The organism is Citrobacter sp. CK195, assembly GCF_030333365.1.
Taxonomy (GTDB): domain Bacteria; phylum Pseudomonadota; class Gammaproteobacteria; order Enterobacterales; family Enterobacteriaceae; genus Citrobacter_B; species Citrobacter_B koseri.
Window position 1 is genome coordinate 1 of sequence record NZ_JAOWGB010000020.1, and the last position, 57,011, is coordinate 57,011.

Annotated in this window: 53 protein-coding genes and 6 tRNA genes (1 of these 59 running past the window's edge); 46 read left to right on the top strand and 13 right to left on the bottom strand. The window is 54.7% G+C overall.

Annotation, left to right across the window (positions count from 1 at the left end):
- Positions 1 to 2: 2 nt before the first annotated feature.
- A tRNA-Asp gene (locus OGX93_RS02810) sits at positions 3 to 79 on the top strand.
- A gap of 8 nt (positions 80 to 87) precedes the next feature.
- A tRNA-Trp gene (locus OGX93_RS02815) sits at positions 88 to 163 on the top strand.
- Positions 164 to 266: 103 nt separating this feature from the next.
- Here the strand turns inward: OGX93_RS02815 and hdfR are convergent.
- The gene (gene hdfR / locus OGX93_RS02820; protein WP_012131114.1) at positions 267 to 1,112 is read right to left on the bottom strand and encodes an HTH-type transcriptional regulator HdfR; all 846 of its coding nucleotides are present in this window, start codon (positions 1,110 to 1,112) and stop codon (positions 267 to 269) included.
- A gap of 106 nt (positions 1,113 to 1,218) precedes the next feature.
- Between hdfR and maoP the strand changes: the two genes are divergently transcribed.
- Complete coding sequence (gene maoP / locus OGX93_RS02825; protein WP_012131115.1) at positions 1,219 to 1,557, top strand: macrodomain Ori organization protein MaoP; 339 nt, start codon at positions 1,219 to 1,221, stop codon at positions 1,555 to 1,557.
- 26 nt (positions 1,558 to 1,583) lie between these two features.
- Here the strand turns inward: maoP and OGX93_RS02830 are convergent, their stop codons facing one another.
- Positions 1,584 to 3,104, bottom strand: coding sequence for a YifB family Mg chelatase-like AAA ATPase (locus OGX93_RS02830; RefSeq protein WP_286487768.1), 1,521 nt, complete (start codon positions 3,102 to 3,104; stop codon positions 1,584 to 1,586).
- Positions 3,105 to 3,454: 350 nt separating this feature from the next.
- Between OGX93_RS02830 and ilvL the strand changes: the two genes are divergently transcribed.
- The 7 genes from ilvL (at position 3,455) to ilvA (ending at position 10,010) form a co-directional block, all read left to right on the top strand.
- The gene (ilvL, locus tag OGX93_RS02835; RefSeq protein ID WP_001311244.1) at positions 3,455 to 3,553 is read left to right on the top strand and encodes an ilv operon leader peptide; all 99 of its coding nucleotides are present in this window, start codon (positions 3,455 to 3,457) and stop codon (positions 3,551 to 3,553) included.
- 86 nt (positions 3,554 to 3,639) lie between these two features.
- On the top strand, positions 3,640 to 3,690 hold the full coding sequence (gene ilvX / locus OGX93_RS22285; protein ID WP_202401504.1) for a peptide IlvX: 51 nt from the start codon (positions 3,640 to 3,642) through the stop codon (positions 3,688 to 3,690).
- A 2-nt stretch (positions 3,691 to 3,692) separates the two neighbouring features.
- Positions 3,693 to 5,339 carry an acetolactate synthase 2 catalytic subunit gene (gene ilvG / locus OGX93_RS02840; protein WP_286449437.1) on the top strand — a complete coding sequence of 549 codons (1,647 nt, stop codon included), beginning with the start codon at positions 3,693 to 3,695 and terminating at the stop codon, positions 5,337 to 5,339.
- Positions 5,336 to 5,599 carry an acetolactate synthase 2 small subunit gene (ilvM, locus tag OGX93_RS02845; protein WP_012131119.1) on the top strand — a complete coding sequence of 88 codons (264 nt, stop codon included), beginning with the start codon at positions 5,336 to 5,338 and terminating at the stop codon, positions 5,597 to 5,599. The genes ilvG and ilvM overlap by 4 nt, the downstream gene beginning before the upstream one ends.
- Positions 5,600 to 5,616: 17 nt before the next feature.
- A complete protein-coding gene (gene ilvE / locus OGX93_RS02850) occupies positions 5,617 to 6,546 on the top strand; it encodes a branched-chain-amino-acid transaminase (RefSeq protein WP_012131120.1) in 930 nt (309 codons plus the stop codon).
- A 66-nt stretch (positions 6,547 to 6,612) separates the two neighbouring features.
- A complete protein-coding gene (ilvD, locus tag OGX93_RS02855; RefSeq protein ID WP_024130091.1) occupies positions 6,613 to 8,463 on the top strand; it encodes a dihydroxy-acid dehydratase in 1,851 nt (616 codons plus the stop codon).
- Between the two features lie 2 nt (positions 8,464 to 8,465).
- Positions 8,466 to 10,010, top strand: a complete 1,545-nt coding sequence (ilvA, locus tag OGX93_RS02860; RefSeq protein WP_024130092.1) for a threonine ammonia-lyase, biosynthetic — start codon at positions 8,466 to 8,468, stop codon at positions 10,008 to 10,010.
- Between the two features lie 94 nt (positions 10,011 to 10,104).
- Here the strand turns inward: ilvA and ilvY are convergent, their stop codons facing one another.
- Positions 10,105 to 10,995: an HTH-type transcriptional activator IlvY gene (gene ilvY, locus OGX93_RS02865; RefSeq protein ID WP_049009056.1), complete on the bottom strand. Its 891-nt coding sequence runs from the start codon at positions 10,993 to 10,995 to the stop codon at positions 10,105 to 10,107.
- A gap of 165 nt (positions 10,996 to 11,160) precedes the next feature.
- Between ilvY and ilvC the strand changes: the two genes are divergently transcribed.
- Positions 11,161 to 12,636: a ketol-acid reductoisomerase gene (ilvC, locus tag OGX93_RS02870; protein WP_012131124.1), complete on the top strand. Its 1,476-nt coding sequence runs from the start codon at positions 11,161 to 11,163 to the stop codon at positions 12,634 to 12,636.
- Positions 12,637 to 12,757: 121 nt separating this feature from the next.
- Here ilvC and ppiC read toward each other — a convergent pair whose 3' ends face one another.
- A complete protein-coding gene (gene ppiC / locus OGX93_RS02875; protein ID WP_001140251.1) occupies positions 12,758 to 13,039 on the bottom strand; it encodes a peptidylprolyl isomerase PpiC in 282 nt (93 codons plus the stop codon).
- A 194-nt stretch (positions 13,040 to 13,233) separates the two neighbouring features.
- Between ppiC and OGX93_RS02880 the strand changes: the two genes are divergently transcribed.
- The 4 genes from OGX93_RS02880 to rep all read left to right on the top strand — a co-directional run bounded on the left by OGX93_RS02880 (position 13,234) and on the right by rep (position 17,556).
- Entirely contained in the window at positions 13,234 to 13,935 is a 702-nt protein-coding gene (locus tag OGX93_RS02880; RefSeq protein WP_286449439.1) for a Crp/Fnr family transcriptional regulator, read from the top strand.
- 28 nt (positions 13,936 to 13,963) lie between these two features.
- The gene (locus OGX93_RS02885) at positions 13,964 to 14,707 is read left to right on the top strand and encodes a nucleoside phosphorylase (protein ID WP_134769931.1); all 744 of its coding nucleotides are present in this window, start codon (positions 13,964 to 13,966) and stop codon (positions 14,705 to 14,707) included.
- Complete coding sequence (pnuC, locus tag OGX93_RS02890) at positions 14,707 to 15,435, top strand: nicotinamide riboside transporter PnuC (protein WP_275376329.1); 729 nt, start codon at positions 14,707 to 14,709, stop codon at positions 15,433 to 15,435. Before OGX93_RS02885 ends, pnuC begins: the two co-directional genes overlap by 1 nt.
- A gap of 99 nt (positions 15,436 to 15,534) precedes the next feature.
- Complete coding sequence (gene rep / locus OGX93_RS02895) at positions 15,535 to 17,556, top strand: DNA helicase Rep (protein WP_047460028.1); 2,022 nt, start codon at positions 15,535 to 15,537, stop codon at positions 17,554 to 17,556.
- A 47-nt stretch (positions 17,557 to 17,603) separates the two neighbouring features.
- Here rep and gppA read toward each other — a convergent pair whose 3' ends face one another.
- Both gppA and rhlB read right to left on the bottom strand, forming a co-directional pair.
- Positions 17,604 to 19,088, bottom strand: coding sequence for a guanosine-5'-triphosphate,3'-diphosphate diphosphatase (gene gppA / locus OGX93_RS02900; protein WP_012131131.1), 1,485 nt, complete (start codon positions 19,086 to 19,088; stop codon positions 17,604 to 17,606).
- 8 nt (positions 19,089 to 19,096) lie between these two features.
- Positions 19,097 to 20,362, bottom strand: a complete 1,266-nt coding sequence (rhlB, locus tag OGX93_RS02905) for an ATP-dependent RNA helicase RhlB (RefSeq protein WP_012131132.1) — start codon at positions 20,360 to 20,362, stop codon at positions 19,097 to 19,099.
- Positions 20,363 to 20,505: 143 nt separating this feature from the next.
- On the opposite strand from rhlB, the gene trxA reads away from it, so the two are divergent.
- The 20 genes from trxA (at position 20,506) to OGX93_RS03005 (ending at position 37,575) form a co-directional block, all read left to right on the top strand.
- Positions 20,506 to 20,835: a thioredoxin TrxA gene (gene trxA / locus OGX93_RS02910; protein ID WP_001280776.1), complete on the top strand. Its 330-nt coding sequence runs from the start codon at positions 20,506 to 20,508 to the stop codon at positions 20,833 to 20,835.
- Positions 20,836 to 21,004: 169 nt separating this feature from the next.
- Complete coding sequence (locus OGX93_RS02915) at positions 21,005 to 21,097, top strand: rho operon leader peptide (protein WP_223849128.1); 93 nt, start codon at positions 21,005 to 21,007, stop codon at positions 21,095 to 21,097.
- Between the two features lie 78 nt (positions 21,098 to 21,175).
- Positions 21,176 to 22,435, top strand: coding sequence for a transcription termination factor Rho (rho, locus tag OGX93_RS02920; RefSeq protein WP_002437993.1), 1,260 nt, complete (start codon positions 21,176 to 21,178; stop codon positions 22,433 to 22,435).
- Positions 22,436 to 22,637: 202 nt separating this feature from the next.
- On the top strand, positions 22,638 to 23,768 hold the full coding sequence (wecA, locus tag OGX93_RS02925; protein ID WP_233594071.1) for a UDP-N-acetylglucosamine--undecaprenyl-phosphate N-acetylglucosaminephosphotransferase: 1,131 nt from the start codon (positions 22,638 to 22,640) through the stop codon (positions 23,766 to 23,768).
- 12 nt (positions 23,769 to 23,780) lie between these two features.
- Complete coding sequence (gene wzzE / locus OGX93_RS02930; RefSeq protein WP_049009048.1) at positions 23,781 to 24,827, top strand: ECA polysaccharide chain length modulation protein; 1,047 nt, start codon at positions 23,781 to 23,783, stop codon at positions 24,825 to 24,827.
- A 55-nt stretch (positions 24,828 to 24,882) separates the two neighbouring features.
- Positions 24,883 to 26,013 carry a non-hydrolyzing UDP-N-acetylglucosamine 2-epimerase gene (wecB, locus tag OGX93_RS02935; protein ID WP_012131136.1) on the top strand — a complete coding sequence of 377 codons (1,131 nt, stop codon included), beginning with the start codon at positions 24,883 to 24,885 and terminating at the stop codon, positions 26,011 to 26,013.
- Positions 26,010 to 27,272: a UDP-N-acetyl-D-mannosamine dehydrogenase gene (gene wecC / locus OGX93_RS02940; protein WP_012131137.1), complete on the top strand. Its 1,263-nt coding sequence runs from the start codon at positions 26,010 to 26,012 to the stop codon at positions 27,270 to 27,272. The genes wecB and wecC overlap by 4 nt, the downstream gene beginning before the upstream one ends.
- On the top strand, positions 27,272 to 28,339 hold the full coding sequence (gene rffG / locus OGX93_RS02945) for a dTDP-glucose 4,6-dehydratase (RefSeq protein WP_047460017.1): 1,068 nt from the start codon (positions 27,272 to 27,274) through the stop codon (positions 28,337 to 28,339). The genes wecC and rffG overlap by 1 nt, the downstream gene beginning before the upstream one ends.
- 17 nt (positions 28,340 to 28,356) lie before the next feature.
- The gene (gene rfbA, locus OGX93_RS02950) at positions 28,357 to 29,238 is read left to right on the top strand and encodes a glucose-1-phosphate thymidylyltransferase RfbA (RefSeq protein ID WP_012131139.1); all 882 of its coding nucleotides are present in this window, start codon (positions 28,357 to 28,359) and stop codon (positions 29,236 to 29,238) included.
- Entirely contained in the window at positions 29,216 to 29,893 is a 678-nt protein-coding gene (rffC, locus tag OGX93_RS02955; RefSeq protein WP_012131140.1) for a dTDP-4-amino-4,6-dideoxy-D-galactose acyltransferase, read from the top strand. Before rfbA ends, rffC begins: the two co-directional genes overlap by 23 nt.
- Before the next feature lie 4 nt (positions 29,894 to 29,897).
- Positions 29,898 to 31,028 carry a dTDP-4-amino-4,6-dideoxygalactose transaminase gene (rffA, locus tag OGX93_RS02960; protein WP_049009039.1) on the top strand — a complete coding sequence of 377 codons (1,131 nt, stop codon included), beginning with the start codon at positions 29,898 to 29,900 and terminating at the stop codon, positions 31,026 to 31,028.
- Between the two features lies 1 nt (position 31,029).
- The gene (gene wzxE / locus OGX93_RS02965) at positions 31,030 to 32,280 is read left to right on the top strand and encodes a lipid III flippase WzxE (protein ID WP_049009038.1); all 1,251 of its coding nucleotides are present in this window, start codon (positions 31,030 to 31,032) and stop codon (positions 32,278 to 32,280) included.
- Positions 32,277 to 33,356, top strand: a complete 1,080-nt coding sequence (locus OGX93_RS02970) for a TDP-N-acetylfucosamine:lipid II N-acetylfucosaminyltransferase (RefSeq protein ID WP_275155937.1) — start codon at positions 32,277 to 32,279, stop codon at positions 33,354 to 33,356. The genes wzxE and OGX93_RS02970 overlap by 4 nt, the downstream gene beginning before the upstream one ends.
- Positions 33,353 to 34,705: an ECA oligosaccharide polymerase gene (gene wzyE / locus OGX93_RS02975; protein ID WP_012131144.1), complete on the top strand. Its 1,353-nt coding sequence runs from the start codon at positions 33,353 to 33,355 to the stop codon at positions 34,703 to 34,705. Before OGX93_RS02970 ends, wzyE begins: the two co-directional genes overlap by 4 nt.
- 2 nt (positions 34,706 to 34,707) lie before the next feature.
- Positions 34,708 to 35,448 (top strand): lipopolysaccharide N-acetylmannosaminouronosyltransferase, encoded by a 741-nt coding sequence (wecG, locus tag OGX93_RS02980; protein ID WP_286449440.1) that lies wholly within the window; start codon positions 34,708 to 34,710, stop codon positions 35,446 to 35,448.
- Positions 35,449 to 35,654: 206 nt separating this feature from the next.
- Complete coding sequence (gene thrP / locus OGX93_RS02985; protein ID WP_199972392.1) at positions 35,655 to 37,040, top strand: bifunctional threonine/serine APC transporter ThrP; 1,386 nt, start codon at positions 35,655 to 35,657, stop codon at positions 37,038 to 37,040.
- Positions 37,041 to 37,142: 102 nt separating this feature from the next.
- Positions 37,143 to 37,219, top strand: a tRNA-Arg gene (locus tag OGX93_RS02990).
- 54 nt (positions 37,220 to 37,273) lie between these two features.
- A tRNA-His gene (locus OGX93_RS02995) sits at positions 37,274 to 37,349 on the top strand.
- A gap of 19 nt (positions 37,350 to 37,368) precedes the next feature.
- Positions 37,369 to 37,455, top strand: a tRNA-Leu gene (locus OGX93_RS03000).
- A gap of 43 nt (positions 37,456 to 37,498) precedes the next feature.
- A tRNA-Pro gene (locus tag OGX93_RS03005) sits at positions 37,499 to 37,575 on the top strand.
- A 627-nt stretch (positions 37,576 to 38,202) separates the two neighbouring features.
- Here OGX93_RS03005 and hemY read toward each other — a convergent pair.
- The 4 genes from hemY to hemC are packed head-to-tail and all read right to left on the bottom strand — an operon-like array spanning position 38,203 to position 42,283.
- Positions 38,203 to 39,399: a protoheme IX biogenesis protein HemY gene (gene hemY / locus OGX93_RS03010; RefSeq protein WP_047460000.1), complete on the bottom strand. Its 1,197-nt coding sequence runs from the start codon at positions 39,397 to 39,399 to the stop codon at positions 38,203 to 38,205.
- A 2-nt stretch (positions 39,400 to 39,401) separates the two neighbouring features.
- On the bottom strand, positions 39,402 to 40,583 hold the full coding sequence (gene hemX, locus OGX93_RS03015) for a uroporphyrinogen-III C-methyltransferase (RefSeq protein ID WP_286449441.1): 1,182 nt from the start codon (positions 40,581 to 40,583) through the stop codon (positions 39,402 to 39,404).
- Between the two features lie 21 nt (positions 40,584 to 40,604).
- Entirely contained in the window at positions 40,605 to 41,345 is a 741-nt protein-coding gene (gene hemD, locus OGX93_RS03020) for a uroporphyrinogen-III synthase (protein WP_012131149.1), read from the bottom strand.
- On the bottom strand, positions 41,342 to 42,283 hold the full coding sequence (hemC, locus tag OGX93_RS03025) for a hydroxymethylbilane synthase (protein ID WP_024130099.1): 942 nt from the start codon (positions 42,281 to 42,283) through the stop codon (positions 41,342 to 41,344). Before hemC ends, hemD begins: the two co-directional genes overlap by 4 nt.
- A gap of 387 nt (positions 42,284 to 42,670) precedes the next feature.
- On the opposite strand from hemC, the gene cyaA reads away from it, so the two are divergent.
- Positions 42,671 to 45,217 (top strand): class I adenylate cyclase, encoded by a 2,547-nt coding sequence (gene cyaA / locus OGX93_RS03030; protein WP_012131151.1) that lies wholly within the window; start codon positions 42,671 to 42,673, stop codon positions 45,215 to 45,217.
- Positions 45,218 to 45,296: 79 nt separating this feature from the next.
- Here the strand turns inward: cyaA and cyaY are convergent, their stop codons facing one another.
- Positions 45,297 to 45,617, bottom strand: coding sequence for an iron donor protein CyaY (gene cyaY, locus OGX93_RS03035; RefSeq protein ID WP_047459992.1), 321 nt, complete (start codon positions 45,615 to 45,617; stop codon positions 45,297 to 45,299).
- A gap of 138 nt (positions 45,618 to 45,755) precedes the next feature.
- Here cyaY and lptM point away from each other — a divergent pair, with 138 nt between their 5' ends.
- The 8 genes from lptM to corA all read left to right on the top strand — a co-directional run bounded on the left by lptM (position 45,756) and on the right by corA (position 52,816).
- Positions 45,756 to 45,959: an LPS translocon maturation chaperone LptM gene (lptM, locus tag OGX93_RS03040; RefSeq protein WP_012131153.1), complete on the top strand. Its 204-nt coding sequence runs from the start codon at positions 45,756 to 45,758 to the stop codon at positions 45,957 to 45,959.
- A 36-nt stretch (positions 45,960 to 45,995) separates the two neighbouring features.
- Positions 45,996 to 46,820, top strand: coding sequence for a diaminopimelate epimerase (gene dapF / locus OGX93_RS03045; RefSeq protein ID WP_024130100.1), 825 nt, complete (start codon positions 45,996 to 45,998; stop codon positions 46,818 to 46,820).
- Entirely contained in the window at positions 46,817 to 47,524 is a 708-nt protein-coding gene (locus OGX93_RS03050) for a DUF484 domain-containing protein (RefSeq protein ID WP_012131155.1), read from the top strand. Before dapF ends, OGX93_RS03050 begins: the two co-directional genes overlap by 4 nt.
- Positions 47,521 to 48,423: a tyrosine recombinase XerC gene (xerC, locus tag OGX93_RS03055; RefSeq protein WP_012131156.1), complete on the top strand. Its 903-nt coding sequence runs from the start codon at positions 47,521 to 47,523 to the stop codon at positions 48,421 to 48,423. The genes OGX93_RS03050 and xerC overlap by 4 nt, the downstream gene beginning before the upstream one ends.
- Complete coding sequence (gene yigB, locus OGX93_RS03060) at positions 48,423 to 49,139, top strand: 5-amino-6-(5-phospho-D-ribitylamino)uracil phosphatase YigB (RefSeq protein ID WP_012131157.1); 717 nt, start codon at positions 48,423 to 48,425, stop codon at positions 49,137 to 49,139. Before xerC ends, yigB begins: the two co-directional genes overlap by 1 nt.
- 86 nt (positions 49,140 to 49,225) lie before the next feature.
- A complete protein-coding gene (gene uvrD / locus OGX93_RS03065) occupies positions 49,226 to 51,388 on the top strand; it encodes a DNA helicase II (protein ID WP_110494856.1) in 2,163 nt (720 codons plus the stop codon).
- Between the two features lie 266 nt (positions 51,389 to 51,654).
- The gene (gene ysgD, locus OGX93_RS03070) at positions 51,655 to 51,711 is read left to right on the top strand and encodes a YsgD/CorL family protein (protein ID WP_213164972.1); all 57 of its coding nucleotides are present in this window, start codon (positions 51,655 to 51,657) and stop codon (positions 51,709 to 51,711) included.
- Positions 51,712 to 51,865: 154 nt separating this feature from the next.
- Positions 51,866 to 52,816 (top strand): magnesium/cobalt transporter CorA, encoded by a 951-nt coding sequence (gene corA / locus OGX93_RS03075; RefSeq protein WP_012131160.1) that lies wholly within the window; start codon positions 51,866 to 51,868, stop codon positions 52,814 to 52,816.
- Positions 52,817 to 52,895: 79 nt separating this feature from the next.
- On the opposite strand, the gene rarD is transcribed toward corA, so the two are convergent.
- Both rarD and yigI read right to left on the bottom strand, forming a co-directional pair.
- On the bottom strand, positions 52,896 to 53,789 hold the full coding sequence (gene rarD / locus OGX93_RS03080) for an EamA family transporter RarD (RefSeq protein WP_047459986.1): 894 nt from the start codon (positions 53,787 to 53,789) through the stop codon (positions 52,896 to 52,898).
- Between the two features lie 43 nt (positions 53,790 to 53,832).
- On the bottom strand, positions 53,833 to 54,300 hold the full coding sequence (yigI, locus tag OGX93_RS03085; protein ID WP_024130101.1) for an acyl-CoA thioesterase YigI: 468 nt from the start codon (positions 54,298 to 54,300) through the stop codon (positions 53,833 to 53,835).
- Positions 54,301 to 54,465: 165 nt separating this feature from the next.
- On the opposite strand from yigI, the gene pldA reads away from it, so the two are divergent.
- Positions 54,466 to 55,335 carry a phospholipase A gene (gene pldA / locus OGX93_RS03090; protein ID WP_047459983.1) on the top strand — a complete coding sequence of 290 codons (870 nt, stop codon included), beginning with the start codon at positions 54,466 to 54,468 and terminating at the stop codon, positions 55,333 to 55,335.
- 90 nt (positions 55,336 to 55,425) lie between these two features.
- Positions 55,426 to 57,011: the 5' portion of an ATP-dependent DNA helicase RecQ gene (recQ, locus tag OGX93_RS03095; RefSeq protein WP_012131164.1), read on the top strand. Its footprint extends 244 nt past the window's final position; the window shows 1,586 of its 1,830 coding nt (coding positions 1-1,586); the start codon lies at positions 55,426 to 55,428; its stop codon lies off the right edge, out of view.

Genomic DNA, 57,011 nt, shown 5'->3' on the forward strand with positions numbered 1-57,011 from the left:
GTGGAGCGGTAGTTCAGTTGGTTAGAATACCTGCCTGTCACGCAGGGGGTCGCGGGTTCGAGTCCCGTCCGTTCCGCCACCCTAATTAGGGGCGTAGTTCAATTGGTAGAGCACCGGTCTCCAAAACCGGGTGTTGGGAGTTCGAGTCTCTCCGCCCCTGCCAGAAAATTATCCTTAGCATTTGCTAAGGATTTTTTTTGCCTGAAAAACGGCCCCCGGCATATCCATTCAACTCCTTTCCCGGCATCCTTGCCATTGCTGTCCCTTTAATCTTCCAGGACGTTTGTTTTTAACAGATCGCGGATCAACGTATGTTTATCGCTATTTTGTAGCCATATTGCATATAACGGGCGTGAAAGCGTAGCGCTGTCGGCAACGGTATGAAGCCCGCCTTTTTCTTTGGCCCAGCCAACAGGAAGCCAGCTGCATCCATTAAGAGCAGACAGTTGCTGTCTCGCCAGTTCAGCTGAACTGGTGGTAAGAACGGGAACCTCATCGCTCGCAATCAAACCCACTTCATGCTGTTGAAAATCAGGCCCCCACTCAAGACGCAGATAATTTAATTCATCTTTCATCTGTGATGGGCTGCTGCAATACAATGCGAGTGTGAAATGTCCCAGCAATTGGCTGCTAAACTCATCCATTTTTGGTGCTTCGGTGGTAATGAGCAGATCAAGCTGACGTTCATGGAGTTGCTTTACTAACGACTGGCGTTGAGCGATCCTGGCTTCAAATTGCAGACTGGCTTGCGGCTCCAGAGACTGATATAAGCGTGCCAGCCAGCCATTGAGCATGCACTCCCACAGAGAAGCGCTGGCACCGATAGAAAACTCATTATGCCGCGACGTATGCGCCACTTCCTTACGTGCCGCCTGCCACGTATTCATCAGCGTTTCTGCATAGGGTAGTAGCTTTTCACCTGCTGCGGTTAAGCGGATATTGTTTCTGTGCCGGGTGAACAGGTTCACACCAAGCTGATTTTCCAGTTGTCTTATCCGAAAACTGACCGCCGATTGGGTCAGGTAGAGCGCTTCTGCCGCTCGTCCAAAGTGGCGTGTCCGGCTAACTTCCAGGAAAGTTTTTAACAATTCCGTATCCACAACGCTCTCCACAAAATTATTTGTCGTAATGATTTAAATCTTTTGTTTTACACTCTGTCAAGCGTAACTAATACTCCGCGCCATAAATAGCTCGGCCAAAGAATTAGGAGCGTGCAGGATGGCGGAAAGCTTTACGACGACTAATCGATATTTCGACAACAAATATTATCCACGCGGATTCTCTCGTCATGGTGATTTCACCATCAAAGAGGCACAACTGCTTGAACGTCATGGTTATGCCTTCAATGAGTTGGATCTGGGGAAACGTGAGCCAGTAACCGAAGAAGAGAGACTGTTTGTCGCGGTATGCCGTGGCGAACGTGAGCCGGTGACAGAAGCAGAACGCGTCTGGTCTAAATATATGACGCGTATTAAGCGTCCAAAACGTTTCCACACTCTGTCTGGCGGTAAACCGCAGATGGAAGGTGCGGAAGACTACACCGAATCTGACGATTAATAAAAAAAGGGCGAAATGCCCTTTTTTTACGTCAGTAGTTTTTGTAAATGAATCAGTAGCCTGTCTATTGCCCGATAGCCCACAGCCTCCTGCAAATGCAGGCGTGTAATATTCTCCGTTTGTTCCAGATCGGCAATGGTACGGGCAACCTTCAGTAAGCGCTGCCAGGCTCGTATAGACAATCCCAGATGTATCAGCGTCTCCTCCAGCCAGTGCGCATCATCACTGTGTAGAGAGCAGTACTTTCGTATACCCTGGCTGTCCAGATGGGCGTTTAGCTTCCCCTGTCGTTCGTACTGGCGTTTCCGTGCGGATATCACCCGTACTTTCACTGTAGCGCTGTCCTCGCCTTTAACCGCTGCCTGACTGAGTATACCGGGCGGTGGCAGGGGAATTTCGAGCGAGAGATCGAATCGATCGAGAAAGGGGCCGGATAAACGGCTGAGGTAGCGCAACGTCTGTTCCGGGCTACAGCGATTATGGTTCCCCTGATAGTGACCGGTCGGGCTGGGATTCATCGCTGCAACCAGTTGGAAGCGCGCAGGATAGGTGATCTTTGCCCGGGTGCGCGAAAGGTGTATCTGACCAGACTCAATAGGTTCACGCAGCGCATCCAGCGTGCGTCGCTCAAACTCAGGCAGTTCATCCAGAAATAAAATACCGTTGTGCGCCAGCGATATTTCTCCTGGCGCGGGTATTGAACCTCCCCCTACCATTGCCGTTAATGACGCGCTGTGATGAGGCGAGCGGAAAGGACGTCGTTTCCACTGCCTTTGTACCGTATCGGCGTTCACCAGGCTGAGAATCGCCGCGCTTTCCAGCGCTTCTTTGTCGCTTAATGATGGCAGTAGCCCATTAATGCGGCTGGCCAGCATGGTTTTTCCCGTACCTGGCGGGCCTATCAGCAGCAGGTTGTGCCCTCCTGCGGCCGTGATTTCCAGGCCTCGTTTCCCCTGTTCCTGACCGATAACATCACTGAGATCGTCATGCAGTAAACAGGTGTCAGAATCGGTAGAGACTGGTTTCTCAAGATCCTGCTTCCCTTCCAGAAATGCGCATACCGTTTGCAGATGATCTGCAATCAGGCATCCCTCCCCGCTGATTAGCCCAACTTCCGCCGTATTCTCTTTTGCAACAATGATATGTCTGCCTGCCCGAATTGCCTCGGTTGCACTGGATATCGCGCCTGGAACGCCACGTAACGCACCTGTAAGGGCCAGTTCGCCCACCAGTTCATATTCATTAAGCTTATTTGTTGTAAGTTGCTCTGACGCCGCCAGAAGCGCAATTGCGATAGGTAAATCATATCTTCCGCCCTCTTTGGGTAAATCTGCCGGGGCCAGATTAATGGTGATTTTCTTCGCCGGAAATTCATACCCGCTATTGATGATTGCGCTGCGAACCCGATCCCGGGCCTCCTTTACCGTCGTTTCAGGTAGCCCAACCATTGTTAAACCCGGCAGGCCATTACTGATATGCACCTCGATGGTTATTGGCGGCGCATTAACGCCAAGTGCGGCGCGTGTGTGAACAATCGACAGTGACATAACTCCTCCCGTTGAGAGAATTATGCTGCATTAAAAACCAGAAATATCCTGCACGATTGTTAATTTTCGGCGCATATTCCGGTAATTTTATCGCGTTTTCAAAATATGCTTTGCTGTTCGGAAGCGTGCTCGCAAAAAATCACAGATGCGAAAAAAAGATGGGGGTTGCTGTTGTTTATGAGGCAAAAGTGAAAATTTTTCATTTCCTGTTTTTTGTATAAAAAACAATGATTTTTTGCTAAACCGTTAGCTGCGTCAGAAAAATGAAAATAAAAATATCTTGTGCTATTGGCGAAAGCTATGGTAACTCTTTAGGCATTCCTTCGAACAAGATGCAAGAATAGACAAAAATGACAGCCCTTCTACGAGTGATTAGCCTGGTCGTGATTAGCGTGGTGGTGATTATTATCCCACCGTGCGGGGCTGCACTTGGACGAGGAAAGGCTTAGAAATCAAGCCTTAACGAACTAAGACCCCCGCACCGAAAGGTCCGGGGGTTTTTTTTGACCTTAAAAACATAAACGAGGAGCAGATAATGACTAATAGCATAAAATTCTGTTTCTCCAGATTTACGGCGGGGATGTAGCTATGAATGGGGCACAGTGGGTGGTACATGCTTTGCGAGCACAGGGCGTTGAAACCGTTTTTGGTTATCCCGGTGGCGCAATTATGCCGGTTTACGATGCGTTGTATGACGGCGGCGTGGAACATCTGTTGTGTCGTCACGAGCAGGGTGCGGCGATGGCGGCAATCGGCTATGCGCGTTCAACGGGCAAAACGGGCGTCTGTATCGCCACGTCCGGCCCTGGCGCTACCAATTTGATCACCGGTCTGGCTGACGCACTGTTAGATTCCGTGCCGGTTGTGGCCATCACGGGTCAGGTTTCCGCTCCGTTCATCGGAACGGACGCTTTTCAGGAGGTTGATGTGCTGGGGCTGTCGTTGGCATGTACGAAGCACAGCTTCCTCGTGCAATCGCTGGAAGAGCTGCCGCGCATCATGGCTGAGGCTTTCCGGGTTGCGAACTCGGGTCGTCCTGGCCCTGTTCTGGTTGATATCCCCAAAGATATCCAGTTAGCCAATGGTTCACTGGAGCCGTATTTCACCACCGTTGAAAACGAAACGGCTTTCCCGCACGCGGATGTTGAGCTGGCGCGTCGGATGATGGCGCAGGCGCAAAAACCGATGCTGTACGTGGGCGGCGGCGTAGGCATGGCACAGGCCGTACCCGCGCTGCGTGAATTTATCGCTGCGACGCAAATGCCGGTGACCTGCACGTTAAAAGGCTTGGGTGCGGTGGATGCCGACTATCCGTATTATCTCGGTATGTTGGGGATGCATGGCACCAAAGCGGCAAACTTTGCGGTGCAGGAGTGCGATCTGCTGATTGCCGTAGGGGCGCGTTTTGATGACCGGGTGACGGGCAAGCTGAATACCTTTGCGCCGAACGCCAGCGTGATCCACATGGATATCGATCCGGCGGAAATGAACAAACTGCGTCAGGCGCATGTCGCGTTGCAGGGCGATCTGAACGCATTATTGCCCGCGTTACAGCAACCGTTAAATATTGACGCCTGGCGTCAGCACAATGCTGAACTGCGTACTGAGCACGCCTGGCGTTACGATCATCCCGGTGAAGCCATCTATGCGCCGCTGCTGTTAAAACAGTTGTCGGAACGTAAACCCGCAGACAGCGTGGTGACAACGGATGTGGGCCAGCATCAGATGTGGTCCGCGCAGCATATGACGTACTCGCGCCCGGAGAATTTCATCACCTCCAGCGGCTTAGGTACGATGGGTTTTGGCCTGCCTGCGGCGGTTGGCGCGCAGGTTGCGAGGCCGAATGATACCGTTATCTGTATCTCCGGTGACGGCTCTTTCATGATGAATGTACAAGAGTTGGGCACCGTAAAACGCAAGCAGTTGCCGTTGAAGATTGTCTTACTCGATAACCAGCGGTTAGGCATGGTTCGACAATGGCAACAACTGTTTTTCCAGGAACGATATAGCGAAACCACCCTTACCGATAACCCCGATTTCCTCATGTTAGCCAGCGCCTTCGGCATTCCTGGCCAACACATCACCCGTAAAGACCAGGTTGAAGCGGCGCTCGACACCATGCTGAACAGTGATGGGCCATACCTGCTTCATGTCTCAATCGACGAACTTGAGAATGTCTGGCCCCTGGTGCCGCCTGGCGCCAGTAACTCAGAAATGCTGGAGAAATTATCATGATGCAACATCAGGTCAATGTGGCAGCTCGTTTCAACCCGGAAACGTTAGAACGTGTTTTACGCGTGGTTCGCCACCGTGGTTTTCAGGTGTGCTCCATGAATATGGAAGCCGCCACCGATGCGCAAAATATAAATATCGAATTGACCGTTGCCAGCCCCCGGTCGGTCGACTTACTGTTTAGTCAGTTAAGTAAACTGGTAGATGTTGCACATGTTGCTATCTGCCAGAGCACAACCACATCACAACAAATCCGCGCCTGAGCGCAAAAGGAAGAAAAATGACGACGAAAAAAGCTGATTACATCTGGTTCAATGGTGAGATGATTCGTTGGGAAGATGCGAAGGTTCATGTGATGTCCCACGCACTGCACTACGGTACTTCCGTGTTTGAAGGGATCCGTTGCTACGACTCTCACAAAGGTCCAGTGGTGTTCCGCCATCGTGAACACATGCAGCGTTTGCATGATTCAGCCAAAATCTATCGTTTTCCCGTCTCCCAGAGCGTTGATGAGCTGATGGAAGCCTGCCGCGATGTTATCCGTAAAAACAACCTGACCAGCGCATATATTCGTCCGCTGGTGTTTGTGGGCGATGTGGGGATGGGCGTTAACCCGCCTCCGGGGTACAGCACTGACGTCATCATCGCGGCGTTCCCGTGGGGCGCATACCTGGGCGCAGAAGCGCTGGATCAGGGGATCGATGCGATGGTTTCTTCCTGGAACCGCGCAGCGCCAAATACCATTCCGACAGCGGCAAAAGCGGGCGGTAACTACCTTTCTTCACTGCTGGTAGGGAGTGAAGCGCGTCGTCATGGCTACCAGGAAGGTATCGCGTTGGATGTGAATGGTTATATTTCCGAAGGCGCAGGCGAAAACCTGTTTGAAGTGAAAGATGGCGTGTTGTTTACCCCGCCGTTTACCTCCTCCGCGCTGCCAGGTATTACCCGTGATGCGATCATCAAGCTGGCGAAAGAGCTGGATATCGAAGTGCGTGAGCAGGTGCTGTCTCGCGAATCTCTGTATCTGGCGGACGAAGTGTTTATGTCCGGTACTGCGGCAGAGATCACACCGGTTCGCAGCGTGGACGGTATCCAGGTAGGCGAAGGCCGCTGCGGTCCGGTCACTAAACGTATTCAGCAAGCATTCTTTGGCCTCTTCACCGGTGAAACCGAAGATAAATGGGGCTGGTTGGATCAGGTAAATCCATAAATTAAAAATAAATGGGACGGCACGCACCGTCCCATTTAACAGACAGACACTGGGAGTAAATTACGCATGCCTAAGTATCGTTCCGCCACAACCACACATGGTCGCAATATGGCGGGTGCCCGCGCGCTGTGGCGCGCCACCGGGATGACCGATGCCGATTTTGGCAAACCGATCATCGCTGTCGTGAACTCATTCACCCAGTTTGTGCCGGGTCACGTTCACCTGCGCGATCTCGGTAAACTGGTCGCCGAACAGATTGAAGCCGCTGGCGGCGTCGCCAAAGAGTTCAACACCATTGCCGTGGATGATGGCATCGCTATGGGTCACGGGGGCATGCTGTATTCACTGCCGTCTCGCGAACTGATCGCCGACTCGGTGGAGTACATGGTGAACGCCCACTGTGCGGATGCGATGGTCTGTATCTCCAACTGCGACAAAATCACCCCAGGGATGCTGATGGCCTCGCTGCGCCTGAACATTCCGGTAATTTTTGTCTCCGGCGGCCCGATGGAAGCCGGGAAAACCAAACTTTCCGATCAGATCATCAAGCTCGATCTGGTTGATGCGATGATTCAGGGCGCGGACCCGAAAGTTTCTGACGATCAGAGCAATCAGGTCGAACGCTCCGCCTGCCCGACCTGTGGGTCGTGTTCCGGGATGTTCACCGCTAACTCAATGAACTGCCTGACGGAAGCGCTGGGCCTGTCGCAGCCGGGCAACGGCTCGTTGCTGGCAACCCACGCCGATCGCAAGCAGCTGTTCCTCAATGCCGGTAAGCGCATTGTTGAGCTGACTAAACGTTACTACGAGCAGGATGACGCTTCCGCACTGCCGCGTAATATTGCCAGTAAAGCGGCGTTTGAAAACGCCATGACGCTGGATATCGCTATGGGCGGTTCGACCAACACCGTTTTACACCTGCTGGCGGCGGCGCAGGAAGCGGAAATCGACTTCACCATGAGTGATATCGACAAGCTTTCCCGCAAGGTTCCACAGTTGTGTAAAGTCGCGCCAAGTACGCAGAAATACCACATGGAAGACGTCCACCGCGCAGGCGGCGTGCTGGGTATTCTGGGCGAGCTGGATCGCGCCGGGCTGATGAATCGCGATGTAAAAAACGTGCTGGGTCTGACGCTGCCGCAAACGCTGGAGCAGTACGACGTTATGGTCAGCCAGAATGAAGCGGTAAAACAGATGTTCCGTGCAGGCCCGGCGGGTATCCGCACGACGCAGGCGTTCTCGCAGGATTGCCGCTGGGATTCGCTGGATACCGACCGCGCCGAAGGCTGCATTCGCTCGCTGGAACATGCCTACAGCAAAGATGGCGGTCTGGCTGTGCTCTACGGTAACTTTGCTGAAAACGGCTGTATCGTAAAAACCGCAGGCGTGGATGACAGCATCCTGAAATTTACCGGCCCGGCGAAAGTCTATGAAAGCCAGGACGATGCGGTTGAGGCGATCCTCGGCGGTAAGGTGGTTGCCGGTGATGTGGTGGTTATTCGCTACGAAGGGCCTAAGGGTGGGCCTGGTATGCAGGAAATGCTCTATCCGACCACCTTCCTGAAATCGATGGGGCTGGGTAAAGCCTGTGCGCTGATCACCGATGGCCGTTTCTCCGGCGGCACGTCTGGCCTCTCTATCGGTCACGTCTCACCGGAAGCGGCCAGCGGCGGTAATATTGCCATCATCGAAGATGGCGACATGATTGCTATTGATATTCCAAACCGTGGTATTCAACTGCAACTGAGCGATGCGGAAATCGCCGCGCGTCGCGAAGCGCAGGAAGCCCGTGGTGATAAAGCCTGGACGCCGAAAGATCGTCAGCGTCCGGTCTCCTTTGCGCTGCGTGCTTATGCCAGCCTGGCGACCAGCGCCGATAAAGGCGCGGTACGCGATAAATCGAAGCTGGGAGGTTGATGATGGCCGAGTCGCAACCCCTGTCAGCCGCCCCGGAAGGGGCGGAGTACCTGCGTGCGGTACTCCGCGCGCCGGTATATGAAGCAGCGCAGGTGACGCCGCTGCAAAAAATGGAAAAACTCTCTTCGCGCCTCGACAACGTTATTCTCGTGAAGCGTGAAGACAGGCAGCCTGTACACAGCTTCAAGCTGCGCGGAGCCTACGCGATGATGGCGGGGCTCACCGAAGAACAAAAAGCCCACGGCGTTATCACCGCATCGGCGGGTAACCATGCTCAGGGCGTGGCGTTCTCCTCCGCGCGTTTGGGTGTGAAAGCATTGATTGTGATGCCGCTGGCGACCGCCGATATCAAAGTGGACGCGGTGCGTGGGTTTGGCGGGGAAGTGCTGCTGCACGGCGCGAACTTTGATGAAGCGAAAGCAAAAGCTATCGAGCTGGCGCAACAGCAGGGCTTTACCTGGGTTCCGCCGTTCGATCATCCGATGGTGATTGCCGGGCAGGGCACGCTGGCGCTGGAACTGCTCCAGCAGGATGCGCATCTCGACCGCGTATTCGTGCCGGTTGGCGGCGGTGGACTGGCGGCAGGCGTAGCGGTGCTCATCAAACAGCTGATGCCGCAAATCAAAGTGATCGCCGTTGAAGCGGAAGATTCGGCCTGCCTGAAAGCGGCGCTGGATGCCGGTCATCCGGTGGATCTCCCGCGTGTGGGACTGTTTGCCGAAGGCGTGGCGGTTAAACGTATCGGCGATGAAACCTTCCGTCTGTGCCAGGAATATCTCGACGACATTATCACCGTTGACAGCGATGCGATTTGCGCAGCGATGAAAGATCTGTTCGAGGATGTGCGTGCGGTGGCGGAACCTTCCGGTGCGCTGGCGCTGGCGGGAATGAAAAAATACATCGCCCAACACAATATTCGCGGCGAACGCCTGGCGCATGTGCTTTCTGGCGCGAATGTGAACTTTCATGGTCTGCGCTATGTGTCTGAACGCTGCGAGCTGGGTGAACAGCGCGAAGCGCTGCTGGCGGTGACTATCCCGGAAGAGAAAGGCAGCTTCCTGAAGTTTTGTCAGCTGCTGGGCGGCCGTTCCGTTACCGAATTTAACTACCGTTTTGCCGACGCTCAAGATGCCTGCATTTTTGTCGGCGTCCGTCTGAGCCGTGGACTGGAAGAGCGCAAAGAGATTCTCGCGCTGCTGCATGAAGGCGGCTACAGCGTGGTGGATCTCTCCGACGACGAAATGGCGAAACTGCATGTGCGCTATATGGTTGGCGGACGCCCATCGAAACCGTTGCAGGAACGTCTGTACAGTTTCGAATTTCCAGAGTCACCCGGCGCGCTGCTGAAGTTTCTGCACACGCTGGGAACGCACTGGAATATTTCGCTGTTCCACTATCGCAGCCACGGCACCGACTATGGTCGTGTGCTGGCGGCGTTCGAACTGGGCGAAAACGAGCCAGATTTCGAAACCCGGCTGAATGAGTTGGGCTACGAGTGCCACAACGAAAGCGACAACCCGGCGTTCCGCTTTTTCCTGGCGGGTTAGGGTGTTCGGGAAAATGCCTGATGGCGCTGCGCTTATCAGGCCTACGTTCTTTTGAGCCGTAGGCCGGATAAGGCGCTTGCGCCGCCATCCGGCATTAGTGGCCAGGCAGTAAATTCCAGAACGCATCAATAAGCGGCTCATGCAGCCGCTTTTTTTGTGCGCAAACGCCCAGCTCAAACGGCGTTTTCTCGTCGCTGCGCTCCAGGATCATCACGCGGTTACGCACGGGTTCAGGGCTATTTTCCAATACCACTTCTGGCAGCAGCGCCACGCCGCAGCCGAGCGCGACCATTGACACCATCGCTTCATGTCCACCGACCGTCGCGTATATCGACGGATTGCTGATTTTCTGACGGCGGAACCACAGCTCAATACGGCGACGCACCGGGCCTTGATCGGCCATGATAAACGGCACCGTTGACCAGTCGGGTTTATCCACTGAGACCTGATTTCGCACCGGGCAAGGCAATGCGGGAGCTATCAGCACCACCGCCAGATTCTCCAGCATTGAGAACGCGACCGCGCCGGGCAGGGTTTCCGGTTTACCAGCAATCGCCAGATCCGCCTCGCCCGTCACCACTTTTTCCATCGCATCGGCGGCATCGCCGGTGGTGAGTTTGATTTCCACAGAGGGATGCTCCGCCCGGAAACGGTCAAGAATGGGCGGCAGATGGCTATAAGCGGCAGTGACCGAGCAGAAGATATGCAGCTCGCCCGACAGCGACGGGCCTTGTTGGTCGATGGTGTGACGTAACTGCTGATACTGCAACAGCGTTTGCTGGGCGAACGTTCGCAGCTCTTCTCCCGCTTCGGTGAGCGTAACGGTACGGTTATCGCGAATGAACAGCGGCTGGCCGAGATCCTCTTCGAGGCGTTGAATCTGCCGGGAGAGCGTGGAAGGGCTGACGTGCATTGCCCGCGCGCTGCGGCCAAAATGGCGACTTTCCGCCAGATGCAGGAAGGTTTTCAGATCGCGTAAATCCACTGGCTTTACTCCCGATGTCTACGTTGCATAAATTGCAATGTGATGTTGTGAATATATCAATTTCCGCAATAAATTTCCTGTCATATAGTGAGTTCATTCTCTCTTGCACAGACACGGCAAGCGAACCGAACAATAAGCACGACACAACATCACGGAGTTACAGATATGGCTAACTACTTTAATACACTGAATCTGCGCCAGCAGTTGGCGCAACTGGGTAAATGTCGCTTTATGGGCCGCGATGAATTTGCCGATGGCGCGAGCTACCTTCAGGGTAAAAAAGTGGTCATCGTCGGCTGTGGCGCCCAGGGGCTGAACCAGGGCCTGAACATGCGTGACTCCGGTCTGGATATCGCCTACGCCCTGCGTAAAGAGGCGATTGCCGAGAAACGTGCTTCCTGGCGTAAAGCGACCGAAAACGGCTTCAAAGTGGGGACTTACGAAGAGCTGATCCCGCAGGCTGATCTGGTGGTTAACCTGACGCCGGACAAACAGCACTCCGACGTGGTGCGTTCCGTACAGCCGCTGATGAAAGACGGCGCGGCGCTGGGTTACTCCCACGGTTTCAACATCGTGGAAGTGGGCGAGCAGATCCGCAAAGATATCACCGTGGTGATGGTGGCGCCGAAGTGCCCGGGTACTGAAGTCCGTGAAGAGTACAAACGTGGTTTCGGTGTACCGACGCTGATCGCTGTTCACCCGGAAAACGATCCGAAAGGCGAAGGAATGGCGATTGCTAAAGCATGGGCGGCGGCAACTGGCGGTCATCGTGCGGGCGTGCTGGAGTCCTCCTTCGTGGCGGAAGTGAAATCTGACCTGATGGGCGAGCAGACCATCCTGTGCGGTATGCTGCAAGCGGGTTCTCTGCTGTGCTTCGATAAGCTGGTGGAAGAAGGTACTGACCCGGCATATGCGGAAAAACTGATTCAGTACGGCTGGGAAACTATCACCGAAGCGCTGAAGCAGGGCGGCATTACGCTGATGATGGATCGTCTGTCCAATCCGGCAAAACTGCGTGCTTATGCGCTGTCTGAACAGCTGAAAACCATCATGGCGCCGCTGTTCCAGAAACACATGGACGACATCATCTCCGGTGAATTCTCCTCCGGCATGATGGCGGACTGGGCGAACGATGATAAGAAACTGCTGACCTGGCGCGAAGAGACCGGTAAAACCGCATTCGAAACCGCGCCGCAGTATGAAGGTAAAATCGGTGAGCAGGAGTACTTCGATAAAGGCGTTCTGATGATCGCGATGGTGAAAGCGGGCGTTGAGCTGGCATTCGAAACCATGGTGGATTCCGGCATCATCGAAGAGTCTGCGTACTATGAGTCACTGCACGAACTGCCGCTGATCGCCAACACTATCGCCCGTAAGCGTCTGTATGAAATGAACGTGGTTATCTCTGATACCGCCGAGTACGGCAACTACCTGTTCTCTTACGCTTGCGTACCGTTGCTGAAAGCGTTCATGACTGAAATTCAACCGGGCGATCTGGGTAAAGCGATTGCTGAAGGTGCGGTTGACAACGCACAGCTGCGTGATGTGAACGAAGCGATTCGTGGTCACGCTATTGAGAAAGTGGGCCAGAAACTGCGTGGCTATATGACGGATATGAAACGCATTGCGGTAGCTGGCTAAACAGGTTGTCGGGTGGCGCTAGCGCTTACCCGACCTACAAAAAGCCATTATTTCGTAGGCCGGGTAAGCGTTAGCGCCATCCGGCAAAAAAGCCCGGTGTTTATACTCACCGGGCTTTTTATTAGTTGCGATACAGCACCTTAATGATGTGGTATCCGAACTGGGTGTGCAGTGGGCCGGTTGGCTCCAGCACCGGGCAGGAGAAGACCACTTTGTCGAACGCCGGAACCATCTGGCCCTGACGAAACTCACCTAAGTCACCGCCTCTTTTGCCTGACGGGCAGATAGAGTGCTTTTTCGCCAGTTTGCCGAAGTCGGCGCCATTCTTGATTTGTTCCAGAAGATCCAGCGCCAGCTTCTCTTCTTTTACCAGGATATGCAGTGCTGCTGCGGTTTTCGCCATTATTTCGCTCTCATGTCTCAAAGGTTGCCCGCCACTTTATCATTCCTTAGGGCGTCGGACATATACTCTTCGCCATCGCAGGACAGATGTCCCTCCGGGTTTAATGAACCGGGAGATGAACGACACTTTTATCAGACATATTCCCTCTGCAACAGGACAGCCGTCCTGTCTTTCCATCTCAGGAGAGAGATAACATGAGCTCAATGAAAAACGCAGAATTTTCAGGCGACTGGCTGACAGGGCTAATCCAAATCGTACGCGATCCGCAGCTGTATGAGCTGCTCAAATATTGCCCGCTGGACATCATGCAGCGCTGGCGCGTTGAGGAAATACCTCGCGGAGCGCTGATTTGCCGTCAGGGCGACATTTGTCGGCAATTCTCGCTGATTGTTTCCGGTGAGGTGGATGTCTTTTACGAAGCTGAAGACGGGCGCCGTTATCGGCAGGCACATTACCGCAAAGGCGACATGCTGGGCGAGCTGGAGATTTTTGAGTCGCGGCATTACATCTGTTCGGTGATGGCGGTTGGTAGCGTTCAGTTGTTAAGCCTGCCGCAGGCGGATTTTCATCGCTGGCTGGCGCTGGATAACCATTTTAACCAGCGGATGCTGCGCTTTTTCAGCCAGCAATATTATCAGTTGTCGAAAAAAGCCAGCAGCGACAATTTGTACTCGCTGTATCAACGGGTTTGCCAGGCATTATGGCAGCGATATCAACATGATGAATCGACCACGATTTTGCTGGATAAACAAAATCTCAGTCAGGAATTTGCGGCGACGACGCGCAGTATCAACCGTATTTTGCACGATCTGAAATCGCTGAAAATTATTGATACCGACGGTGAGCGGATCGTCTTATTAGCCCCTGAAAAACTGAAACAGGAGGCGGAGATCTGAGTCCCTCAGCACAGTAAGGAGACAGAAGATGCAACCCCATATTCGATTAAGCAATAGCATGACCGGTACGCGGTATGCGCTATTGCCCGGCGATCCCGAGCGGGTGGACAGGATCGCCCACTTTCTTGATAACCCTGAGATACTGGGGCAAAACCGGGAATTTCGGGCGGCGCGCGGCACATATAAAGGGATTGAGATTCTGGTGCTGTCGACGGGAATCGGCGGGCCATCAACGGCCATTGCCATTGAAGAGTTACGGCAAATTGGTGTAGACACGCTGATTCGCATCGGTAGCTGTGGGGCATTGCAGGATACGCTGGCGCTGGGCGATCTGATTATCGCCAACGGTGCGGTCGCCGATGACGGCACCAGCAAAACCTACGCGCCAGCCTGCTATCCGGCCTGCGCAGACCCGCAGCTTATCGCCACGTTGATCCAGCAGGCGAAGCAGATGAACATTCCTGCGATTTGCGGACTGGTGCGCAGCCACGACAGCTTTTATACCGATCGTGAAGCTGAACTGGATGCGGAATGGTCAGCGCGCGGCATTCTCGGGGCGGATATGGAAACGGCGGCGCTGATGGTGGTCGGCGCATTACGTGGGCTGCGTACGGCGTCGTTGCTGAACGTGGTCGTTGCCCACAACGGCTGTCTGGACAGCAGTATTAATGATTATGTTCAACAGGAAACGCTGTGCCTGCGGGGTGAAGAACGTCAGATTTCCCTGGCGCTACAGGCCATTTATTTCGATAGCCAGCAAGGAGAGCAGTGATGGACTTTTTCAGTATTAACAACGTGATGGTCAACATTCCTCTCGGCGAAGGCGGGTATGCGCTGTCGTGGATTGAGGCTATCGGCACGGTCTTTGGTTTATTGTGCATCTGGTGCGCCAGCCGGGAAAAAATCATCAATTACCTGTTTGGTCTGATTAATGTCACCCTGTTTGCCGCGATCTTTTTCCAGATTCAGCTATATGCCAGCCTGTTGCTTCAGGTGTTCTTCTTTGCCGCCAATATCTATGGCTGGTATGCGTGGAGCCGTCAGAATGAGGCGCAAGAGGCGGCGCTGAAGGTGCGCTGGCTCTCCCGCCAGCAAACGCTGGTGCTGAGCGGTGTGTGTATTGTCGCCATCCTGCTGATGACGCGGTTTATCGACCCGGTGTTCGCCATGCTGACCCATATTATGCTCGGGATGCTGCAAACGGTAGGGGTTCAGGTGATGATGCCAGAGCTACAGCCGGACGCGTTCCCGTTCTGGGATTCCACCATGCTGGTGCTGTCGATCGCGGCGATGGTGCTGATGACTCGCAAATATGTGGAAAACTGGCTGCTGTGGGTGCTTATCGACGTCATTAGCGTGGTGATTTACGCAGTACAGGGCGTCTATGCGATGTCGCTGGAGTATGTCCTGCTAACGGCGATTGCGATTATGGGATCGTACAGCTGGATCCTGAGCGCAAAACGCAACGGCTATGCGCCGCTTGCCGCCAGCGCCACCTGATTAACGCTTTCCAGGCTGTCTGAAAGGGCAGCCTGTTACTCCCTCGGCCCTGCTTTCTGCTACAATCTTTCCCCCGTTCGAAGATTGAGCAATATTCCCATGCGTTTAAACCCCGGCCAACAACACGCTGTCGAATTCGTCACCGGCCCCTGCCTGGTGCTGGCGGGCGCGGGTTCTGGTAAGACTCGCGTTATTACCAATAAAATCGCCCATCTGATTCGTGGTTGCGGCTATCAGGCGCGCCATATTGCGGCAGTGACCTTTACCAATAAAGCGGCACGTGAAATGAAAGAGCGTGTCGGGCAAACGCTGGGGCGTAAAGAGGCGCGCGGGCTGATGATCTCCACTTTCCATACGTTGGGGCTGGATATCATCAAACGTGAATATGCGGCGTTGGGGATGAAATCGAACTTTTCGCTGTTTGACGATACCGATCAGGTCGCATTGCTGAAAGAGCTGACTGACGGTCTGATTGAAGATGACAAAGTTATCTTGCAACAGCTGATCTCGACGATCTCTAACTGGAAAAACGATCTGATGACGCCCGCTCAGGCGGCGGCAAGCGCAAAAGGGGAGCGCGACCGCATCTTCGCTCACTGTTATGGTCTGTACGATGCACATCTGAAGGCCTGCAATGTGCTCGATTTTGATGACCTGATTCTATTGCCGACGCTGCTGCTACAGCGTAATGAAGAGGTGCGTGAGCGCTGGCAGAACAGGATTCGCTATCTGCTGGTGGATGAATACCAGGATACCAACACCAGTCAGTATGAACTGGTGAAGCTGCTGGTAGGAAGCCGCGCGCGCTTTACGGTGGTGGGTGATGATGACCAGTCGATCTACTCCTGGCGCGGCGCGCGTCCGCAAAACCTGGTGTTGTTGAGTAAGGATTTCCCGGCGCTACAGGTGATCAAGCTGGAGCAGAACTATCGTTCCTCCGGGCGCATTCTGAAAGCGGCGAATATCCTGATTGCCAATAACCCCCACGTCTTTGAAAAACGCCTCTTTTCTGAACTGGGTTATGGCGCGGAACTCAAGGTGCTGAGCGCGAACAATGAAGAACACGAGGCCGAACGCGTTACCGGCGAGCTGATTGCCCATCACTTTGTGAATAAGACTGAATACAAGGATTACGCCATTCTGTATCGCGGGAACCACCAGTCGCGGGTGTTTGAAAAATTCCTTATGCAGAACCGTATTCCCTACAAAATTTCTGGCGGCACGTCGTTCTTCTCCCGCCCGGAGATTAAAGACCTGCTGGCCTATCTGCGCGTACTGACCAACCCGGATGATGACAGCGCTTTCCTGCGGATTGTGAATACGCCAAAACGAGAAATCGGCCCGGCCACGCTGCAAAAGCTGGGCGAATGGGCGATGGCGCGCAACAAGAGTCTGTTTACCGCCAGTTTTGATGTGGGGCTGAACCAGACGCTGACCGGGCGCGGCTATGATTCACTGACCCGCTTTACCCATTGGCTGGGGGAAATTCAGCGTCTGGCGGAGCGTGAGCCGATTGCCGCCGTGCGCGATCTCATCCACGGTATTGATTACGAATCCTGGTTGTATGAGACCTCGCCGAGCCCAAAAGCGGCGGAAATGCGCATGAAGAACGTCAACCAGCTGTTTAGCTGGATGACCGAAATGCTTGAAGGTAACGAACTTGACGAACCCATGACGCTCACCCAGGTGGTGACGCGCTTTACGCTACGCGACATGATGGAGCGTGGTGAAAGTGAAGAAGAGTTGGATCAGGTACAGCTCATGACGCTGCATGCCTCGAAAGGGCTGGAGTTCCCGTACGTGTTTATGGTGGGAATGGAAGAAGGATTCCTGCCGCACCAGAGCAGCATTGACGAAGACAATATCGATGAGGAGCGCCGTCTGGCCTATGTGGGGATCACCCGCGCGCAGAAAGAGCTGATCTTCACGCTGTGCAAAGAGCGTCGTCAGTACGGCGAACTGGTGCGCCCGGAACCAAGCCGCTTTTTGCTGGAACTGCCGCAGGACGATCTTATCTGGGAGCAGGAGCGTAAAGTGGTAACGGCTGAGGAGCGGATGCAGAAAGGGCAGGCCAGCATAGCCAATATCCGCGCCATGATGGCGAAAGCAAAAGCGAAGTAGGTATTTTCCAGGCCGGATAAGCGTAAGCGCCATCCGGCAGCCAGCATCTAATGAACGTCCAAAGGCCAGTGGACATAGCTTTGCCACTGGCTTTCCTGATCGATCAACTCTTTACCCAGCGGGTGATGCTCCAGCCACCCTTGCGGCAAGGTTAACGTCAGATTCTCATCCTGCGCCTGCAACGTAATCTGTGGCACCAGATCGTCACGGCGACGGCTGGCAAAAATGATCGCCAGACGCAACAGGCGACAAAGATGTTCAGCGACGCGCGGCGGCACCGCATTCTGCTGGTGGAGGGAAGAGAGGTCGATCGGGTTGGTCTGATTTAACAACAGGGTGGCTAACAGCTTCTTTTGCGCGGGGGTGAATCCCGGTAAATCCAGATTACGCACCAGATAAGCCGCGTGCTGCGGCGCCTGTTTAAAATCAACGCTCAGGCCGATTTCATGCAGCTGACAGGCACTGGTCAGGAGTTCGCGACTGATCGGCTCAAGATGCCACTTATCTTCCACCTGATCGAGAAAGTTTACCGCCAGATCCGCTACGCGATGCGCCTGTTCGGTATCGACCATAAATCGACGCTGAATGTTACGCAGCGTGCGGCTGCGAATATCCTGATCCACCGCCAGATGCAGCATGCCATACACCAACCCTTCGCGCAGCGCTCCGCCTGCAAGCGTCATACACTGGATGTCCAGTTCGGTGAAAATCGCGATCAGAATGGCCAGACCGCTGGGGAATACCAGCGCGCGTTCCAGCGTTAACCCTTCAATTTCCAGCTCTTCCAGACGGCCGCAATGAATTGCGCGTTGCTTCAGCTGTTGAAGTTTCGCCAATGTGATGCGCTCATCCATGCCCTGCGCCATCATGATTTCCTGCAACGCCTGGACGGTGCCAGACGCGCCTACGCAGACTTTCCAGCCATGCTTGCGTAGCTCATCGGCGACCGGACGCAGCACTTCACGCGCGGCTTTTTCCGCTTCATCGAAGTTTTCTTGCGCCAGATTGCGATCGGTAAAGTAGCGTTCAAGCCAGGTGACGCAGCCCATTGACAGGCTAAACAGAGAGGTGGTTTGTGCGCCGGTTCCGGTGACCAGTTCGGTGCTGGCGCCGCCAATATCGACCACCAGACGCTGATCGGCGCCGCCGGTGGTATGGGCAACACCCTGATAAATCAGCCGCGCTTCTTCTTCGCCGCTAATGACCTGGACAGGGCAACCGAGGATCTCCTGCGCTTTGGCGATAAACTCGCCCGCATTGACGGCGAGACGCAGCGTTGCCGTGGCGACGACGCAGATTTGCGGTTGAGGAATATCCTGTAGGCGTTCAGCGAAAAGGCGCAGGCATTGCCAGCCGCGCTCCATTGCTTCAGCGGAAAGCGAATTATCACTGTTCAGGCCCGCAGCCAGACGCACCTTGCGCTTAATTCGCGTGAGCGTCTGGATGCTTCCAGCCACCTCGCGTACGACCAGCATATGAAAACTATTGGAACCGAGATCAATTGCGGCATACAGCGAAGTGGAAGTGAGCATATATTACGTTAACCTGAACGACGACGATTACGCGGCGCGCCGGTGCGACGCGGTCCATTGCCTGGGCGCGAGCGCGTCAGGCGCAACGGCTTCGGCAAATTGGTCATCAGCGCTTCCGGGTTATATTTGCTGACCGGGATAGAGTGACCAATATAAGCCTCAATGGCAGGCAGGTTCAGCGCGTACTCTTCACAGGCCAGGCTGATAGAGTGACCGCTCGCTCCTGCGCGACCCGTACGTCCGATACGGTGAACGTAGTCTTCGCAGTCATCCGGCAGGTCATAGTTAAAGACGTGCGTTACGGCCGGAATGTGCAGACCGCGCGCGGCAACGTCGGTTGCGACGAGGATATCGAGATCGCCACGGGTAAACTCGTCGAGAATACGCAGACGTTTTTTCTGCGCAACGTCGCCGGTCAACAGGCCGACACGATGACCGTCAGCTGCCAGATGCCCCCAGATGTCTTCGCAGCGGTGCTTGGTATTGGCGAAAACAATGGCGCGATCCGGCCACTCTTCTTCGATCAGCGTTTGCAGCAAACGCATCTTCTCTTCGTTAGAAGGGTAGAAGAGCTCTTCTTTAATACGGTGGCCTGTCTTTTGTTCCGGTTCCACTTCAACATATTCGGCGTTGTTCATCTGCTCGAACGCCAGTTCGCGAACACGGTAAGAGAGGGTTGCGGAGAACAGCATGTTCAGACGCTGATTGGCCGGCGGCATGCGGCGGAACAGCCAGCGGATGTCTTTAATAAAGCCCAGATCGTACATGCGATCGGCTTCATCCAATACGACGACCTGAATGGCGCCGAGGTTAATGTGGTTTTGTTTCGCGTAGTCGATCAGACGACCCGTGGTGCCGATCAGAATATCGACGCCGCTTTCCAGCACTTTCAGCTGTTTGTCGTAGCCGTCACCGCCGTAGGCCAGGCCTAATTTCAGGCCGGTGGTCTGCGCCAGCGGTTCCGCATCGGCGTGGATCTGCACGGCCAACTCACGCGTCGGCGCCATAATTAAGGCGCGCGGCTGGTTCACCTTGCGATCGTCAATCGCGGGATGAGAGAGAAGATAATGAAACGAAGACGTCAGGAACGCCATCGTTTTTCCGGTTCCGGTTTGCGCCTGCCCTGCGACATCACGACCCGCCAGCGTTAGCGGGAGGGCCAATGCCTGAATGGGCGTACAATTATGAAACCCTTTATTTTCAAGGGCTTCTATCACCTTTGGGTGCAGGGCGAAGTCGGAAAACTTCTGTTCTGTTAAATGTGTTTTGCTCATAGTGTGGTAGAATATCAGCTTACTATTGCTTTACGAAAGCGTATCCGGTGAAATAAAGTCAACCTTTAGTTGGTTAATGCGACATCAACACGTCGTTGATGAAGGCGAAACCAACACACCAGGCTTATTCCTGTGGAGTTATTATGAGCGATAAAATTATTCACCTGACTGACGACAGTTTTGACACGGATGTACTCAAAGCGGACGGGGCTATCCTCGTTGATTTCTGGGCAGAGTGGTGCGGACCGTGCAAAATGATCGCCCCGATTCTGGATGAAATCGCTGACGAATATCAGGGCAAATTGACGGTTGCTAAACTGAACATCGACCAAAACCCAGGCACCGCGCCGAAGTATGGTATCCGTGGCATCCCGACCCTGCTGTTGTTCAAAAACGGTGAAGTCGCAGCAACCAAAGTGGGCGCACTGTCCAAAGGTCAGCTGAAAGAGTTCCTCGACGCCAACCTGGCGTAAGACGGAAGTTTCATGTTCGGGTGACCAGCATCCTAAATTATTCGGATGACTGGACGCCCGGCTTGAGTCGTGCTAACTTAGTGTTGACTTCGTATTAAACATACCTTATTAAGTTTGAGTCTTGTTTTTTCCAACGCTTCCCGTTTTTTCTCGCGCGAGAAGTGAACAGATTCCTGGCTTGTCACTCAATCCGTCTTGTCGTTTCAGTTCTGTGTACTTTCCTGTGACCAGACAGCGAACAGACATGAGTTGGTGGCCGTAAACAGGCATGGATGATCCTGCCATACCATTCACAACATTAAGTTCGAGATTTACCCCAAGTTTAAGAACTCACACCATTATGAATCTTACCGAATTAAAGAATACGCCGGTTTCTGAGCTGATCACTCTCGGCGAAAATATGGGGCTGGAAAACCTGGCTCGTATGCGCAAGCAGGACATTATTTTTGCCATCCTGAAGCAGCACGCAAAGAGTGGCGAAGATATCTTTGGTGACGGTGTGCTGGAGATATTGCAGGATGGATTTGGTTTCCTCCGCTCTGCAGACAGCTCCTACCTCGCCGGTCCTGATGACATCTACGTTTCTCCCAGCCAAATCCGCCGTTTCAACCTCCGCACTGGTGACACCATTTCTGGTAAGATTCGCCCGCCAAAAGAAGGCGAACGTTACTTTGCGCTGTTGAAAGTTAACGAAGTTAACTACGACAAACCTGAAAACGCCCGTAATAAAATCCTCTTTGAGAACTTAACGCCGCTGCACGCGAACTCACGTCTGCGTATGGAACGTGGTAACGGTTCTACTGAAGATTTAACGGCTCGCGTACTGGATCTGGCTTCCCCGATTGGCCGTGGTCAGCGTGGTCTGATCGTCGCACCGCCGAAAGCGGGTAAAACTATGCTGTTGCAGAACATCGCGCAGAGCATTGCTTACAACCACCCTGACTGCGTACTGATGGTGCTGCTGATCGACGAACGTCCAGAAGAAGTGACCGAAATGCAGCGTCTGGTAAAAGGTGAAGTGGTTGCTTCCACCTTCGACGAACCGGCATCCCGTCACGTTCAGGTTGCTGAAATGGTAATCGAGAAGGCGAAGCGTCTGGTTGAACACAAAAAAGACGTCATCATTCTGCTCGACTCCATCACTCGTCTGGCTCGCGCCTACAACACCGTGGTTCCGGCTTCTGGTAAAGTCCTGACCGGTGGTGTGGACGCCAACGCCCTGCACCGTCCGAAGCGTTTCTTCGGCGCGGCGCGTAACGTGGAAGAGGGCGGCAGCCTGACCATTATCGCAACGGCGCTGATCGACACCGGTTCTAAGATGGATGAAGTGATCTACGAAGAGTTTAAAGGCACCGGTAACATGGAACTGCACCTCTCCCGTAAGATCGCTGAAAAACGCGTCTTCCCGGCTATCGACTACAACCGTTCCGGTACGCGTAAAGAAGAGCTGCTCACCACTCAGGAAGAGCTACAGAAAATGTGGATCCTGCGCAAAATCATCCATCCGATGGGTGAAATCGACGCGATGGAATTCCTCATTAACAAGCTGGCAATGACCAAGACCAACGACGACTTCTTCGACATGATGAAGCGTTCGTAAGTCCGGCTGATACCGAAAACGCCACGTTTTTACGTGGCGTTTTTCTTTTGCGATTTATCTGATCTGTTAGTCAAATAAACAAGTCATCATCACATTCATTATGTGGAATTGCTGTGGGCTGTATAAACTACGAGTGGTCGAAAGTGTAATGTTCTGAATGCTCTCTTCTAGAGACAGACGTAACGCATTATACTTTAAGGAAATGATATATGCTGAGAGCACATACACTGTGAATTTACTCGCTGCTTTATCTGAGCTAATCAGTATTTTTTTATTCACAACCATTTTTATTTTTCTTGCGCGAAAAGTAGCCATCAAGATAGGTTTAGTGGATAAACCCAATTTTCGTAAACGGCACCAGGGGGTGGTTCCTTTGGTTGGCGGGATTTCTGTGTTCGCAGGAATCAGCTTTATGTTTGCTCTCTCGGATTACTATATTCCGCACGCATCGTTATACCTTTTTTCTGCTGGTGTGCTGGTGTTGGTCGGCGCATTGGATGATCGTTTTGACATTAGCGTGAAAATTCGCGCTGTAGTACAGGCCGCTATTGCTGTTGTCATGATGGTGATAGGGAAACTCCATCTCAGTAGCCTGGGGTATATTTTCGGTCCCTGGGAATTGGTGCTCGGCCCCTTTGGCTATTTCCTCACGCTCTTTGCCGTCTGGGCGGCGATCAATGCTTTCAATATGGTTGATGGTATTGATGGCTTACTTGGCGGGCTGTCCAGCGTCTCATTTGCCGCAATGGGGCTGATTCTGTGGTTTGATGGGCAGACGAGTCTGGCGGTATGGTGTTTCGCCATGATCGCCGCGATTCTGCCCTATATCATGTTAAACCTTGGTGTTCTGGGGCGTCGTTATAAAGTCTTTATGGGCGATGCGGGCAGTACGCTGATTGGCTTCACGGTTATCTGGATCCTGCTGGAAACCACGCAGGGTAAAACGCATCCTATCAGCCCGGTTACTGCGCTGTGGATTATTGCGATTCCATTAATGGACATGGTGGCGATTATGTATCGTCGCCTGCGTAAGGGCATGAGCCCCTTTTCTCCCGATCGCCAGCATATTCATCATTTGATCATGCGTGCAGGGTTTACTTCCCGACAGGCATTTGTTCTCATTACGCTCGCCGCTGCGATTCTGGCTTCCATTGGCGTTGCCGCAGAATATTCCCATTTTGTTCCAGAATGGGTCATGTTGGTGCTCTTTTTGCTAGCATTCTTCCTTTACGGTTACTGCATTAAGCGTGCCTGGAAGGTGGCGCGATTAATTAAGCGCGTGAAGCGCAGACTACGCAGAAACCGTGATAACAATCCAACGATAACCAAGTAAATTGAGGATGCGATGACACAACCATTACCGGGGGCACACGCCGTGAGCGCTGAAAATGAACTGGATATTCGTGGGTTGTTTCGTACCTTGTGGGCTGGGAAGCTATGGATTGTGGGAACAGGGCTGGCCTTTGCGCTGATTGCGTTAGCGTATACGTTTTTTGCCCGTCAGGAGTGGAGCGCAACGGCGATTTCCGACCGCCCCACCGTCAATATGCTGGGCGGCTATTACTCCCAACAGCAGTTTTTGCGCAACCTTGATATCAAAGCCAGCCTCGCGCCGGCCGATCAGCCTTCGGTAATGGATGAAGCGTATAAAGAGTTCGTCATGCAACTGGCGTCCTGGGATACGCGTCGCGATTTCTGGCTACAGACCGATTATTACAAGCAGCGCATGGTCGGCAACAGCAAAGCCGATGCCGCGATGCTGGATGAAATGATCAATAACATTCAGTTCACGCCAGGCGATTTCACTCGCAACACCAATGATAGCGTGAAGCTGATTGCGGAAACGGCGCCCGATGCCAACAACCTGCTTCGCCAGTATGTGGCGTTTGCCAGCCAGCGTGCGGCGAGCCATCTGAATGATGAGTTAAAGGGTGCATGGGCCGCGCGGACTATCCAGATGAAAGCGCAGGTTAAACGCCAGGAAGAGGTGGCGAAAAGCATTTTCTCTCGTCGTGTTCATAGCATTGAACAGGCGCTCAAAATTGCCGAGCAGCATAATATTTCTCGTACGGCGACCGATGTTCCTGCCGATGAATTACCCGACTCTGAGCTGTTTTTGCTTGGCCGCCCTATGCTACAAGCGCGTCTTGAAAACCTTCAGGCTGTCGGTCCGGCATTCGATCTGGACTATGATCAAAACCGGGCCATGTTGAACACGCTGAACGTGGGGCCGACGCTGGACCCGCGTTTCCAGACCTATCGTTATTTGCGCACGCCGGAAGAACCGGTAAAACGCGATAGCCCGCGCCGTGCTTTCCTGATGGTTATGTGGGGCATTGTTGGGGCGCTGATCGGGGCTGGCGTCGCATTAACCCGCCGCCGCGCGATTTAGCAACATCTCAGCAGTGAGGGGTTAGGCCCTCACTGCCTATTCGAAGAGAATCGATGTGAAAGTACTGACTGTATTTGGCACGCGACCGGAGGCCATCAAGATGGCGCCTCTGGTTCATGCGCTGGCAAAGGACCCTCATTTTGAGGCAAAAGTCTGCGTTACTGCGCAGCATCGGGAGATGCTCGATCAGGTTTTGAATCTCTTTTCTATTGTGCCTGACTACGATCTCAATATTATGCAGCCGGGTCAGGGGCTGACAGAGATTACCTGTCGAATCCTGGAAGGATTAAAACCGATTCTTGCCGATTTTAAACCTGATGTCGTATTGGTGCATGGCGATACGACAACCACTCTCGCCACCAGTCTGGCGGCTTTCTACCAGCGTATCCCTGTCGGTCATGTAGAGGCCGGGCTGCGAACCGGCGATCTCTACTCCCCCTGGCCTGAAGAGGCGAACCGCACCTTGACCGGTCGCCTGGCGATGTACCATTTTGCGCCGACGGAAAATTCACGGCAGAATTTACTGCGGGAACAGATCCCTGATAACCACATCTTTGTCACCGGCAATACCGTGATTGATGCGCTGATCTGGGTGCGCGATCGCGTACTGGCCAGCGATACGCTACGCGCCGAACTGGCAAAGCGGTATCCTTTCCTGTGTGACGATAAAAAAATGATCCTGGTGACCGGACATCGCCGTGAGAGCTTTGGCCGGGGGTTTGAGCAAATCTGTCATGCGCTGGCGGAGATAGCCGCTACCAATCAGGATGTACAAATTGTGTATCCGGTTCACCTGAATCCCAACGTCAGCGAACCGGTTAACCGCATCCTGGGTCATGTTGAAAATGTGATACTGATTGAGCCGCAGGATTACCTGCCGTTTGTCTGGCTGATGAACCACGCCTGGCTGATCCTTACCGACTCCGGCGGGATTCAGGAAGAGGCGCCGTCATTAGGCAAACCGGTGTTGGTTATGCGCGAAATGACGGAACGGCCAGAAGCCGTTACCGCTGGCACGGTGCGTCTGGTGGGAACCGATTCACACCGTATTGTGGAAGAAGTCACACGTTTGCTGCACGACGAAAATGAATATCAAACCATGAGCCGCGCCCATAATCCTTATGGCGACGGGCAGGCGTGCGGCCGCATTTTACACGCGTTAAAAAATAATCGGGTATCGCTATGAGTTTTACGACCATTTCTGTTATTGGGCTGGGATACATCGGGTTGCCGACGGCTGCGGCCTTTGCTTCTCGCCAAAAGCACGTTATTGGCGTGGATATCAATCAGCAGGCGGTGGACACCATCAACCGTGGAGCCATCCATATTGTTGAGCCGGATCTGGATAGCGTCGTGAAAACTGCGGTTGAAGGCGGATTCCTCCGGGCAACAACAACGCCGGTAGCAGCCGACGCGTACTTGATCGCCGTGCCGACGCCGTTCAAGGGCGATCACGACCCCGATATGGTTTATGTCGAAGCGGCCGCGAAATCTATTGCTCCCGTACTGAAAAAAGGCGCGCTGGTCATCCTCGAATCCACCTCGCCGGTGGGCGCGACAGAACAAATGGCCGCATGGCTGGCGGAAATGCGCCCGGATCTGACTTTCCCGCAGCAGGCGGGGGAACAGGCTGATGTGAACATTGCCTACTGCCCGGAGCGCGTATTGCCAGGTCAGGTCATGGTGGAGCTCATCAAAAATGACCGCGTGATTGGCGGCATGACGCCGGTATGCTCCGCGCGTGCCAGCGAGTTGTACAAGATTTTCCTTGAAGGCGAGTGTGTGGTGACTAATTCCCGCACCGCCGAAATGTGTAAGCTCACGGAAAACAGCTTCCGTGACGTCAATATCGCCTTTGCGAACGAGCTGTCGCTGATTTGCGCCGATCAGGGGATTAACGTCTGGGAACTGATTCGTCTGGCGAATCGTCATCCACGCGTGAATATTCTCCAGCCTGGGCCGGGCGTGGGCGGCCACTGCATCGCCGTCGATCCGTGGTTTATTGTGGCGCAAAACCCGCAGCAGGCACGGCTGATCCGTACCGCGCGTGAAGTGAACGACGGTAAACCACACTGGGTGGTGGCGCAGGTGAAAGCCGCAGTGGCGGATTGCCTGACGGCAACGAATAAGCGCGCCAGCGACATCAAAATCGCCTGCTTTGGTCTGGCGTTTAAACCGAATATTGACGATCTGCGTGAAAGCCCGGCGATGGGCATTGCGCAGGAGATTGCGCAATGGCATGCCGGTGAAACGCTGGTGGTAGAGCCTAATATTCATCAGTTGCCGAAAAAACTGGAAGGTCGCTGCACGTTAGCCACGCTGGAAAATGCGCTGGCGGAAGCAGATGTGCTGGTCATGCTGGTTGACCATCATCCGTTTAAAGCGATTAACGGCGACGCCGTGCGGCAACGCTACATTGTGGATACGAAAGGAGTCTGGCGCTGATGAAACGGATTCTGGTCACTGGCGGCGCGGGATTTATCGGCTCTGCCGTTGTGCGCCACATCATTGATGAAACCCCCGACGCCGTAGTGGTGGTGGATAAGCTCACCTACGCCGGAAACCTGATGTCGCTGGCGCCAGTTGCACAGCATGAGCGCTTTGCCTTTGAGAGAGTGGATATCTGCGATCGGGCATCGCTGGATCGCGTTTTTCAGCAGTACCAGCCGGATTACGTGATGCATCTGGCGGCGGAAAGCCACGTTGACCGGTCTATCGACGGCCCGGCTGCGTTTATTGAAACCAATATCGTGGGAACCTACACGCTGCTGGAAGCGGCCCGGACTTACTGGGCGACGCTCAATGATGAGAAAAAATCAGCGTTTCGTTTCCACCATATCTCCACTGACGAGGTGTATGGCGATCTGCATTCCACGGATGATTTCTTTACTGAGACCACGCCGTATGCGCCGAGCAGTCCTTATTCCGCCTCGAAAGCCAGCAGCGATCACCTGGTGCGCGCATGGTTGCGAACCTATGGTCTGCCGACGCTGGTCACTAACTGTTCCAATAATTACGGCCCTTACCACTTCCCGGAAAAGCTGATCCCATTGATGATCCTGAACGCGCTGGCGGGTAAACCGCTGCCGGTGTATGGCAATGGACAACAGATCCGCGACTGGCTGTACGTTGAAGATCACGCCAGGGCGCTGTATCGCGTGCTGACGGCGGGTGAAGTGGGGGAGACATATAACATTGGCGGCCATAATGAGCGTAAGAATCTGGAGGTTGTGGAAACGATTTGCGATCTGCTGGAAGAGCTTGCGCCACAAAAACCGCAGGGCGTGGCGCATTATCGTTCCCTGATCGCTTTTGTGGATGACCGTCCAGGCCATGATTTACGCTATGCCATCGACGCAGCGAAAATTGCGCGTGAACTTGGCTGGACGCCGCAGGAAACCTTTGAAAGCGGAATGCGGAAAACCGTGCAGTGGTATCTGGCGAATGAGGCCTGGTGGAAGCCCGTGCAGGATGGCAGCTATCAGGGTGAACGTTTAGGTCTGAAGGGCTAAACCCGGAGGAGGAACGCATGAAAGGTATCATTCTGGCGGGCGGCTCTGGCACCCGCCTGCATCCGATTACGCGCGGTGTGTCGAAGCAGCTTCTGCCGATTTATGACAAGCCGATGATCTACTATCCGCTGTCGGTACTGATGCTGGCGGGTATCCGGGAAATCCTGATTATCACCACACCGGAAGATAAGCACTATTTTCAGCGTCTGCTGGGCGATGGTTCGGAGTTTGGCATTGAGTTGCAATATGCCGAACAACCCAGCCCGGATGGGCTGGCGCAGGCCTTTATCATTGGTGAAACATTCCTTAACGGCGAGCCGTCCTGTCTTGTACTGGGCGACAATATCTTCTTTGGTCAGGGTTTCAGCCCGAAATTGCGTCATGTGGCGGCGCGAACCGAAGGGGCGACCGTTTTTGGTTATCAGGTTATGGACCCGGAACGTTTTGGCGTCGTGGAGTTCGACGACAATTTTCGCGCGGTCTCGCTGGAAGAGAAGCCGAAACAGCCGAAATCAAACTGGGCGGTGACAGGTCTCTATTTTTACGACAGCAAGGTAGTAGAGTATGCGAAGCGCGTGAAGCCTTCCGAGCGCGGTGAACTGGAGATTACGTCCATTAATCAGATGTACCTTAATGACGGCAAGCTGACGGTTGAGTTGCTCGGTCGCGGCTTTGCGTGGCTGGATACCGGCACCCATGACAGCCTGATTGAAGCGAGCACGTTTGTGCAGACGGTTGAAAAACGCCAGGGCTTCAAAATTGCCTGTCTGGAAGAGATCGCCTGGCGCAACGGCTGGCTGGATGACGAGGGCGTAAAACGCGCCGCCAGTTCTTTAGCGAAAACCGGCTATGGCCAATATTTACTGGAGCTACTCCGTGCCCGTCCGCGCCAGTATTGAACCATTAACGTGGGAAAATACGTTCTTTGGCGTCAATAGCGCTATTGTTCGCGTGAACCCTGCCGCGCCGGTGTTAACGCCAGAGGCATTGCAACCCTGGTCGCGCGTGCAGGCGAAAATTTCTGCTGCGCGCACGGATGAATTAGATGCGCTGCAACAGTTGGGGTTTTCGCTGGTAGAAGGCGAAGTCGACTTCAGCCTGCCGGTCGCTGGCGTTGAACGTATTTCTGGCGTGGAAATTGCACAAATTGCCGATATTCCCGCGTTACGTCAACAGGCGTCCGCCGCGTTTGCGCAAAGCCGTTTCCGCGCACCGTGGTATGCGCCGGACGCCAGCGCCCGTTTTTATGCTCAGTGGATTGAAAATGCCGTGCGTGGCACCTTCGATCACCAGTGTCTGGTTATCCGGGCGGCGAATAACGATATTCGCGGGTTTGTCTCGCTGCGCGAACTGAACGACACCGATGCGCGCATCGGCCTGCTGGCCGGGCGTGGCGCAGGAGCAGAATTAATGCAGGCGGCGCTCGCGTGGGCGCAGTCTCGCGGGAAGACGACATTGCGGGTGGCGACCCAGATGGGCAACACCGCCGCGCTTAAACGTTATATACAGAGCGGTGGCAACGTAGAAAGCACCGCGTACTGGTTATACAGGTGACAAAATGATTCCATTTAACGCGCCGCCGGTGGTGGGAACCGAACTCGATTACATGCAGTCAGCGCTGGGAAGCGGCAAACTTTGCGGAGATGGCGGCTTTACGCGCCGTTGCCAGCAGTGGCTGGAGCAACGTTTTGGCAGCGCTAAAGTGTTGCTGACGCCATCCTGTACGGCGTCACTTGAAATGGCGGCATTGCTGCTGGACATCCAGCCGGGCGATGAAGTCATTATGCCAAGCTACACCTTCGTTTCTACCGCCAACGCCTTTGTGCTGCGCGGGGCGAAAATCATTTTCGTCGATATCCGCCCGGATACCATGAACATTGATGAAACGCTGATTGAAGCGGCGATTACCGACAAGACGCGCGTCATTGTCCCGGTGCATTACGCGGGCGTCGCCTGCGAAATGGACACCATTATGGCGATTGCGAAGCGTCATAATCTGTTTGTGGTGGAAGATGCCGCGCAGGGCGTGATGTCGACCTGGAAAGGCCGTGCGCTGGGGACGATTGGTCATATCGGTTGCTTCAGTTTTCACGAAACCAAAAACTACACGGCAGGTGGTGAAGGCGGCGCGACGCTGATTAACGACCGTTCCCTGATTGAACGTGCGGAAATCATCCGTGAAAAAGGCACCAACCGCAGCCAGTTCTTCCGGGGACAGGTGGATAAATACACCTGGCGGGATATCGGCTCCAGCTATCTGATGTCCGATCTCCAGGCGGCGTATCTGTGGGCGCAGCTGGAAGCGGCCGATCGCATCAATCAACAGCGTCTGGCGCTGTGGCAGACCTACTATGACGCACTGGCGCCGCTGGCGCGCGCGGGACGTATTGACCTGCCCTCTATCCCGGACGACTGTAGGCACAACGCGCATATGTTTTATATCAAGTTGCGGGATATTACCGATCGCAGCGCGCTGATCAACTTCCTGAAAGAAGCGGAAATCATGGCGGTGTTCCATTACATCCCGCTACATGATTGTCCGGCAGGCGACAAGTTTGGCGAGTTCCGTGGCGAAGATCGGTACACCACCAAAGAGAGCGAGCGCCTGCTGCGCTTGCCGCTGTTTTATAATCTGTCTCCCGTTAATCAGCGAACGGTGATTTCGACCTTGCTGAACTATTTCTCCTGATATGTCGCTTGCGAAAGCGTCCCTGTGGACGGCCGCCAGTACGCTGGTGAAAATTGGCGCAGGCTTACTGGTCGTAAAACTGCTGGCGGTGTCGTTTGGCCCTGCGGGCGTCGGCCAGGCGGGTAACTTCCGCCAGATGGTGACCGTGCTCGGCGTGCTGGCCGGGGCCGGGATATTTAACGGGGTGACGAAGTATGTCGCTCAGCATCATGATAACCCTGCCCGGTTGCGTAACGTGGTGGGCACTTCATCCGCAATGGTGATGGGGTTCTCCACGCTACTGGCGCTGGTCTTCGTGCTGGCGGCGGCCCCCATTAGCCAGGGGCTGTTTGGGCACAGCCACTACCAGGGGCTGGTGCGTTTAGTGGCGCTGGTGCAGATGGGGATCGCCTGGGCGAACCTGCTGCTGGCGCTGATGAAAGGGTTTCGTGACGCTGCCGGGAATGCGCTGTCGCTGATTGTGGGGAGCCTGGTGGGAGTTGTTGCCTACTATGGCTGCTACCGTCTGGGCGGCTATGAAGGTGCGCTGCTGGGTCTGGCGCTGGTGCCTGCGCTGGTGGTGATCCCGGCGGCGATTATGCTGATTAAACGCGGCGCGATCCCGCTTAGCTACCTGAAACCGTCGTGGGATAAAGGGCTTGCCGGACAGCTCAGCAAATTTACGCTGATGGCGCTGATTACGTCCGTCACGCTACCGGTGGCTTATGTGATGATGCGAAACCTGCTGGCGGCGCATTACAGCTGGGATGATGTTGGTATCTGGCAGGGCGTAAGCAGTATTTCCGATGCCTATCTACAATTTATTACCGCCTCGTTTAGCGTGTACTTATTGCCAACGCTGTCGCGTCTGACCGAAAAGCAGGCGATTACGCGCGAAGTGGTGAAATCGCTGAAATTTGTTCTGCCTGCGGTGGCGGCGGCGAGTTTTACGGTCTGGCTGCTGCGTGATTTCGCCATCTGGCTGCTCTTTTCCGCCAAATTCACCGCCATGCGCGATCTGTTCGCCTGGCAACTGGTGGGCGATGTGCTGAAAGTGGGCGCGTACGTTTTTGGCTATCTGGTGATCGCAAAAGCGTCGCTGCGGTTTTATATTCTGGCTGAGATTAGCCAGTTCATTTTGTTGACGGCATTCGCTCACTGGCTGATCCCCGCGCATGGCGCGCTGGGGGCGGCACAGGCGTATATGGCCACCTATGTGGTCTATTTCTCTCTCTGTTGTGGCGTGTTTTTACTCTGGCGTAGGCGGGCATGACTGTACTGATTCACGTACTGGGATCGGATATCCCTCACCATAATCAAACCGTGCTGCGGTTTTTCAATGATGCGCTGGCCGCGACAAGCGAGCATGCGCGCGTGTTTATGGTTGCAGGTCAGGATGCGGGGCTCAGGGAAAGCTGCCCGGCTCTGTCGCTGAGTTTCTACGCCGGGAAAAAAACGCTGGCTGAGGCGGTCATCGCCAAAGCGAAAGCCAATCGCCAGCAACGTTTCTTCTTCCACGGTCAGTTCAATACCAGCCTGTGGCTGGCGCTGCTAAGTGGCGGAATCAAACCTGAGCAGTTTTACTGGCACATCTGGGGCGCGGATCTGTATGAAGTTTCCCGTGGGCTGAAATTCCGTCTGTTTTACCCCGTTCGCCGCATGGCGCAAAATCGAGTGGGCTGTGTGTTCGCTACTCGTGGCGATTTGAGCTATTTCGCCCGTCAGCACCCGCGCGCGCGTGGTGAACTGCTCTATTTCCCGACGCGAATGGACTCTTCGCTTAATAACATGGCAAACGATCGTCCGCGTGAAGGGAAAATGACGGTTCTGGTGGGTAACTCCGGCGATCGCAGTAACGAACATATTGCGGCGTTACGCGCGGTGTATCAGCAGTTCGGCGACACAGTAAATGTGATCGTGCCGATGGGCTATCCGGCCAATAACGACGCGTACATTGATGAAGTCCGTCAGGCGGGGCTGGCGCTGTTCAGTGCGGAAAATTTACACATCCTCAGCGAAAAACTAGAATTCGATGCCTATCTGGCGCTGCTTCGCCAGTGCGACCTCGGGTATTTCATCTTTGCCCGTCAGCAGGGAATCGGCACGTTGTGCCTGCTTATCCAGGCAGGTGTCCCGTGCGTGCTTAACCGTGAGAACCCGTTCTGGCAGGATATGGCGGAGCAGCATCTGCCCGTGTTGTTCACGACGGACGCGCTTAATGAGGGCGTGGTTCGTGAGGCGCAGCGGCAGCTGGCGTCCGTGGATAAAAGCGGGATCACCTTCTTTAGCCCAAATTACCTTGAAGCGTGGCATAACGCGTTACGCATTGCCGCAGGAGAAGCCGCATGAGCCTGATGCAATTTAGCGGGTTACTGGTCGTCTGGCTGCTCTCCACGCTGTTTATCGCCACGTTGACCTGGTTTGAGTTTCGCCGCGTGCGCTTTAACTTCAACGTATTCTTTTCATTGCTGTTTTTGCTGACCTTTTTCTTCGGCTTCCCGTTGACCAGCGTGCTGGTGTTCCGCTTTGACGTCGGCGTGGCGCCGCCGGAAATCCTGTTGCAGGCGTTATTGTCCGCTGCGTGTTTTTATGCCGTTTATTACGTGACCTATAAAACCCGCTTACGTAAACGCGTGACGGATGTGCCGCGCAAGCCGCTATTTACCATGAACCGGGTGGAGACTCACCTTACCTGGGTCATGCTGATGGGGATTGCACTGGTGAGCGTTGGCATCTTCTTTATGCACAATGGGTTCCTGCTGTTCCGGCTGCACTCTTACAGCCAGATCTTCTCCAGCGAAGTCTCCGGCGTGGCATTGAAACGCTTCTTCTACTTCTTTATTCCGGCGATGCTGGTGATCTACTTCCTGCGCCAGGACAGTAAAGCGTGGCTGTTTTTCCTGGTGAGTACCGTTGCGTTTGGCCTGCTGACCTACATGATTGTTGGCGGCACGCGCGCTAACATCATCATCGCGTTTGCCATCTTCCTGTTTATCGGCATTATTCGTGGCTGGATCTCGCTGTGGATGCTGGTGGCGGCGGGGGTGCTGGGAATTGTCGGGATGTTCTGGCTGGCGCTGAAGCGCTATGGGCTGAACGTGAGCGGCGATGAGGCGTTTTACACTTTCCTGTATCTGACCCGCGATACCTTCTCGCCGTGGGAGAACCTGGCGCTGCTGTTGCAAAACTACGACAACATCGATTTCCAGGGACTGGCGCCGATCGTCCGTGATTTTTATGTCTTTATTCCTTCGTGGCTGTGGCCTGGGCGTCCGGGCATTGTGCTGAATTCAGCCAACTACTTTACCTGGGAAGTGCTGAACAACCACTCTGGCCTCGCCATTTCCCCCACGCTGATTGGTTCGCTGGTGGTGATGGGCGGCGCGCTGTTTATCCCTCTGGGGGCGGTCGCGGTTGGGCTGATTATTAAATGGTTTGACTGGCTGTATGAGCTTGGCAACCGTGAGACGAATCGCTATAAGGCGGCGATTTTGCACAGTTTCTGCTTTGGCGCCATCTTCAATATGATTGTTCTGGCGCGAGAAGGGCTGGATTCTTTTGTCTCGCGAGTGGTCTTTTTCCTCGTGATTTTTGGTGCCTGCCTGCTGGTGGCAAAACTCTTGTTCTGGCTTTTCGATTGTGCCGGGTTGGTCCATCAACGGGCGAAACCGCAGCCGCAGACTCAGGTTGAAGGATAATAATGACGGATAACACGACAGCGCCGCTCTATTCACTTCGTGGATTGCAGCTGATTGGCTGGCGCGATATGCAACATGCGCTGAATTACCTGTTTGCCGATGGGCAAATGAAGCAGGGTACGCTGGTGGCGATCAATGCTGAGAAAATGCTGACCGCAGAAGATGACCCGGAAGTCAGGGCGTTGATTGATGCCGCCGAGTTTAAATATGCGGATGGCATTAGCGTCGTGCGCTCAGTGCGTAAGAAATTCCCCCAGGCGCAGGTTTCACGGGTGGCCGGGGCCGATCTCTGGGAAGAACTGATGGCGCGCGCCGGTAAAGAAGGGACGCCTGTTTTTCTGGTCGGCGGTAAACCGGAGGTGCTGGCGCAGACGAAAGCGAAACTGCGTGCGCAGTGGAACGTCAATATTGTCGGTAGCCAGGACGGTTATTTTAAACCTGAGCAGCGCCAGGCGCTGTTTGAGCGCATCCATGCCAGCGGGGCGAAGATTGTGACCGTGGCGATGGGATCGCCGAAACAAGAAATCCTGATGCGCGACTGTCGGGTGATTCATCCTCAGGCCTTATATATGGGGGTGGGCGGCACCTACGATGTCTTTACCGGTCATGTGAAACGCGCGCCCAAAATGTGGCAGACGCTGGGGCTGGAGTGGCTGTATCGCCTGCTGTCTCAGCCGAGCCGTATCACCCGCCAGCTGCGTCTGTTGCGCTATCTCCGCTGGCATTACACCGGCAATCTCTGAACGCTGCTTTTCTTACGGGCAGCGCATTCTGCTTAATGCGTTGCCCGCCTCCCACATTTTTGTTCCTTTTTTACACAAAACATGCATTTTTTTAATGCTTCATTTGCCATTTTGCCAAATTTAAGAAACCATTCGCATCGCTTGATGTACCCATAACAATAACCGGCAACAACGCCGGAACGAGTGCAAACACGACAAGAGGATTTATGGCAGAGAAAAAACCGGAGCTACAGCGTGGGCTGGAAGCTCGTCATATCGAATTGATCGCCCTTGGGGGCACGATTGGCGTTGGGCTGTTTATGGGCGCCGCCAGTACGCTGAAATGGGCGGGGCCCTCCGTGCTGCTGGCGTATATCGTCGCCGGGCTGTTCGTCTTTTTCATCATGCGCTCAATGGGCGAAATGCTGTTCCTGGAGCCGGTTACTGGCTCATTCGCCGTTTATGCGCACCGTTACATGAGCCCCTTCTTTGGCTATCTCACCGCGTGGTCATACTGGTTTATGTGGATGGCGGTGGGGATATCGGAAATAACCGCTATCGGGGTATACGTGCAGTTCTGGTTCCCGGATATGGCGCAATGGATACCCGCCCTGATCGCCGTTGGGCTGGTGGCGCTGGCTAATCTGGCCGCCGTCCGTCTGTATGGCGAAATCGAGTTCTGGTTTGCGATGATCAAAGTCACCACCATCATTGTGATGATTGTGGTCGGACTGGGGGTGATTTTCTTTGGCTTTGGCAATGGCGGCCAGGCGATCGGTTTTGGCAACCTGACGGAACACGGCGGCTTCTTTGCCGGTGGCTGGAAAGGGTTCCTGACGGCGTTGTGTATTGTGGTCGCCTCCTATCAGGGCGTGGAGCTGATCGGCATTACCGCGGGTGAAGCGAAGAATCCGCAGGTTACGCTGCGCAGCGCGGTAGGCAAAGTTCTGTGGCGTATCCTGATTTTCTATGTAGGGGCGATTTTCGTTATCGTGACGATCTTCCCGTGGAACGAAATCGGCAGTAACGGCAGCCCGTTTGTACTCACTTTTGCCAAAATCGGGATTACCGCTGCGGCGGGCATTATTAACTTCGTGGTGCTGACCGCCGCGCTTTCCGGCTGTAACAGCGGCATGTATAGCTGTGGACGTATGCTGTATGCCCTGGCGAAAAACCGCCAGCTTCCGGCGGCGATGGCGAAAGTCTCCCGTCATGGCGTACCGGTCGCCGGGGTGGCGCTGTCGATCGCGATTCTGCTGATTGGCTCATGTCTGAACTACATTATTCCGAACCCGCAGCGGGTGTTTGTGTATGTCTACAGCGCCAGCGTATTGCCGGGTATGGTGCCGTGGTTCGTGATCCTGATTAGCCAGTTGCGTTTCCGTCGTGCTCATAAAGACGCGATGGTCAGCCATCCTTTCCGTTCTATTATGTTCCCGTGGGCGAATTATTTGACGATGGCGTTCCTGGTTTGCGTTTTAATTGGCATGTACTTGAATGAAGATACTCGTATGTCGCTGTTTGTCGGCATCATCTTCCTGCTTGCCGTCACGCTCGTCTACAAGGTTTTCGGCCTGAATCGCGCCGGAACTGCCCACAAGGTGGGGGAATAAGCAGCAAAACGCGCAAAGCGTAACCAAACGCGCATTTTATTTAAAAAGGCACTAGACAGAGGGGTGGGAAGTCCGTATTATCCACCCCCGCAACGGCGCTAAGCGCCCGTAGCTCAGCTGGATAGAGCGCTGCCCTCCGGAGGCAGAGGTCTCAGGTTCGAATCCTGTCGGGCGCACCATTTACCCGGTGCTGGAGCTGCGGTGGTTTTAATACCGCGTAAAAGATTTCAGTGGTGGCTATAGCTCAGTTGGTAGAGCCCTGGATTGTGATTCCAGTTGTCGTGGGTTCGAATCCCATTAGCCACCCCATTATTAAAAGTTGTGAAATGCGAAGGTGGCGGAATTGGTAGACGCGCTAGCTTCAGGTGTTAGTGTCCTTACGGACGTGGGGGTTCAAGTCCCCCCCCTCGCACCACGACTTAAAGAGTTGAACTAAAAATTCAAAAAAAGCAGTACATCGGCGAGTAGCGCAGCTTGGTAGCGCAACTGGTTTGGGACCAGTGGGTCGGAGGTTCGAATCCTCTCTCGCCGACCAATTTTGAACCCCGCTTCGGCGGGGTTTTTTGTTTTCACCTCTTTCTTCCTCTTCTTTCCCGATCCCCCTGTATCTCTGTCGCAATGTTGAGACATTCCAGGCTTCTGTTGTCGCTATCTGGTGACGTCTAACGCCATGATTTATCAATAATTATCGGTATTGCGTGTTATTTGTCTCCGTTCAGAGACAAAGAGGGGATTTTTATGGCGAAGAAGGCTGGCAGAAACCGCCGCAGAGCCGCGAATGACCTGATACGTTAAAAAGTCTGAATCCTTATTTTTGGCGGTGCAATCCTGGCATGCAATGTGCAATAATATCCCTGTAGATGCTCATTCCATCTCTTATGTTCGCCTTAGTGCCTCATAAACTCAGGAATGATGCAGAGCCGTTTACGGTGCTTATCGTCCACAGACAGATGTCGCTTACGCCTCATCAAACACCATGGACATAACGTTGAGTGAAGCACCCATTTATGTTGTCATACAGACCTGTTTTGACGCCTGCTCATTTGAGCAGGCGTTTTTTTATGGGTAAGCGGAAGAGAACTGCCGGATGGCGGCTTCGCTTTATCCGGCCTACGGTGACCTGGCAGGCCCGGTAAGCGTAGCGTCACCGGGCAATGGGAAATTACTGCGGAGGATTGTTCTGCAAGGTCAGCATAAGACCGTCGCGGCGCATGGTGGCCGCTTCTTCCGGCTGATGCAACCGGTCCAGCGCATCGGCGAGCCAGGCGTAGTCGTAGGCGTCAGGGCGTTGCTTGAGCGCGGCGCGGAAAGCGAACGTAGCCTCCTGCCATTCGCCATGCTTCATCAACGACTGACCCAGCGTGCTCCACAGTAGCGGGCGATCGCCAACGGTTTTAATCTGCTGGCGCAACACTTTTTCCAGCTGCTCCGGGTTGTTGGTTTTCAGGCGCGGGATCGGCAGAACCAGGCGGTCGTCATACTGGCGCTTCAGGCCGTCGATGATGATCTGCTGCGCCATATCGTGATCGTCACACTCAATCAGATGCTCTGCCATTGCCACTTGCAGCGGAACCTGGTGGCGAGTTTTACGGCTCTGGTTCTTCCACCATTCGCGTAATCCTTCGCTGCCCTGATCGGCTCGCGCCTGATCCATCAGCCCAATCCAGGCCTGCTGTTCCAGCATGGCGCGATGTTCTTCATCACCGACGTTGGCCTTCGCCATTGACGGGATGATGTCCAGCAGCGAACTCCATGCTCCGGTGCGGATGTAAGCCTGTTCCGCCAGGCGCAGCACTTCTGGATGACGCGGGGTAACTTCCAGCAGTTTATCCACGCCGTGACGCGCCGCATGGTTCTCGTTGCGCGCCAGTTGCAGACGTACGCGGGCGATCTCCACCGGAATCGTGTCATTGCCCGCCAGTTCTGCGGCACGTTCCAGATGCTGATTAGCGCGCGCTTCGTCACCACGCTGCTGCGCGGCTTCGGCGGCCAGCAGATAGTTCACCACCGGCTGTTCAGCGTGATCGGCATTCTTCGCCATCAGCTTCTCGACCTGCTGGTAATCGCCTTCTGCCAGCTTAAGCAGCGCCTGTTCAGTCTGCTTACGTGCGCGGCGGCGTTTACGCCCGACAAACCAGCCGCGAGTGTGCGCGCCGGTGCGGAAAACGCGTCGCAGCAGCCACTCAATGGCGAACAGAATGACCATCATAACGATCAGGATGATCACCAGCCCCGTTACGCTGGTCTCAATGTTGTAATTATCGGTCTGGATCAGAACATAGCCCTGATGACCGGCGATCATTGGGCCTATGACGATACCGGCGATCAACAACACAAAGAGCAATAATACTTTCAGCATCATTATTCTCCTTGCGGCGCGGCTGCCGGTGCTTCTGCCTGCGGAGCAGGGGCCTGAGCCGCTTCGGTCGTGGCCGCCGCCGGCTGCGCCAGCAGGTTACGCACGCGAGTCTGCATCAGTTTCTCAAGAATCGGCTGGCTCTGTAACGTCTCCGGCACGTCCATCGTGATGTTCTGTTGACTCAGTTTATCCACGTCATCAAGAAACGCTTTGGTCGTTGCGTCGTCGGTGTCGTAGTACGCGCGTACCCAGGTGGAGACATTATCCAGCGCCTGACGGTAAGTCTCTTCCTGATGACGCGGCACGGCTTGCGCCGCCACTAACAGGCGGGAGCGGATGTTTTCACGTAAGTAAACGTCCTGGTTCGGTGCCAGCAGCGGGACGGCGGTGTCATCACGACGGCGAATAGTAATAAAGCTGTCCATAAAGTTCTGCCAGCTTTTTTGCAGGTTAACGCGCCATTCGCTGATCGAGCTGGACAGCTCGCTGCTGTCGGAGTCCATTGGCGAATCGTCGGTGTCATTATCGGCCAGACGCAGGTTATCAATCTGGTTAGAGAGCTGGTTCACTTTGAGGATAATGCCGTCGTAGTCCACCTGCGCCACCGCCGACAGGCTGGCAATATCATCGGTAATGGCGCGGCGCGCGGCGATCAGACTGGGGTCGTTCATGTCCGCCAGGCTGGCATCCGCGCTTTTGAGCAGCGCCGCAGCGGTGGTGACATCCTGATCGCTCCACAATTTACGTCCGGCGAGTTTGACCAGAAAATCAGATTGCGCCAGCAGCCAGGTTTTGGCATCGCTGCCGGAGATCGTCGCGACTTTCTGTTGCACTTCATCCAGCTGTTTCGCCAGCGCGGCCTGTTGGCGATTTGCATCATCCAGTTGCGTCGCCTGCTGTTTGATAATGCCTTCCAGCTCCGCTTTTTGGCTTTCCTGGGCTTTTTGCAGCGCCGTAAGTTGGTTAACCAGCGCATCGCTGGTGGCCGTTTGTTTAACGGCCTGCTGCTTTCCCCAGCCATACAGACCGACGCCCGCCGCCAGGGCAATGGCGATTGCCACCGCACTCAATACCAGCGCGGCGCCGTTCTTACTCTTCTTTTCTGCATTGACTGGCTGCGGCGTGGTTTCCACGGCCTCCCTGGTCTCTTCAACCACGGCGGAGGATTTTTCTTGTTCCGTCATTATGGCATCCCATTATGAGAGTTATTGTAATGCGCGCAGTAGCGCATCGTTGTCGGCGTTATCAGCGACCTTAATATCTTGCCAGCCCAGTTCCCGGGCGAGGTGCGCCAGACGCTCACTGACGACCAGCAGCCGACAGCGTAGTAACCAGTGCTCACGATACCACTGCGGGATCAGCGACCAGAGCTGTTGCAGCATTTCGCCGCTGGTGACAACAATCGTCGTCACGCCGCGAGAGTGCCAGCGCATCGCCTCTTCCGCGCCATCGTAATGTTTTGCACTGCGTTGATAACATTCACAAAAGGTGACTTCAGCGCCGCGTTCTGTGAGGGTTTTGCCTAACAGTTCACGCCCGCCGTTGCCCCGTAAAATAAGCGCTCGTTTTCCCGCAATATTTTGTAATTCAGGTAATTGTAGCAAGACTTCGCTGATTTCCCGATCCAGAGGATAGCGAATATCGCATCCGCTAACGGTATGCAGCGCCAGCGCCGTTGTGCGCCCGATGGCGAAGTAGCGTGGTTGCACAGGCCAGTCCAGCCCCTGCTGTTGCAGTTGGGCGTGGGCAAAGGCGACGGCGTGTTGCGAGAGGGCGAACACCAGATCGTTGTCCGTGAGCGCCGCCAGGCGATCGGCAAGCGTTGCCAGTTCCCGGCCTGGCGTAAACTCAATAAGCGGAAAACTCCAGGCCACCTGCCCCAGTGTGCGCAGACGGCTCACTAACTCTTCCCCGGAGGGAGACGGGCGGGTGACCAGAATACTCATGCGGGCGCTTCTCCGTTATAAACCTCGGTCAGAATCGCGCGGGCGCCGTTTGCCAGCAGCTCTTCCGCCAGGGAAATGCCCATTTGCGCGGCGTCCTGCGGCAATCCACGACGTTCTCCGCGAATCATCTGCGAACCGTCAGGCGCGCCAACCAGCGCACGCAGCCAGACTTCACCATCAATGATTTCAGCATAGCTGCCAATCGGCACCTGACAGCCCCCTTCCAGGCGGGTGTTCATGGCGCGTTCGGCTTTTACACGTAGCGCGGTTTCTTCATGATTCAGCGGCGCTAACAGCGCCTGAGTACGTGCGTCATCCAGTCGGCATTCAATGCCCACTGCGCCTTGCCCTACGGCAGGGAGAGAGATTTCGGGAGGCAGCGCGGTGCGAATACGCGACGTCAGACCTAACCGTTTTAACCCGGCAACCGCCAGGATAATTGCGTCATAATCACCGTTATCGAGCTTGCTCAGGCGTGTGCCGACGTTGCCGCGCAGCGAGCGGATGACGAGATCCGGGCGACGCTCGGCCAACTGGCACTGGCGACGCAAACTTGATGTGCCGACGATGCTGCCTGCGGGCAGTTCATCCAGATTGTTGTATTGGTTCGAGACGAAAGCATCGCGTGGATCTTCGCGTTCGCAAATCGTGACCAGGCCAAGCCCTTGCGGGAATTCTACCGGCACATCTTTCATCGAATGCACGGCGATATCGGCGCGCTTTTCCAGCAGCGCGACTTCCAGCTCTTTTACAAACAAGCCCTTACCGCCCACTTTTGCCAGAGGGGTGTCCAGAATCACGTCGCCGCGCGTTACCATCGGCACCAGTTCCACGACCAGTCCCGGATGCTGTGCTATCAACGCGTCTTTGACATAATGTGCCTGCCAGAGCGCAAGGGGGCTTTGGCGTGTGGCAATTCTTAAAACATTGTCTAACATGCTTGTTACCGTCATTATCGTCCGTGGACCATCCTAACATCCTTACAAGTGGGATGTCAGTGTTACGGTCAAAGGTGAGTAAGAGGATCAGGCGCGGCGTCGCGACTGGCAGTGAATAATGACGAGAAACCGCCTGACCGTATTAAGGAATTTACACGCAGCTAACGGTGCTACACTTGTATGTAGTGCATCTTTCTTTACGGTCAATGAGCAAGGTGTTAAATTGATCACGTTTTAGACCATTTTTTCGTCTTTACCCCTTAATGGGGAGAAGGATGAAAAAGGTAACGGTTATTTTTGACATACGGTTTATCCCGAATGGTTTGGTTGTCCGCACTCGCGATGGCAATCAGACGCATGACGGGTAGCAACATCAGGCGATACGTCTTGTACCTCTATATTGAGACTTTGAAACAGAGACTGGATGCCATCAATCAATTGCGTGTGGATCGCGCGCTTGCTGCCATGGGCCCTGCCTTCCAGCAGGTATACAGTCTGCTGCCGACATTATTGCACTACCATAATCCGCTGATGCCGGGTTACCTCGACGGTAACGTTCCCAAGGGCATATGCTTTTACACGCCTGATGAAACCCAACGCCACTACCTGAATGAACTTGAACTGTACCGGGGAATGTCCCCGCAGGACCCGCCGAAAGGCGAGCTGCCGATCACCGGCGTGTACTCAATGGGCAGTACATCTTCAGTAGGGCAAAGCTGTTCTTCTGACCTGGATATCTGGGTCTGCCACCAGTCCTGGCTTGATAGCGAAGAGCGCCAGTTGCTGCAACGTAAATGCAGCCTGCTGGAAAGCTGGGCCGCTTCGCTGGGCGTGGAAGTCAGCTTCTTCCTGATTGACGAAAACCGTTTCCGCCATAATGAAAGCGGCAGTCTGGGTGGTGAAGACTGCGGCTCGACGCAGCACATCCTGCTGCTCGACGAATTTTATCGCACCGCTGTGCGTCTGGCCGGTAAGCGTATTCTGTGGAATATGGTGCCGTGCGACGAAGAAGAGCATTACGACGACTACGTCATGACGCTTTACGCGCAGGGTGTCCTCACGCCAAACGAATGGCTGGACCTGGGCGGATTAAGCTCGCTCTCCGCCGAAGAGTACTTTGGCGCCAGCCTCTGGCAGTTGTACAAGAGTATCGATTCCCCGTATAAAGCGGTGCTGAAAACGCTGCTGCTGGAAGCCTACTCCTGGGAATATCCCAATCCGCGCCTGTTGGCGAAAGACATTAAACAGCGCCTGCATGACGGCGAGATCGTTTCGTTTGGTCTCGACCCGTATTGCATGATGCTGGAACGCGTGACCGAATACCTCACGGCTATCGAAGATCCGACGCGTCTTGATTTAGTCCGTCGATGTTTCTACTTAAAAGTGTGTGAGAAACTGAGCCGCGAACGCGCCTGCGTTGGCTGGCGTCGTGAAGTGTTAAGTCAGTTAGTGAATGAGTGGGGATGGGACGACGCCCGTCTGACAATGCTCGACAACCGGGCGAACTGGAAGATCGATCAGGTACGCGAAGCGCATAACGAACTGCTCGACGCCATGATGCAGAGCTATCGTAATCTGATCCGTTTTGCCCGCCGTAACAATCTCAGCGTTAGCGCCAGCCCGCAGGATATTGGCGTGCTGACGCGTAAACTGTATGCCGCATTTGAAGCCCTGCCGGGCAAAGTGACGCTGGTGAACCCGCAGATTTCACCGGATCTCTCCGAACCGAACCTGACCTTTATCCATGTGCCGCCGGGCCGGGCCAACCGTTCTGGCTGGTATCTCTACAACCGTGCGCCGAACATGGATTCGATCATCAGCCATCAGCCGCTGGAATATAACCGCTACCTGAACAAACTGGTAGCGTGGGCCTGGTTTAACGGTTTGCTGACGTCGCGTACCCACCTGTTTATTAAGGGCAACGGCATTGTGGACCTGCCTAAGTTGCAGGAGATGGTGGCCGATGTGTCGCACCATTTCCCGCTGCGTTTGCCTGCGCCAACGCCGAAAGCGCTCTACAGTCCGTGTGAAATTCGCCATCTGGCGATCATCGTTAACCTTGAATATGACCCGACGGCGGCGTTCCGCAATCAGGTGGTGCATTTCGATTTCCGTAAGCTGGATGTCTTCAGCTTTGGCGAAGAGCAAAACTGCCTGGTCGGCAGTGTCGACCTGTTGTATCGCAACTCGTGGAACGAAGTGCGTACCCTGCACTTCAACGGCGAACAGGCGATGATTGAAGCGCTGAAAACGATTCTCGGCAAAATGCACCAGGATGCCGCGCCGCCGGACAGCGTGGAAGTGTTCTGCTATAGCCAGCATCTGCGCGGCCTGATCCGTACCCGCGTACAGCAACTGGTCTCCGAGTGCATTGAACTGCGCCTCTCCAGCACCCGCCAGGAAACCGGACGTTTTAAAGCGCTGCGCGTTTCGGGTCAAACCTGGGGGCTGTTCTTCGAGCGCCTGAATGTTTCGGTGCAGAAACTGGAAAACGCCATTGAGTTTTACGGCGCGATTTCGCACAACAAACTTCACGGACTTTCCGTTCAGGTTGAGACCAACCATGTGAAATTACCGTCGGTGGTGGATGGGTTCGCCAGCGAAGGGATCATCCAGTTCTTCTTTGAAGAAACCGGCGATGAGAAAGGCTTTAATATTTACATTCTGGACGAGAGTAACCGGGCGGAAGTGTATCACCACTGCGAAGGCAGCAAAGAAGAGCTGGTACGCGACGTGAGCCGCTTCTATTCGTCGTCGCACGATCGCTTCACCTACGGCTCCAGCTTCATCAACTTCAACCTGCCGCAGTTCTACCAGATTGTGAATACCGATGGTCGCGAGCAGGTCATTCCGTTCCGTACCCAGCCCATCAGCGCCGTGCCACCGGCAAACCAGGACAACGACGCGCCGCTGTTGCAGCAGTATTTCTCGTGAACATGATGCCGGGTGGCGGTGTTACAAATGACGCGAGATACGTAGGCCGGATAAGCGCAGCGCCATCCGGCAATAAAACTTAGCGGAAGCTCACCGCTTCTCCAGCCTGTTGTGTCGCGGCCTGCTCCAGCAGATCCCAGAAGGTTTCGCCGCTGCGATCGCAGATCCATTCGTCGCCTTTCAGGTCAAAATGGTAGCCGCCCTGTTTGGTCGCCAGCCATACCTGGTGCAGCGGCTCCTGACGGTTGATGATGATTTTGCTGCCGTTTTCAAAGGTAATGGTTAGCACGCCGCCGTTGATTTCGCAGTCGATATCGCTGTCGCCGTCCCAGTCGTCCAGACGTTCTTCAATGGTCATCCACAGGGTGTCTGCGAGGCGATGAAATTCACTGTCGTTCATTGTTGTTTCCCGTTTTTTACGTGATGGCGGCAGTATAACCTGGAAGAATTCATGATGCAGTTTTCAGCCAACTCTTGCTTTTACGTCTTCTCCTGCGATGATAGAAAACAGAAAGCATGAACTTACAGGCAATCCATAATGAAAAATGTGTTTCAGGCACTCGCTGTACTTCTCACTCTGTTCAGCCTGACCGGCTGCGGTCTGAAAGGCCCGCTCTATTTTCCACCTGCTGACAAAAACGCGCCGCCGCCGACGCATGAGGTTGATTCACAAATCCAATCGACGACGCCCGATCAAAACGATCGCGCTACGGGAGACGGCCCTTCTCAGGTGAACTATTGACGGTACGTTTCTGTCCCCGCGTAAATGGAGTGAATGATGCAATTCTCTAAAATGCATGGCCTTGGCAACGATTTTATGGTCGTCGACGCGGTAACGCAGAATGTCTTTTTCTCGCCGGAGTTGATCCGCCGCCTGTCAGACAGGCATCTGGGCGTGGGGTTCGACCAGCTTCTGGTTGTCGAGCCTCCTTACGATCCTGAACTGGATTTTCATTACCGCATCTTCAACGCCGATGGCAGCGAAGTGTCGCAGTGCGGTAACGGCGCCCGCTGCTTTGCGCGATTTGTGCGTCTGAAAGGGCTGACCAATAAGCGCGATATCCGCGTCAGCACGGCCAATGGCCGGATGGTGCTGAGCGTCACAGATGATGAGCTGGTGCGGGTGAACATGGGTGAGCCAAACTTTGAACCCGCGCAGGTTCCTTTTCGCGCCAACAAAGCGGAAAAGACCTATATTATGCGAGCGGCCGAGCAGACAATATTGTGCGGCGTGGTTTCAATGGGGAACCCGCACTGCGTGATTCAGGTCGATAATATCGACACGGCGGCAGTCGAAACGCTGGGACCGGTTCTGGAAAGCCATGAACGTTTTCCAGAACGAGCGAATATTGGGTTTATGCAGGTTGTGAAGCGCGAGCATATCCGATTACGCGTTTATGAACGTGGGGCAGGAGAAACTCAGGCCTGCGGCAGCGGCGCATGCGCCGCCGTTGCGGTGGGCATTCAGCAGGGTTTGCTGGCAGAAGAAGTACGCGTGGAATTACCTGGCGGTCGCCTTGATATCGCCTGGAAAGGCCCGGGTCATCCGTTGTATATGACTGGCCCGGCGGCACATGTCTACGACGGATTTATTCATCTATGAAGCAACCAGGGGAAGAACTACAGGAAACACAGATGGAACTGGACGACCGGGCGGTCGTCGATTATCTACTGCGTAACCCTGAGTTTTTTATCCGTAATGCGCGCGCCGTTGAGGCGATGCGCGTTCCGCATCCCGTGCGGGGTACGGTGTCGCTTGTTGAGTGGCACATGGCCCGCGCCCGGAATCATATCCATGTTCTTGAAGAGAACATGACGCTGCTAATGGAACAGGCGAATGCCAACGAAAGCCTGTTCTACCGTCTGCTGCATTTGCAGGGACGGCTGGTTTCCGCCAGTAGCCTGGATGAAATGCTGATGCGTTTTCATCGCTGGGCGCGGGAGCTGGGGCTGGCGGGCGCGACCATCCGGCTGTTTCCCGATCGCTGGCGACTCGGCGCGCCGTCGAATCATACCCATCTGGCGTTAAGCCGTCAGGCCTTTGAACCGCTGCGTATCCAGCGTCTGGGGCAGGCGCAACACTATCTTGGCCCATTGAATGGCCCGGAACTGCTGGTGGTGCTGCCTGAAGCCAAAGCGATTGGCTCGGTGGCGATGTCGATGCTGGGGCGCGATGGCGATCTGGGGGTCATACTCTTCAGTAGCCGCGATGTGCATCATTACCAGCAGGGGCAGGGGACACAGTTACTGCAAGAAATCGCCTTGATGTTGCCGGAACTGCTGGAGCGCTGGATTGAACGTGTATGACCGAATTATCGCTTTCTCAGGACGTTGCGCGCTTCTTGCGTTACCTGGGCGTAGAACGGCAACTTAGCCCCATCACGCTACTGAACTATCAGCGTCAGCTTGATGCCATTATCGCTTTAGCCGGAGAAACCGGTCTGCAAAGCTGGCAACAATGTGACGCTGCGATGGTGCGCGCTTTCGCGGTACGTAGCCGCCGTAAAGGGTTAGGGCCCGCCAGCCTGGCGTTGCGCCTCTCTGCTTTACGCAGTTTCTTTGACTGGCTGGTGAGCCAGGGTGAACTCAACGCCAACCCGGCGAAAGGCGTTTCCGCGCCGAAAGCGCCTCGCCACCTGCCGAAAAATATCGACGTGGATGATATTAACCGCCTGCTGGATATCGACCTTAACGATCCGCTTGCCGTGCGCGATCGGGCGATGCTGGAGGTGATGTACGGCGCGGGGTTGCGTTTGTCTGAACTGGTGGGATTAGACATCAAACACCTCGATCTCGATACGGGCGAAGTGTGGGTGATGGGGAAGGGCAGCAAAGAACGGCGTCTGCCCATTGGCCGCAATGCGGTGGCGTGGATTGAGCATTGGCTGGATCTGCGCGGCCTGTTCGGCAGCGATGACGATGCGCTGTTTCTCTCGAAGCTCGGGAAACGGATCTCCGCGCGCAATGTACAAAAACGGTTTGCGGAGTGGGGCATTAAGCAAGGGCTGAACAGCCATGTCCATCCGCATAAACTGCGTCACTCGTTCGCGACCCATATGCTGGAGTCGAGCGGCGACCTGCGCGGCGTGCAGGAGCTGTTAGGCCATGCCAATCTGTCTACCACGCAAATCTATACTCATCTTGATTTTCAACACCTGGCCTCGGTGTACGATGCGGCGCATCCACGCGCCAAACGGGGGAAATAATGCGTTTTTACCGGCCTTTGGGACACATCTCAGCACTCACGTTCGATCTGGATGACACCCTTTATGATAACCGTCCGGTTATCCTGCGCACCGAGCAGGAAGCGCTCACCTTTGTGCAAAACTACCATCCTGCGCTGCGTACATTGCAGAATGCCGACCTGTATCGCCTGCGTCAGGCGGTACGCGAAGCAGAGCCGGAAATTTATCATGATGTGACGCGATGGCGTCATCGCGCCGTGGAGCGCGCCATGCTGGAAGCGGGCCTGTCAGCGGAAGAGGCAATGGCGGGGGCGAACGCCGCGATGATCAATTTCGCAAAGTGGCGCAGTCGTATCGATGTTCCACAAGTGACGCATGACACGCTGAAGCGGCTTGCAAAAAAATGGCCGCTGGTGGCCATTACTAACGGCAATGCGCAGCCGGAACTGTTTGGGCTGGGCGATTACTTCGAATTTGTGCTGCGCGCGGGCCCGGACGGGCGCTCTAAACCGTTCAGCGACATGTACTCTCTGGCGGCGGAGAAGCTCAACATGCCGATCGGCGAGATCCTCCACGTCGGCGACGATCTGACGACCGATGTCGCCGGGGCGATCCGCTGTGGAATGCAGGCCTGCTGGATCAAACCAGAAAATGCCGACCTGATGCAGACCACTGACAGCCGTTTACTGCCGCATATCGAAATTTCACGGTTGGCATCTTTGACCTCGCTGATATAATCACCAGCAGTATTGTATATATACCCAGCTTTTTGGCGGATGGCGCTGCGCTTATCCGCCCAACACACTTTTACGCGGCGGTGCCAATGGACGTTTCTTACCTGCTCGAAAGCCTTAATGATAAACAGCGCGAAGCGGTGGCTGCGCCACGTAGCAACATGCTGGTGCTGGCGGGAGCGGGGAGCGGCAAAACCCGCGTGCTGGTGCACCGTATCGCCTGGCTGCTGAGCGTAGAGAATAATTCGCCCTATTCCATTATGGCCGTTACCTTCACCAATAAGGCGGCGGCGGAAATGCGCCACCGTATCGGTCAGTTAATGGGAACCACGCAGGGCGGGATGTGGGTCGGCACCTTCCACGGTCTGGCGCACCGTCTGCTGCGCGCGCACCATATGGACGCCAACCTGCCGCAGGATTTCCAGATCCTCGACAGCGAAGATCAGCTGCGCCTGCTCAAGCGCCTTATTAAAGCGATGAACCTTGACGAGAAGCAGTGGCCGCCGCGTCAGGCAATGTGGTACATCAACAGCCAGAAAGACGAAGGGCTGCGTCCGCACCATATTCAGAGCTACGGCAACCCGGTGGAGCAGACCTGGCAGAAGGTTTACCAGGCCTATCAGGAAGCGTGCGATCGCGCAGGGCTGGTGGACTTTGCCGAACTGCTGCTGCGCGCGCATGAACTGTGGCTCAACAAGCCGCATATCCTTCAGCACTACCGCGAACGTTTTACCAATATCCTGGTGGACGAATTCCAGGATACCAACAACATCCAGTACGCGTGGATCCGTCTGCTGGCAGGCGATACCGGCAAAGTGATGATCGTCGGCGATGATGACCAGTCTATTTACGGCTGGCGTGGAGCGCAGGTAGAGAACATCCAGCGTTTCCTCAAGGATTTCCCGGGCGCGGAAACCATTCGTCTGGAGCAGAATTACCGCTCGACCAGCAACATCCTCAGCGCGGCGAACACCCTGATTGAAAACAACAATGGCCGTCTGGGGAAAAAGCTGTGGACCGATGGCATTGATGGCGAACCGATTTCACTGTATTGCGCGTTTAATGAGCTGGATGAGGCGCGTTTTGTCGTTAACCGCATCAAAACCTGGCAGGACAACGGCGGGGCGCTGGAACAGTGCGCCATTCTCTATCGCAGCAACGCCCAGTCGCGCGTGCTGGAAGAGGCGCTGTTGCAGGCCAGTATGCCGTACCGTATTTATGGCGGTATGCGCTTCTTCGAACGTCAGGAAATTAAAGATGCGCTCTCCTATCTGCGCCTGATCGCCAATCGTAATGATGATGCGGCGTTTGAGCGCGTGGTGAACACCCCGACGCGCGGTATTGGCGATCGCACGCTGGACGTTGTGCGCCAGACCTCGCGCGACCGTCAGTTAACCTTGTGGCAGGCGTGCCGCGAGCTGTTGCAGGAGAAAGCGCTGGCTGGCCGCGCCGCAAGCGCCCTGCAACGCTTTATCGAGCTAATTGACGCGCTGGCGCAGGAGACGGCAGATATGCCGCTGCATGTTCAGACCGATCGGGTGATTAAAGACTCGGGTCTGCGCATGATGTACGAGCAGGAAAAAGGCGAGAAAGGCCAGACGCGTATTGAGAACTTAGAAGAACTGGTGACGGCGACGCGCCAGTTCAGCTACAACGAAGAAGATGAAGACCTGATGCCGTTGCAGGCGTTTCTCTCTCACGCCGCGCTGGAAGCGGGCGAAGGGCAGGCGGATACGTGGCAGGATGCGGTTCAACTGATGACCTTGCACTCGGCGAAAGGGCTGGAGTTTCCGCAGGTGTTCATCGTCGGCATGGAAGAGGGGATGTTCCCCAGCCAGATGTCGCTGGATGAAGGCGGGCGCCTTGAAGAAGAGCGTCGCCTGGCCTACGTCGGCGTAACCCGCGCGATGCAGAAGCTGACGTTGACCTATGCGGAAACTCGCCGTCTGTATGGCAAAGAGGTCTACCACCGCCCGTCGCGCTTTATCGGCGAATTGCCGGAAGACTGTGTGGAAGAAGTGCGGCTGCGTGCCACGGTCAGCCGTCCGGTGAGTCACCAGCGGATGGGAACCCCGATGGCGGAAAACGACACCGGGTACAAGCTGGGACAGCGCGTGCGTCACCCGAAATTCGGTGAAGGCACGATCGTCAATCTGGAAGGCAGTGGCGAGCACAGCCGGTTACAGGTCGCGTTCCAGGGGCAGGGGATCAAATGGCTGGTAGCGGCCTACGCCAGACTGGAAACGGTTTAATCGGTTTGGCTTTGCCGGATGGCGACGCTGGCGCGTTTTATCCGGCCTACAGACCGGGTAACATTTTGATTTGTAGGCCGGATAAGGCGAAGCCGCCATCCGGCTATCTGTCGGTTAATATTCTGAATATCATAGATAAATAACTCCCCTCTGCTAACATTTTTGCATAAGGGGAAATTATTACTTTTTCGCGTTTCGTTGCGTGTTGACGTCAAATTTTTGCTGGCGTAACATGCGCGCACGATTACGCTAAGAGGACATTCGCCTTGGACACACCCAGTAGATGCTGGCTCATTATCCTGTCATTCAGGATCAACTCCTAAGGCTATCCCTTTTTGCTGATAGCCTTAGCGGTTGTCAGCGACCTTCTCTTTTTCCCGTCGCGCTGAGTCAGGCTGTTTAATGGTCTGAAACCCAATTTGTTTCTGTGTGCCCACCCGAACTGTCCGATATTTTTAAGCATTGGGAGTCCCGGTCATGCTGAGCGCATTTCAACTGGAAAATAATCGACTGACCCGGCTGGAAGTCGAAGAGTCACAAACCCTGATTGATGCCGTATGGGTCGATTTGGTCGAACCGGACGACGACGAGCGACTGCGCGTACAATCTGAACTGGGCCAAAGCCTGGCGACACGTCCTGAACTGGAAGACATCGAAGCATCCGCGCGTTTCTTTGAAGACGAAGACGGGCTGCACATCCACTCCTTTTTCTTTTTCGAAGATGCGGAAGACCACGCCGGTAACTCCACGGTGGCATTCACCATTCGCGATGGCCGCCTGTTTACGCTGCGTGAACGCGAACTGCCCGCTTTCCGTTTGTACCGTATGCGTGCCCGTAACCAGGCGATGGTGGACGGCAATGCCTATGAATTACTGCTCGACCTGTTTGAAACCAAAATCGAACAGCTGGCGGATGAAATTGAAAACATCTACAGCGATCTGGAAGAACTGAGCCGCGTGATCATGGAAGGGCATCAGGGCGATGAATATGACGAAGCGCTCTCCACGCTGGCAGAGCTGGAAGATATCGGCTGGAAAGTTCGCTTATGTCTGATGGATACCCAGCGCGCGCTTAACTTCCTGGTACGCAAGGCGCGTCTTCCGGGGGGGCAACTGGAGCAGGCGCGTGAGATCCTGCGCGATATCGAGTCCCTGCTGCCGCACAACGAATCCCTGTTCCAGAAGGTGAACTTCCTGATGCAGGCGGCGATGGGCTTCATCAACATCGAGCAGAACCGCATTATCAAGATCTTCTCGGTGGTATCTGTAGTGTTCCTGCCGCCGACGCTGGTGGCGTCCAGCTATGGGATGAACTTTGAGTTTATGCCGGAGCTGAAGTGGAGCTTTGGTTACCCTGGCGCGATTATCTTTATGATCCTTGCGGGTCTGGCGCCGTATTTGTACTTCAAGCGTAAGAACTGGCTGTAATATTGCGCCCGGTGGCGCGTCGCTTACCGGGCCTACCGATCCCGTAGGCCGGATAAGCGTAGCGCCATCCGGCACGCTTTTATCCTCGAACTTTGCGTCTTTGTGTATAAATCGCATCCATCACAAAAATCGCCAGCGCCACCCAAATAAAGGCGAACGTCACCATCTTATCGGCGCCCGGTATTTCTCCATAGAACGTCACGGCCAGCAGGAACATCAGGGTTGGGCCAATGTACTGGAAAAAACCCAGCGTGGAGAGGCGCAGGCGCGTCGCCGCCCCGGTAAAGCACAGCAGCGGTACCGTAGTGACGATACCTGCCGCAATCAGCAACAGATTCAGCGACAGCGGATTCTGCCCCATATGGCTGGTTGGGCTATCCGCGATGCCAAACAGATAAATCGCGGCGACCGGCAATAGCCACAGCGTTTCGATCAGCATCCCCGTTTGTGCTTCAACTGCAATCTTCTTACGTACCAGGCCGTAAAACGCAAAGCTAAACGCCAGCCCCAGTGCGATGACCGGCAGAGAGCCGAAGGTCCAGAGCTGCACCAGTACGCCGCAGGCCGCCAGAATCACCGCCAGCCACTGCATACGACGGAAGCGCTCGCCGAGGAACAGCATTCCCAGCAGAATGTTAACCAGCGGGTTAATAAAATACCCGAGGCTGGCTTCCAGCATATGGTGGTTATTGACCGCCCAGATAAAGAGCAGCCAGTTTCCACCGATCAGCACGGCTGACAGCGCCAGCATGAAAATTTTCTTCGGCGTTTGCAGCAGTGTTTTAACGCCAGACCACTGGCGGCTGATGCTCATCAGCGCGATCATAAAGAAAAATGACCAGATCACGCGGTGCGTCAGGATCTCGTCTGCGGGCACGTAGTAAATCAGTTTGAAGTACGCGGGTGCGATGCCCCAAATAAAATAGGCGGCAAGAGCGAGTAACACGCCCTGCCGCGTTTGCTTAGCATCCATCGGGAAAACTCATATCAGAAATGTAACAACAGTTTACCTGTTTTTATCCCACCATATAAGTTGCGGTCGCACTGGCAATGTAAAGCTGTTCTTCGTTGTGCAGTTCCACACGCGCCACAGCGACTTTATTGCCCGCGCGCAACAGGCTGCTGGTGGCGGTAAAGCGGTTGCCTCTGCCCGGGCGCAGGTAGTCAACGCGCAGATCGATAGTTCCCATACGCGACATGCGCTGACGTAGCTCGTCTTCGCTGATGGTCTCATGGCGGGTCAGCGTGCTGCCCACGCACACCAGTCCGGCGGCGACGTCCAGCGCGGAGGCGATCACCCCACCGTGTAAAATACTTTGCGCCCAGTTGCCTACCATCATCGGCTGATTGTTAAAGGCCAGTTGGGCAAACTCCTTTTCATAGCGTTCCAGCTCCAGTCCTAATGCCCGGTTAAAAGGCATATGGTAAACAAACATCTCGCCCACCAGTTTCAGGGCCTGCTCAGCGGTAAGTACGGAAGACATACGATCCAGACACTCCATTGGTTAATGAAATGTTGATATTATGCTTCTTATTTGTTGTTTTCTACTTTAAGAGAGGATAACTAAACAGGGATTAAGTAAGTATGTAGAATGGCTGGCAGATAATTATACCATTCAACACTTATTGCGTTCAGGAGAACACGACCGATGCGGGCGATTTTGGGTTGGTTATTACCAGCAGCAATGATGCCATTGGCTGTATATGCGCAGGAAGCGACAGTGAAAGAAATTCATGACGCGCCTGCGGTACAGGGCAGTATTATCGCAAACATGTTGCAGGTGCATGATAATCCCTTCACGCTTTATCCTTATGATACGAACTACCTGATCTACACCAATACCAGCGATCTGAACAAAGAAGCGATCAGCTCTTATAACTGGTCTGAAAACGCGCGCAAAGACGAAGTGAAGTTTCAGCTGAGCCTGGCCTTCCCGTTCTGGCGTGGGATTGTTGGGCCAAACTCGGTGCTGGGGGCGTCGTACACGCAGAAATCCTGGTGGCAGTTGTCCAACAGCGAAGAGTCCTCGCCGTTTCGTGAGACTAACTACGAACCGCAGTTGTTCCTCGGCTTTGCCACGGATTACCACTTTGCAGGCTGGACGCTGCGCGATGTGGAGATGGGGTATAACCATAACTCCAACGGGCGTTCCGATCCGACTTCGCGGAGCTGGAACCGCCTGTATACGCGTCTGATGGCGCAAAACGGTAACTGGCTGATGGAAGTGAAACCGTGGTACGTCGTTGGCGGCACCGGCGATAACCCCGATATCACTAAATATATGGGCTACTATCAGCTTAAAATCGGCTATCACCTGGGAGATGCGGTGCTGAGTGCGAAGGGCCAGTACAACTGGAATACCGGTTACGGCGGGGCGGAAGTGGGGTTAAGTTACCCGATGACGAAACATGTGCGTCTCTATACCCAGGTATACAGTGGCTATGGCGAATCGTTAATCGACTATAACTTTAATCAGACGCGTGTCGGCGTGGGTGTTATGCTGAATGACATATTCTGATCTGCGCAATGATTGTGTTTAAAACATTGCAGTTTCTTTCGCAGGCGCTGAAAATAGCGCCTGTTTTTATTTCAGGCAAACGGGGTTAATGTGGCGCAGGCGGAAGTGTTGAATCTGGAATTGGGGGCTAAACAGGTTTTACAGGAAACCTTTGGCTACCAACAGTTTCGCCCAGGCCAGGAAGAGATCATTGAGACGGTCGTCTCGGGTCGTGATTGCCTGGTCGTCATGCCGACCGGCGGCGGCAAATCCCTGTGTTACCAGATTCCAGCCTTACTGCTTAACGGACTCACCGTTGTCGTTTCGCCGCTTATCTCCCTGATGAAAGATCAGGTCGACCAGTTGCTGGCAAACGGCGTGGCGGCGGCGTGCCTGAACTCGACGCAGAGCCGTGAACAGCAGCATGAGGTGATGGCCGGTTGCCGAACCGGGCAGGTTCGCCTGCTGTATATTGCGCCGGAGCGCCTGATGCTGGATAACTTCCTTGAGCATCTGGCGCACTGGAATCCGGTCTTACTGGCCGTTGATGAAGCGCACTGTATCTCGCAGTGGGGGCATGACTTCCGCCCGGAATACGCCGCGCTCGGTCAGCTCCGCCAGCGTTTTCCTTCCCTGCCGTTTATGGCGTTGACCGCCACCGCAGATGACACCACCCGACTGGATATTGTTCGCCTGCTGGGGCTGAACGATCCGTTAATCCAGATCAGCAGCTTTGACCGTCCGAACATTCGCTACATGCTGATGGAGAAATTTAAGCCGCTCGATCAGCTGATGCGCTATGTGCAGGAACAGCGCGGCAAGTCCGGTATCATCTACTGTAACAGCCGGGCGAAGGTGGAGGACACCGCCGCACGTCTGCAAAGTCGCGGCATCAGCGCGGCGGCGTATCATGCTGGTCTGGAAAATAACGTGCGCGCCGATGTGCAGGAGAAGTTCCAGCGCGACGATCTGCAAATCGTCGTGGCGACCGTCGCATTTGGTATGGGTATTAACAAACCCAACGTGCGTTTTGTGGTGCATTTCGATATTCCCCGCAATATTGAATCCTACTATCAGGAAACCGGCCGCGCCGGGCGTGACGGCCTGCCCGCAGAGGCGATGCTGTTCTACGATCCGGCTGATATGGCGTGGCTGCGCCGCTGTCTGGAGGAGAAACCCGCCGGGCAGCTACAGGATATTGAACGGCATAAACTGAACGCGATGGGGGCGTTTGCCGAAGCGCAGACCTGTCGTCGTCTGGTGCTGCTGAACTACTTTGGCGAAGGGCGGCAGGAACCCTGCGGCAACTGCGATATTTGCCTCGACCCGCCAAAACAGTACGACGGCCTGATGGATGCGCGTAAAGCTCTGTCGACGATTTATCGCGTTAATCAGCGTTTTGGTATGGGCTATGTGGTGGAAGTATTGCGCGGCGCGAACAATCAGCGTATCCGCGATTTAGCGCATGACAAATTGCCGGTGTACGGCATTGGTCGCGATCAGAGCCATGAGCACTGGGTCAGCGTGATTCGTCAGCTTATTCATCTGGGTATGGTTACGCAGAATATTGCCCAACATTCGGCGTTGCAGTTAACCGAAGCGGCGCGTCCGGTGCTGCGTGGCGAAGTGCCGTTGCAGCTTGCCGTGCCGCGTATCGTCGCGTTGAAGCCGCGAGTGATGCAGAAATCCTTCGGCGG

What these genes read in the sequence shown, in the direction of transcription:
- maoP (WP_012131115.1), top strand. Translation starts at nt 1,219, where the DNA reads ATGGCGGAAAGCTTTACGACGACTAATCGATATTTCGACAACAAATAT.
- OGX93_RS02830 (WP_286487768.1), bottom strand. Translation starts at nt 3,104, where the DNA reads ATGTCACTGTCGATTGTTCACACACGCGCCGCACTTGGCGTTAATGCG.
- ilvL (WP_001311244.1), top strand. Translation starts at nt 3,455, where the DNA reads ATGACAGCCCTTCTACGAGTGATTAGCCTGGTCGTGATTAGCGTGGTG.
- ilvG (WP_286449437.1), top strand. Translation starts at nt 3,693, where the DNA reads ATGAATGGGGCACAGTGGGTGGTACATGCTTTGCGAGCACAGGGCGTT.
- ilvM (WP_012131119.1), top strand. Translation starts at nt 5,336, where the DNA reads ATGATGCAACATCAGGTCAATGTGGCAGCTCGTTTCAACCCGGAAACG.
- ilvE (WP_012131120.1), top strand. Translation starts at nt 5,617, where the DNA reads ATGACGACGAAAAAAGCTGATTACATCTGGTTCAATGGTGAGATGATT.
- ilvD (WP_024130091.1), top strand. Translation starts at nt 6,613, where the DNA reads ATGCCTAAGTATCGTTCCGCCACAACCACACATGGTCGCAATATGGCG.
- ilvA (WP_024130092.1), top strand. Translation starts at nt 8,466, where the DNA reads ATGGCCGAGTCGCAACCCCTGTCAGCCGCCCCGGAAGGGGCGGAGTAC.
- ilvC (WP_012131124.1), top strand. Translation starts at nt 11,161, where the DNA reads ATGGCTAACTACTTTAATACACTGAATCTGCGCCAGCAGTTGGCGCAA.
- ppiC (WP_001140251.1), bottom strand. Translation starts at nt 13,039, where the DNA reads ATGGCGAAAACCGCAGCAGCACTGCATATCCTGGTAAAAGAAGAGAAG.
- OGX93_RS02880 (WP_286449439.1), top strand. Translation starts at nt 13,234, where the DNA reads ATGAGCTCAATGAAAAACGCAGAATTTTCAGGCGACTGGCTGACAGGG.
- OGX93_RS02885 (WP_134769931.1), top strand. Translation starts at nt 13,964, where the DNA reads ATGCAACCCCATATTCGATTAAGCAATAGCATGACCGGTACGCGGTAT.
- pnuC (WP_275376329.1), top strand. Translation starts at nt 14,707, where the DNA reads ATGGACTTTTTCAGTATTAACAACGTGATGGTCAACATTCCTCTCGGC.
- rep (WP_047460028.1), top strand. Translation starts at nt 15,535, where the DNA reads ATGCGTTTAAACCCCGGCCAACAACACGCTGTCGAATTCGTCACCGGC.
- gppA (WP_012131131.1), bottom strand. Translation starts at nt 19,088, where the DNA reads ATGCTCACTTCCACTTCGCTGTATGCCGCAATTGATCTCGGTTCCAAT.
- rhlB (WP_012131132.1), bottom strand. Translation starts at nt 20,362, where the DNA reads ATGAGCAAAACACATTTAACAGAACAGAAGTTTTCCGACTTCGCCCTG.
- trxA (WP_001280776.1), top strand. Translation starts at nt 20,506, where the DNA reads ATGAGCGATAAAATTATTCACCTGACTGACGACAGTTTTGACACGGAT.
- rho (WP_002437993.1), top strand. Translation starts at nt 21,176, where the DNA reads ATGAATCTTACCGAATTAAAGAATACGCCGGTTTCTGAGCTGATCACT.
- wecA (WP_233594071.1), top strand. Translation starts at nt 22,638, where the DNA reads ATGATATATGCTGAGAGCACATACACTGTGAATTTACTCGCTGCTTTA.
- wzzE (WP_049009048.1), top strand. Translation starts at nt 23,781, where the DNA reads ATGACACAACCATTACCGGGGGCACACGCCGTGAGCGCTGAAAATGAA.
- wecC (WP_012131137.1), top strand. Translation starts at nt 26,010, where the DNA reads ATGAGTTTTACGACCATTTCTGTTATTGGGCTGGGATACATCGGGTTG.
- rffG (WP_047460017.1), top strand. Translation starts at nt 27,272, where the DNA reads ATGAAACGGATTCTGGTCACTGGCGGCGCGGGATTTATCGGCTCTGCC.
- rfbA (WP_012131139.1), top strand. Translation starts at nt 28,357, where the DNA reads ATGAAAGGTATCATTCTGGCGGGCGGCTCTGGCACCCGCCTGCATCCG.
- rffA (WP_049009039.1), top strand. Translation starts at nt 29,898, where the DNA reads ATGATTCCATTTAACGCGCCGCCGGTGGTGGGAACCGAACTCGATTAC.
- wzxE (WP_049009038.1), top strand. Translation starts at nt 31,030, where the DNA reads ATGTCGCTTGCGAAAGCGTCCCTGTGGACGGCCGCCAGTACGCTGGTG.
- OGX93_RS02970 (WP_275155937.1), top strand. Translation starts at nt 32,277, where the DNA reads ATGACTGTACTGATTCACGTACTGGGATCGGATATCCCTCACCATAAT.
- wzyE (WP_012131144.1), top strand. Translation starts at nt 33,353, where the DNA reads ATGAGCCTGATGCAATTTAGCGGGTTACTGGTCGTCTGGCTGCTCTCC.
- wecG (WP_286449440.1), top strand. Translation starts at nt 34,708, where the DNA reads ATGACGGATAACACGACAGCGCCGCTCTATTCACTTCGTGGATTGCAG.
- thrP (WP_199972392.1), top strand. Translation starts at nt 35,655, where the DNA reads ATGGCAGAGAAAAAACCGGAGCTACAGCGTGGGCTGGAAGCTCGTCAT.
- hemY (WP_047460000.1), bottom strand. Translation starts at nt 39,399, where the DNA reads ATGCTGAAAGTATTATTGCTCTTTGTGTTGTTGATCGCCGGTATCGTC.
- hemX (WP_286449441.1), bottom strand. Translation starts at nt 40,583, where the DNA reads ATGACGGAACAAGAAAAATCCTCCGCCGTGGTTGAAGAGACCAGGGAG.
- hemD (WP_012131149.1), bottom strand. Translation starts at nt 41,345, where the DNA reads ATGAGTATTCTGGTCACCCGCCCGTCTCCCTCCGGGGAAGAGTTAGTG.
- hemC (WP_024130099.1), bottom strand. Translation starts at nt 42,283, where the DNA reads ATGTTAGACAATGTTTTAAGAATTGCCACACGCCAAAGCCCCCTTGCG.
- cyaY (WP_047459992.1), bottom strand. Translation starts at nt 45,617, where the DNA reads ATGAACGACAGTGAATTTCATCGCCTCGCAGACACCCTGTGGATGACC.
- lptM (WP_012131153.1), top strand. Translation starts at nt 45,756, where the DNA reads ATGAAAAATGTGTTTCAGGCACTCGCTGTACTTCTCACTCTGTTCAGC.
- dapF (WP_024130100.1), top strand. Translation starts at nt 45,996, where the DNA reads ATGCAATTCTCTAAAATGCATGGCCTTGGCAACGATTTTATGGTCGTC.
- OGX93_RS03050 (WP_012131155.1), top strand. Translation starts at nt 46,817, where the DNA reads ATGAAGCAACCAGGGGAAGAACTACAGGAAACACAGATGGAACTGGAC.
- xerC (WP_012131156.1), top strand. Translation starts at nt 47,521, where the DNA reads ATGACCGAATTATCGCTTTCTCAGGACGTTGCGCGCTTCTTGCGTTAC.
- yigB (WP_012131157.1), top strand. Translation starts at nt 48,423, where the DNA reads ATGCGTTTTTACCGGCCTTTGGGACACATCTCAGCACTCACGTTCGAT.
- uvrD (WP_110494856.1), top strand. Translation starts at nt 49,226, where the DNA reads ATGGACGTTTCTTACCTGCTCGAAAGCCTTAATGATAAACAGCGCGAA.
- corA (WP_012131160.1), top strand. Translation starts at nt 51,866, where the DNA reads ATGCTGAGCGCATTTCAACTGGAAAATAATCGACTGACCCGGCTGGAA.
- rarD (WP_047459986.1), bottom strand. Translation starts at nt 53,789, where the DNA reads ATGGATGCTAAGCAAACGCGGCAGGGCGTGTTACTCGCTCTTGCCGCC.
- yigI (WP_024130101.1), bottom strand. Translation starts at nt 54,300, where the DNA reads ATGTCTTCCGTACTTACCGCTGAGCAGGCCCTGAAACTGGTGGGCGAG.
- pldA (WP_047459983.1), top strand. Translation starts at nt 54,466, where the DNA reads ATGCGGGCGATTTTGGGTTGGTTATTACCAGCAGCAATGATGCCATTG.